Origin of the sequence: Anaerotignum propionicum (assembly GCF_024461735.1) — a bacterium.
Classification (GTDB): Bacteria; Bacillota; Clostridia; order Lachnospirales; family Anaerotignaceae; genus Chakrabartyella.
Genome location: NZ_JANGAD010000001.1, coordinates 230,687 through 287,664, shown reverse-complemented (window position 1 = coordinate 287,664; position 56,978 = coordinate 230,687). Strand labels below are relative to the sequence as shown.

Annotated in this window: 69 protein-coding genes and 1 tRNA gene (1 of these 70 cut by a window edge); 4 read left to right on the top strand and 66 right to left on the bottom strand. The window is 39.2% G+C overall.

From position 1 onward, the window contains the following. Positions 1-292: 292 nt before the first annotated feature. From NE558_RS01580 to NE558_RS01555, 6 genes are all read right to left on the bottom strand, one after another. The gene (locus tag NE558_RS01580) at positions 293-847 is read right to left on the bottom strand and encodes a 2-oxoacid:acceptor oxidoreductase family protein (protein WP_256148159.1); all 555 of its coding nucleotides are present in this window, start codon (positions 845-847) and stop codon (positions 293-295) included. A 1-nt stretch (position 848) separates the two neighbouring features. Further along, on the bottom strand, positions 849-1,601 hold the full coding sequence (locus NE558_RS01575; protein WP_066048100.1) for a thiamine pyrophosphate-dependent enzyme: 753 nt from the start codon (positions 1,599-1,601) through the stop codon (positions 849-851). Further along, on the bottom strand, positions 1,601-2,659 hold the full coding sequence (locus NE558_RS01570; protein WP_066048098.1) for a 3-methyl-2-oxobutanoate dehydrogenase subunit VorB: 1,059 nt from the start codon (positions 2,657-2,659) through the stop codon (positions 1,601-1,603). Before NE558_RS01570 ends, NE558_RS01575 begins: the two co-directional genes overlap by 1 nt. Before the next feature lie 19 nt (positions 2,660-2,678). After that, a complete protein-coding gene (locus NE558_RS01565; protein WP_066048094.1) occupies positions 2,679-2,894 on the bottom strand; it encodes a 4Fe-4S dicluster domain-containing protein in 216 nt (71 codons plus the stop codon). A 28-nt stretch (positions 2,895-2,922) separates the two neighbouring features. Beyond that, positions 2,923-3,657, bottom strand: coding sequence for an ATP-binding protein (locus tag NE558_RS01560; protein WP_256148158.1), 735 nt, complete (start codon positions 3,655-3,657; stop codon positions 2,923-2,925). A 485-nt stretch (positions 3,658-4,142) separates the two neighbouring features. Then, positions 4,143-6,251, bottom strand: a complete 2,109-nt coding sequence (locus tag NE558_RS01555; protein WP_256148157.1) for a glutamine synthetase III — start codon at positions 6,249-6,251, stop codon at positions 4,143-4,145. A 301-nt stretch (positions 6,252-6,552) separates the two neighbouring features. Here NE558_RS01555 and NE558_RS01550 point away from each other — a divergent pair, with 301 nt between their 5' ends. Next, positions 6,553-6,813: a hypothetical protein gene (locus NE558_RS01550; protein ID WP_256148156.1), complete on the top strand. Its 261-nt coding sequence runs from the start codon at positions 6,553-6,555 to the stop codon at positions 6,811-6,813. Positions 6,814-7,023: 210 nt separating this feature from the next. Here the strand turns inward: NE558_RS01550 and nadC are convergent, their stop codons facing one another. The 18 genes from nadC to murA form a co-directional block, all read right to left on the bottom strand. Further along, positions 7,024-7,878 carry a carboxylating nicotinate-nucleotide diphosphorylase gene (gene nadC / locus NE558_RS01545; RefSeq protein ID WP_305144962.1) on the bottom strand — a complete coding sequence of 285 codons (855 nt, stop codon included), beginning with the start codon at positions 7,876-7,878 and terminating at the stop codon, positions 7,024-7,026. Then, positions 7,853-9,163 (bottom strand): L-aspartate oxidase, encoded by a 1,311-nt coding sequence (locus NE558_RS01540; protein WP_334303597.1) that lies wholly within the window; start codon positions 9,161-9,163, stop codon positions 7,853-7,855. The genes nadC and NE558_RS01540 overlap by 26 nt, the downstream gene beginning before the upstream one ends. Before the next feature lie 52 nt (positions 9,164-9,215). Continuing rightward, positions 9,216-10,124 carry a quinolinate synthase NadA gene (gene nadA / locus NE558_RS01535; RefSeq protein WP_256148153.1) on the bottom strand — a complete coding sequence of 303 codons (909 nt, stop codon included), beginning with the start codon at positions 10,122-10,124 and terminating at the stop codon, positions 9,216-9,218. Positions 10,125-10,636: 512 nt separating this feature from the next. Next, positions 10,637-11,152, bottom strand: a complete 516-nt coding sequence (locus NE558_RS01530) for an ECF transporter S component (RefSeq protein WP_256148152.1) — start codon at positions 11,150-11,152, stop codon at positions 10,637-10,639. A gap of 23 nt (positions 11,153-11,175) precedes the next feature. Further along, positions 11,176-12,657, bottom strand: a complete 1,482-nt coding sequence (locus NE558_RS01525; protein ID WP_256148151.1) for a 4Fe-4S dicluster domain-containing protein — start codon at positions 12,655-12,657, stop codon at positions 11,176-11,178. Between the two features lie 532 nt (positions 12,658-13,189). Then, on the bottom strand, positions 13,190-14,845 hold the full coding sequence (locus NE558_RS01520; protein ID WP_256148150.1) for a sensor histidine kinase: 1,656 nt from the start codon (positions 14,843-14,845) through the stop codon (positions 13,190-13,192). Then, positions 14,842-15,516, bottom strand: coding sequence for a response regulator transcription factor (locus NE558_RS01515; RefSeq protein WP_256148149.1), 675 nt, complete (start codon positions 15,514-15,516; stop codon positions 14,842-14,844). The genes NE558_RS01520 and NE558_RS01515 overlap by 4 nt, the downstream gene beginning before the upstream one ends. 13 nt (positions 15,517-15,529) lie before the next feature. Then, positions 15,530-16,189 (bottom strand): HD domain-containing protein, encoded by a 660-nt coding sequence (locus NE558_RS01510; RefSeq protein WP_256148148.1) that lies wholly within the window; start codon positions 16,187-16,189, stop codon positions 15,530-15,532. After that, the gene (gene phoU / locus NE558_RS01505; RefSeq protein WP_256148147.1) at positions 16,186-16,854 is read right to left on the bottom strand and encodes a phosphate signaling complex protein PhoU; all 669 of its coding nucleotides are present in this window, start codon (positions 16,852-16,854) and stop codon (positions 16,186-16,188) included. The genes NE558_RS01510 and phoU overlap by 4 nt, the downstream gene beginning before the upstream one ends. Before the next feature lie 2 nt (positions 16,855-16,856). After that, entirely contained in the window at positions 16,857-17,606 is a 750-nt protein-coding gene (gene pstB / locus NE558_RS01500) for a phosphate ABC transporter ATP-binding protein PstB (protein WP_066048077.1), read from the bottom strand. Beyond that, a complete protein-coding gene (pstA, locus tag NE558_RS01495) occupies positions 17,603-18,472 on the bottom strand; it encodes a phosphate ABC transporter permease PstA (RefSeq protein WP_256148146.1) in 870 nt (289 codons plus the stop codon). The genes pstB and pstA overlap by 4 nt, the downstream gene beginning before the upstream one ends. Next, positions 18,472-19,311, bottom strand: coding sequence for a phosphate ABC transporter permease subunit PstC (gene pstC, locus NE558_RS01490; RefSeq protein WP_256148145.1), 840 nt, complete (start codon positions 19,309-19,311; stop codon positions 18,472-18,474). The genes pstA and pstC overlap by 1 nt, the downstream gene beginning before the upstream one ends. Positions 19,312-19,655: 344 nt before the next feature. Then, positions 19,656-20,552, bottom strand: a complete 897-nt coding sequence (locus NE558_RS01485; RefSeq protein WP_256148144.1) for a substrate-binding domain-containing protein — start codon at positions 20,550-20,552, stop codon at positions 19,656-19,658. 686 nt (positions 20,553-21,238) lie between these two features. Next, the gene (ftsZ, locus tag NE558_RS01480) at positions 21,239-22,357 is read right to left on the bottom strand and encodes a cell division protein FtsZ (protein WP_256148143.1); all 1,119 of its coding nucleotides are present in this window, start codon (positions 22,355-22,357) and stop codon (positions 21,239-21,241) included. A 117-nt stretch (positions 22,358-22,474) separates the two neighbouring features. After that, a complete protein-coding gene (locus tag NE558_RS01475) occupies positions 22,475-22,846 on the bottom strand; it encodes a small basic family protein (protein WP_256148142.1) in 372 nt (123 codons plus the stop codon). Then, positions 22,843-23,559, bottom strand: a complete 717-nt coding sequence (locus NE558_RS01470) for a DUF881 domain-containing protein (protein WP_256148141.1) — start codon at positions 23,557-23,559, stop codon at positions 22,843-22,845. The genes NE558_RS01475 and NE558_RS01470 overlap by 4 nt, the downstream gene beginning before the upstream one ends. A gap of 24 nt (positions 23,560-23,583) precedes the next feature. Beyond that, positions 23,584-24,375 (bottom strand): cell division protein FtsQ/DivIB, encoded by a 792-nt coding sequence (locus NE558_RS01465; RefSeq protein WP_256148140.1) that lies wholly within the window; start codon positions 24,373-24,375, stop codon positions 23,584-23,586. 5 nt (positions 24,376-24,380) lie between these two features. Next, entirely contained in the window at positions 24,381-25,634 is a 1,254-nt protein-coding gene (gene murA, locus NE558_RS01460; protein ID WP_256148139.1) for a UDP-N-acetylglucosamine 1-carboxyvinyltransferase, read from the bottom strand. 136 nt (positions 25,635-25,770) lie between these two features. Between murA and NE558_RS01455 the strand changes: the two genes are divergently transcribed. Next, on the top strand, positions 25,771-26,700 hold the full coding sequence (locus NE558_RS01455; protein WP_256148138.1) for a P1 family peptidase: 930 nt from the start codon (positions 25,771-25,773) through the stop codon (positions 26,698-26,700). Between the two features lie 63 nt (positions 26,701-26,763). Here NE558_RS01455 and NE558_RS01450 read toward each other — a convergent pair whose 3' ends face one another. The 6 genes from NE558_RS01450 to NE558_RS01425 form a co-directional block, all read right to left on the bottom strand. Next, entirely contained in the window at positions 26,764-27,123 is a 360-nt protein-coding gene (locus NE558_RS01450) for a NifB/NifX family molybdenum-iron cluster-binding protein (RefSeq protein WP_256148137.1), read from the bottom strand. Between the two features lie 83 nt (positions 27,124-27,206). After that, positions 27,207-28,064 (bottom strand): 4Fe-4S dicluster-binding protein, encoded by an 858-nt coding sequence (locus tag NE558_RS01445; protein WP_256148136.1) that lies wholly within the window; start codon positions 28,062-28,064, stop codon positions 27,207-27,209. Further along, the gene (locus NE558_RS01440; RefSeq protein ID WP_256148135.1) at positions 28,061-28,903 is read right to left on the bottom strand and encodes a 4Fe-4S binding protein; all 843 of its coding nucleotides are present in this window, start codon (positions 28,901-28,903) and stop codon (positions 28,061-28,063) included. The genes NE558_RS01445 and NE558_RS01440 overlap by 4 nt, the downstream gene beginning before the upstream one ends. Further along, a complete protein-coding gene (locus NE558_RS01435) occupies positions 28,900-29,262 on the bottom strand; it encodes a NifB/NifX family molybdenum-iron cluster-binding protein (protein WP_256148134.1) in 363 nt (120 codons plus the stop codon). Before NE558_RS01435 ends, NE558_RS01440 begins: the two co-directional genes overlap by 4 nt. Before the next feature lie 551 nt (positions 29,263-29,813). Then, on the bottom strand, positions 29,814-31,154 hold the full coding sequence (locus tag NE558_RS01430; protein WP_256148133.1) for an FAD-binding oxidoreductase: 1,341 nt from the start codon (positions 31,152-31,154) through the stop codon (positions 29,814-29,816). Between the two features lie 320 nt (positions 31,155-31,474). Next, a tRNA-Thr gene (locus NE558_RS01425) sits at positions 31,475-31,547 on the bottom strand. A gap of 504 nt (positions 31,548-32,051) precedes the next feature. Here NE558_RS01425 and NE558_RS01420 point away from each other — a divergent pair. Next, positions 32,052-32,918 (top strand): DMT family transporter, encoded by an 867-nt coding sequence (locus NE558_RS01420; RefSeq protein ID WP_256148132.1) that lies wholly within the window; start codon positions 32,052-32,054, stop codon positions 32,916-32,918. A gap of 81 nt (positions 32,919-32,999) precedes the next feature. Here the strand turns inward: NE558_RS01420 and NE558_RS01415 are convergent, their stop codons facing one another. From NE558_RS01415 to NE558_RS01400, 4 genes are all read right to left on the bottom strand, one after another. Beyond that, positions 33,000-34,946 carry a 5'-nucleotidase C-terminal domain-containing protein gene (locus NE558_RS01415; protein ID WP_256148131.1) on the bottom strand — a complete coding sequence of 649 codons (1,947 nt, stop codon included), beginning with the start codon at positions 34,944-34,946 and terminating at the stop codon, positions 33,000-33,002. A 378-nt stretch (positions 34,947-35,324) separates the two neighbouring features. Continuing rightward, positions 35,325-35,771 carry a hypothetical protein gene (locus tag NE558_RS01410; protein ID WP_256148130.1) on the bottom strand — a complete coding sequence of 149 codons (447 nt, stop codon included), beginning with the start codon at positions 35,769-35,771 and terminating at the stop codon, positions 35,325-35,327. 84 nt (positions 35,772-35,855) lie between these two features. Then, positions 35,856-36,311, bottom strand: coding sequence for a copper amine oxidase N-terminal domain-containing protein (locus tag NE558_RS01405; RefSeq protein ID WP_256148129.1), 456 nt, complete (start codon positions 36,309-36,311; stop codon positions 35,856-35,858). A gap of 116 nt (positions 36,312-36,427) precedes the next feature. Beyond that, complete coding sequence (locus NE558_RS01400; RefSeq protein WP_256148128.1) at positions 36,428-36,742, bottom strand: hypothetical protein; 315 nt, start codon at positions 36,740-36,742, stop codon at positions 36,428-36,430. 301 nt (positions 36,743-37,043) lie between these two features. Here NE558_RS01400 and NE558_RS01395 point away from each other — a divergent pair, with 301 nt between their 5' ends. Then, the gene (locus NE558_RS01395) at positions 37,044-38,576 is read left to right on the top strand and encodes a kelch repeat-containing protein (protein ID WP_256148127.1); all 1,533 of its coding nucleotides are present in this window, start codon (positions 37,044-37,046) and stop codon (positions 38,574-38,576) included. Positions 38,577-38,722: 146 nt separating this feature from the next. On the opposite strand, the gene NE558_RS01390 is transcribed toward NE558_RS01395, so the two are convergent. From NE558_RS01390 to NE558_RS01235, 32 genes are all read right to left on the bottom strand, one after another. Continuing rightward, on the bottom strand, positions 38,723-38,881 hold the full coding sequence (locus NE558_RS01390; protein WP_256148126.1) for a hypothetical protein: 159 nt from the start codon (positions 38,879-38,881) through the stop codon (positions 38,723-38,725). 22 nt (positions 38,882-38,903) lie between these two features. Beyond that, complete coding sequence (locus NE558_RS01385) at positions 38,904-40,400, bottom strand: P-loop ATPase, Sll1717 family (protein WP_256148125.1); 1,497 nt, start codon at positions 40,398-40,400, stop codon at positions 38,904-38,906. A 273-nt stretch (positions 40,401-40,673) separates the two neighbouring features. Further along, complete coding sequence (locus NE558_RS01380; protein WP_256148124.1) at positions 40,674-41,297, bottom strand: hypothetical protein; 624 nt, start codon at positions 41,295-41,297, stop codon at positions 40,674-40,676. After that, positions 41,294-41,548, bottom strand: coding sequence for a hypothetical protein (locus NE558_RS01375; RefSeq protein ID WP_256148358.1), 255 nt, complete (start codon positions 41,546-41,548; stop codon positions 41,294-41,296). Before NE558_RS01375 ends, NE558_RS01380 begins: the two co-directional genes overlap by 4 nt. Beyond that, the gene (locus NE558_RS01370) at positions 41,514-41,831 is read right to left on the bottom strand and encodes a hypothetical protein (RefSeq protein WP_256148123.1); all 318 of its coding nucleotides are present in this window, start codon (positions 41,829-41,831) and stop codon (positions 41,514-41,516) included. The genes NE558_RS01375 and NE558_RS01370 overlap by 35 nt, the downstream gene beginning before the upstream one ends. Then, positions 41,824-42,156, bottom strand: coding sequence for a serine/threonine protein kinase (locus NE558_RS01365; RefSeq protein WP_256148122.1), 333 nt, complete (start codon positions 42,154-42,156; stop codon positions 41,824-41,826). The genes NE558_RS01370 and NE558_RS01365 overlap by 8 nt, the downstream gene beginning before the upstream one ends. Positions 42,157-42,223: 67 nt before the next feature. Further along, entirely contained in the window at positions 42,224-42,367 is a 144-nt protein-coding gene (locus NE558_RS01360; RefSeq protein ID WP_256148121.1) for an XkdX family protein, read from the bottom strand. Then, complete coding sequence (locus tag NE558_RS01355; RefSeq protein WP_256148120.1) at positions 42,367-42,678, bottom strand: hypothetical protein; 312 nt, start codon at positions 42,676-42,678, stop codon at positions 42,367-42,369. Before NE558_RS01355 ends, NE558_RS01360 begins: the two co-directional genes overlap by 1 nt. Before the next feature lie 13 nt (positions 42,679-42,691). Next, entirely contained in the window at positions 42,692-43,273 is a 582-nt protein-coding gene (locus NE558_RS01350) for a hypothetical protein (RefSeq protein ID WP_256148119.1), read from the bottom strand. Positions 43,274-43,276: 3 nt separating this feature from the next. Continuing rightward, positions 43,277-43,468 carry a hypothetical protein gene (locus NE558_RS01345; RefSeq protein ID WP_256148118.1) on the bottom strand — a complete coding sequence of 64 codons (192 nt, stop codon included), beginning with the start codon at positions 43,466-43,468 and terminating at the stop codon, positions 43,277-43,279. After that, positions 43,461-44,006 (bottom strand): putative phage tail protein, encoded by a 546-nt coding sequence (locus tag NE558_RS01340; RefSeq protein ID WP_256148117.1) that lies wholly within the window; start codon positions 44,004-44,006, stop codon positions 43,461-43,463. Before NE558_RS01340 ends, NE558_RS01345 begins: the two co-directional genes overlap by 8 nt. Further along, positions 43,999-45,060: a baseplate J/gp47 family protein gene (locus tag NE558_RS01335; RefSeq protein WP_256148116.1), complete on the bottom strand. Its 1,062-nt coding sequence runs from the start codon at positions 45,058-45,060 to the stop codon at positions 43,999-44,001. The genes NE558_RS01340 and NE558_RS01335 overlap by 8 nt, the downstream gene beginning before the upstream one ends. Then, on the bottom strand, positions 45,053-45,457 hold the full coding sequence (locus NE558_RS01330; RefSeq protein ID WP_256148115.1) for a DUF2634 domain-containing protein: 405 nt from the start codon (positions 45,455-45,457) through the stop codon (positions 45,053-45,055). The genes NE558_RS01335 and NE558_RS01330 overlap by 8 nt, the downstream gene beginning before the upstream one ends. Then, the gene (locus NE558_RS01325; RefSeq protein ID WP_256148114.1) at positions 45,454-45,864 is read right to left on the bottom strand and encodes a DUF2577 domain-containing protein; all 411 of its coding nucleotides are present in this window, start codon (positions 45,862-45,864) and stop codon (positions 45,454-45,456) included. The genes NE558_RS01330 and NE558_RS01325 overlap by 4 nt, the downstream gene beginning before the upstream one ends. Further along, entirely contained in the window at positions 45,857-46,813 is a 957-nt protein-coding gene (locus NE558_RS01320; protein WP_256148113.1) for an XkdQ/YqbQ family protein, read from the bottom strand. Before NE558_RS01320 ends, NE558_RS01325 begins: the two co-directional genes overlap by 8 nt. Continuing rightward, positions 46,800-47,477, bottom strand: coding sequence for a LysM peptidoglycan-binding domain-containing protein (locus tag NE558_RS01315; RefSeq protein WP_256148112.1), 678 nt, complete (start codon positions 47,475-47,477; stop codon positions 46,800-46,802). Before NE558_RS01315 ends, NE558_RS01320 begins: the two co-directional genes overlap by 14 nt. Next, positions 47,470-49,437 carry a tape measure protein gene (locus NE558_RS01310; RefSeq protein WP_256148111.1) on the bottom strand — a complete coding sequence of 656 codons (1,968 nt, stop codon included), beginning with the start codon at positions 49,435-49,437 and terminating at the stop codon, positions 47,470-47,472. The genes NE558_RS01315 and NE558_RS01310 overlap by 8 nt, the downstream gene beginning before the upstream one ends. Before the next feature lie 72 nt (positions 49,438-49,509). Then, positions 49,510-50,079, bottom strand: a complete 570-nt coding sequence (locus NE558_RS01305) for a hypothetical protein (protein ID WP_256148110.1) — start codon at positions 50,077-50,079, stop codon at positions 49,510-49,512. Between the two features lie 242 nt (positions 50,080-50,321). Then, positions 50,322-50,741, bottom strand: a complete 420-nt coding sequence (locus NE558_RS01300; protein ID WP_256148109.1) for a phage tail assembly chaperone — start codon at positions 50,739-50,741, stop codon at positions 50,322-50,324. Positions 50,742-50,753: 12 nt separating this feature from the next. Next, on the bottom strand, positions 50,754-51,230 hold the full coding sequence (locus tag NE558_RS01295; protein WP_256148108.1) for a phage tail tube protein: 477 nt from the start codon (positions 51,228-51,230) through the stop codon (positions 50,754-50,756). 15 nt (positions 51,231-51,245) lie between these two features. Then, positions 51,246-52,550 carry a phage tail sheath family protein gene (locus NE558_RS01290; RefSeq protein WP_256148107.1) on the bottom strand — a complete coding sequence of 435 codons (1,305 nt, stop codon included), beginning with the start codon at positions 52,548-52,550 and terminating at the stop codon, positions 51,246-51,248. Then, positions 52,551-52,739 carry a hypothetical protein gene (locus NE558_RS01285; protein ID WP_256148106.1) on the bottom strand — a complete coding sequence of 63 codons (189 nt, stop codon included), beginning with the start codon at positions 52,737-52,739 and terminating at the stop codon, positions 52,551-52,553. Further along, positions 52,711-53,142, bottom strand: a complete 432-nt coding sequence (locus tag NE558_RS01280; RefSeq protein WP_256148105.1) for a phage tail terminator family protein — start codon at positions 53,140-53,142, stop codon at positions 52,711-52,713. The genes NE558_RS01285 and NE558_RS01280 overlap by 29 nt, the downstream gene beginning before the upstream one ends. Beyond that, a complete protein-coding gene (locus NE558_RS01275) occupies positions 53,132-53,542 on the bottom strand; it encodes an HK97 gp10 family phage protein (RefSeq protein ID WP_256148104.1) in 411 nt (136 codons plus the stop codon). Before NE558_RS01275 ends, NE558_RS01280 begins: the two co-directional genes overlap by 11 nt. After that, positions 53,542-53,901 carry a hypothetical protein gene (locus NE558_RS01270; RefSeq protein ID WP_256148103.1) on the bottom strand — a complete coding sequence of 120 codons (360 nt, stop codon included), beginning with the start codon at positions 53,899-53,901 and terminating at the stop codon, positions 53,542-53,544. The genes NE558_RS01275 and NE558_RS01270 overlap by 1 nt, the downstream gene beginning before the upstream one ends. Next, complete coding sequence (locus tag NE558_RS01265; RefSeq protein ID WP_256148102.1) at positions 53,901-54,251, bottom strand: phage head-tail connector protein; 351 nt, start codon at positions 54,249-54,251, stop codon at positions 53,901-53,903. The genes NE558_RS01270 and NE558_RS01265 overlap by 1 nt, the downstream gene beginning before the upstream one ends. Then, the gene (locus NE558_RS01260) at positions 54,196-54,510 is read right to left on the bottom strand and encodes a hypothetical protein (RefSeq protein ID WP_256148101.1); all 315 of its coding nucleotides are present in this window, start codon (positions 54,508-54,510) and stop codon (positions 54,196-54,198) included. The genes NE558_RS01265 and NE558_RS01260 overlap by 56 nt, the downstream gene beginning before the upstream one ends. Before the next feature lie 10 nt (positions 54,511-54,520). Further along, complete coding sequence (locus tag NE558_RS01255) at positions 54,521-55,444, bottom strand: hypothetical protein (RefSeq protein ID WP_256148100.1); 924 nt, start codon at positions 55,442-55,444, stop codon at positions 54,521-54,523. 17 nt (positions 55,445-55,461) lie between these two features. Further along, a complete protein-coding gene (locus NE558_RS01250) occupies positions 55,462-56,001 on the bottom strand; it encodes a phage scaffolding protein (protein WP_256148099.1) in 540 nt (179 codons plus the stop codon). Positions 56,002-56,177: 176 nt separating this feature from the next. After that, a complete protein-coding gene (locus tag NE558_RS01245; protein ID WP_256148098.1) occupies positions 56,178-56,342 on the bottom strand; it encodes a hypothetical protein in 165 nt (54 codons plus the stop codon). Positions 56,343-56,367: 25 nt separating this feature from the next. Further along, positions 56,368-56,562: a hypothetical protein gene (locus NE558_RS01240; protein ID WP_256148097.1), complete on the bottom strand. Its 195-nt coding sequence runs from the start codon at positions 56,560-56,562 to the stop codon at positions 56,368-56,370. After that, positions 56,559-56,978 carry the 3' portion of a minor capsid protein gene (locus tag NE558_RS01235; protein ID WP_256148096.1) on the bottom strand. Its footprint extends 1,083 nt past the window's final position, so 420 of the gene's 1,503 nt are visible here — the last part of the coding sequence; its start codon lies off the right edge, out of view; the stop codon is at positions 56,559-56,561. The genes NE558_RS01240 and NE558_RS01235 overlap by 4 nt, the downstream gene beginning before the upstream one ends.

The following is a 56,978-nucleotide window of genomic DNA, read 5'->3' as shown; positions in this document are numbered from 1 at the left end:
AATGCAATTCTATCTTGCATTTTTATAAAATGCCGTTTATAACTATGCATTCTTTTAAATATCTCAGGTATAGAAATATGATTGTTAATTTCTGTACCATGGGCCTTTTAAGAAGGCTTCCTTCCCACCTCAAATATCTGCTTCTTACTCCTTTTGATTTACTTTTAAGAAACATTTATTTTTATAATTATATCATATCTGCCATCAGTACGGAATGCTTTTTTATAATAAAAAAACCTTTTGGCAGGGTTTCCCCTGCCAAAAGGCCGTCAATATTTAGGATCAAATAGTGTTATTTGTAATTTTTCGCAAATTCGAAACCAATTTCAAATGCTTTCTTGTTATCAGGGATAAATTTTGCTTTCGCGCCCCCGAAAACATGAGCAAATGCATCATCAATGCTTTCCACTTTTACAGAACCGGTTGCTTGAATAACAGCACCCAAAAGAATAATGTTTGCCAATTTTGCACTGCCAAATTCCTGTGTTGCCATGGAGTTTGCAGGAACATTCATCACCTGGATATTGCTTCTTTCTTCCTTCAAAACAGCCAAATCAGCATTTGCAATCAAAACGCCGCCATCACCAAGGATGTCTACAAATTTATCTAAAGAAGGCTGATTCATTGCAATCACGCAATTTGCATCACTGGTGATTACAGGAGAGCCAATTGGTTCATCAGATACAATAACATGGCAGTTCGCTGTACCACCACGCATTTCAGGACCATAGGAAGGGCACCATGAAACCTCATGACCCTCTAACATGCCTGCGTAAGCCAAGATCTTACCCATGGAAAGTGTACCCTGACCGCCGAAACCTGCACAACAAATTCTCTGTGTATTCATATTATTTGCCCTCCTCTGCAGTGATGTCTTTGTAAACGCCAAGAGGATAGTAAGGGATCATTTTTTCTCTTACGAATTCCATAGATTTAACAGGTGTCAGACCCCAGTTTGTAGGACAAGTAGAAACAACCTCTACAAATGTAAAGCCAAGACCTTGCTTCTGAATTTCAAAAGCTTTTCTGATTGCCTTTTTTGCCTGAGTAACCTGAGCAGGTGTGGAGATACTTACTCTTTCGATGTAAGCAGGACCATCCAAAGTTGCAAGCATTTCGGAAACACGGATAGGGTTACCGTTGATTTTAGGATCACGACCAGCCTTAGCAGTTGTTGCCTTCATGCCTGGCAATGTAGTAGGCGCCATCTGACCGCCTGTCATACCATAAATACCATTGTTGATGAAAACAGTGGTGATTTTTTCGCCTCTTGCAGCTGCATGAACGATTTCTGCAGTACCAATAGAAGCCAAGTCACCGTCACCCTGATATGTCATAACCAATTTATCAGGATGTACTCTTTTAATGCCAGTTGCAGTTGCGGGAGCACGACCATGTGCACACTGAATTGCATCGAAATTAAAATATTTGTTTGCAAATACAGCACAACCAACAGGAACTGCTGCAATTGCGTTTTTGTCTTCGCCCATTTCTTCTAAAACTTCTGCTACAAGTCTGTGAACGATACCATGTGCACAACCAGGACAATAATGCAATTTTACATCAGTTAAAGCTTTGGGTTTTTGAAATATAACTGCCATTATTTGTCACCTCCCATAACTTTCTTACCAAACTCAACAATTTCATCTACCGCAGGAACGATACCGCCTGTTCTGCCATAGAACTCAATTTTGTTTTTATCGTTACAAGCATAAGCAACGTCTTGAACCATCTGTCCCATGCTCATTTCCACATCAAGATATTTTTTAATGTTCTTGTCCCATTTATCAAAAGCATTTACAGGGAAAGGCCATAATGTTTTTGGTCTAATCATACCAACTTTGAAGCCTTCTTCTCTTAAATAGCTGATTGCAGTTCTTACGATTCTGGAGGATGTACCATAGGATACAAATGCGTATTCAGCATCATCCATCATGTATTCTTCCCAAGCCTGCTCATTTGCTTCAATCTTTGCATATTTCTCAAAATGTCTCTTGTTCCAAGCTTCACAATCAGCAGCTTCGATAACCAAGTTTTCTACCATATGCTTCTCGCCGTCGCCCTTACCGGTCAATGCCCAGTCTTTAGGAGGCAATTCTTTTTTACAAACATAGTTGAATTCAACGGGCTCCATCATCTGACCAATCAAACCATCAGCCAAAATGATAACTGGTGTACCGTAGTAATCAGCTAAGTCAAAAGCTTCCATAACCATATCTACAGCTTCCTGTACGGATGCAGGTGCCAAAACGATATCATGATAATCGCCGTTGGAGCCACCCTTTACAGTCATGTTATAGTCAGCCTGACCTGGTTGAATTGTACCCAAACCAGGGCCGCCACGCATCATATTAATAATTACCGCAGGCAAACCAGCATTGGAAATATAGCCGATGCCTTCCTGCTTCAAAGCGATACCGGGGGAAGAAGAACTTGTTAAAACACGAGCCCCTGCACCTGCAGCACCATAAACCATGTTGATTGCCGCAACTTCAGACTCAGCCTGAACAAACACACCGCCAACCTTGGGTAATTCGCTGGATAAGTATTCTGGAACTTCACTCTGAGGAGTTATCGGATAGCCAAAAAAGTATCTGCAACCCGCCTCAATCGCTGCCTTACCAACTGCTTCATTGCCTTTCATTAAAACCTTTGCCATTGAAATTTCCTCCTCTCTGTTAGTCAAGTTTTTCTACTGTAATTGCACAGTCTGGACACATTTTTGCACAGCTTGTGCAAGCGATACAATCATCATTTACTGATTCCGCAGGGTTATAGCCTGCAGCATTAATTTTGGTTTCGGAAAGCTTCAGCACATGCTTTGGACAAACAGAAACACAAAGTTCACAGCCCTTACAGAGCGTTTCGTTAATGATTACTCTACCTTTTGCCATTCAAATACACCTCCATAAATATTTAAATTTACATCCAGGTTTTTCTCATATAAAACTTCATAGGGAACAACTCACCGGAAAGCCCCTGAGGTATCTCTTCCGTCATTAATTCCTCAACATAAGAAACATACCTTACAGGAATTCCCGTTTGCTTTGTTACCTCTCTCAAAACCCTATCCCCGTCCAAAAGACACTGTGGTGTAGTCTCTCGAATCAGGTTTGTATTGTTAATAAAACCTGTCACCTTCAAACCCGACGAAAACTCAAGCTTCTCCATTTGCTCGATAATCCCCTCTGGTGTGGACGTATCAGGACGATACGCATTGACAACCATAAAAAAATCTACTTCCGCATGGTCCAAAATGGGTTTTAAACGACCAAGCACCTTTGTCCCCACATCGTTCCCCCCCAAGTCAACGATGTAATCAAAGCTGTGATCCCTCGCCGGCATTGTCATAGCCGCAGAAACTGCAGGTACATCCAGCCCGTCCCCCTCAATTGAAGAGGAAATCACCAAAATACCTGCCTTTTCTAATTCCTTCTTTTTTTCCCTAGAGCGAAAATAAACATTTACGATATCTAAATCGGCAATGGCAACCTTTCGGTTATATCCTGCGAGTTTCATAGCATAGTTCACTGCGAACTCAGTCTTGCCACTACCGTAGTGACCGGTAATAATACGAATTCTTTTATCATCAATAATTTCTTTATTCTCATTGATTCTGTCTATTCTTTCTTTTTCAATGAGCATTGTGTTGATCATTGGATTCACCTCATTTTTTAAACAAACCCTATTAAATGTACTAAAAAATGTGCAATTTGTATATAATAGTCATTTTAGTGTTTATAAGTACCAAAAAAAATAAATTTAACTCCTTACTTTTAATGATAAATAAATAATAACTTATTTCAAGCCACCATCCTGTGTATACATTATAGCGCATTCAATAATGGTTTGCAAGAAAATAAAGTGTATTTTTAACAGGTATCTAAAAAAAAACATTTTTCAATATTTTTTTCTTTTTTAAAAAAAATACATGCCTTCAAAATATTTGGCAATATTTTATATTTATCTTTCAATAGTATGCATATTTTTTATAATTATTTTTATTTGTCATACAACAAAAGTCGTTTTGTTGTGTATGGAGTTATGCTTTAGTTTTCGCAAAAAAACCCCCATTATTCTCAAAATTCATGAGAAAAAAATGGGGGTTTTTCTAAAAACTCCATCGTTGTCTTACAAGATTATCATACGTTATATAATAACTCTCCATAAGTGGGGAAAGGCCATGCTTTTTCATCTACCAAAAACTCTAGTCTATCCGCTGGCTTACGCAGCTCTTCCATTACCTTAAATACTTGATCACGATAGAAAATCGCTTGTAATTTGCTATTATTCTTAAGCTTAGCCGCCTCTTGAGTAACCTCAGTCAGATGTTTCAGCGCCTCTTGAAAAGCTTTCATATTATCATTGATTTCCGTCAACAGTTCTTCCTCTACAGATGCATCAAAACCTGCAGCCTTCATCGCTGCCAAAGAGGTTGCTACTTCACCTGCATATTTTACGATGGCTGGGCGGATTTGCTTAGAAGCAATATCAATCATAGCTCTAGCCTCTATGTTGATTTGTTTAATATAAGTTTCATACAAAATTTCAGAACGTGAGTGCAATTCCACACGATTCAACACTTTATGACGCTCAAACAGCTCAATCGCTTTTTCTTCTACCAAATAAGGAATGGAATCCACCATATTTGTAATATTGCTAAGCCCTCTGCGCTCTGCCTCTTGCAACCACTCTTCCGCATAGCCATTTCCATCAAAAATAATGCGCTTATGATCTGCATAGGTTTTTCTGATTAATTCATGTACCGCGGTATTGAAATCTTCAGCTTTCTCCAATTCATCTGCAAACTCCGCCAAAACATCTGCAACAATAGTGTTCAATACAAAATTGGGGCCTGAAATAGAACCAGAGGATGGAGGCATACGGAACTCAAACTTATTGCCTGTAAACGCAAAAGGAGAAGTTCTATTTCTGTCAGTTGCATCCCTCTTCAAATAAGGGAGGGTATTTACGCCAACACGCATTTTTCCACCTTGAATGCTGCTGGTTGCTCCCCCATGCTCAATCTGATCAAAAATATCTAAAAGCTGATCTCCCAGGAAAATAGAAATAATGGCAGGAGGGGCTTCCTGCTTGCCTAAGCGGTGGTCATTGCCGGGATTCGCTGCCGCCAAACGCAACAACTCAGAATATTTATCTACACCCTTGATAATAGATGTTAAAAACACTAAAAATTGAGCATTTTCATGAGGTGTTTTACCGGGATCTAAAAGATTCTGTCCATCATCCGTTCCCAAAGACCAGTTATTGTGCTTGCCACTGCCATTTACGCCTGCGAAGGGCTTTTCGTGAAGCAAACAAGTCAGGTTATGATGTCCTGCGATACGTTTCATTGCCTCCATAACTAACTGGTTATGGTCAGCGGCGCGGTTGCAATCATCATAAATTGGAGCAAGCTCATGCTGTGCAGGAGCTACTTCGTTATGCTGTGTTTTTGCAGTCACTCCAAGTTTCCAAAGCTCTATGTTTAGCTCTCGCATAAAGCAGGCAACTCTTTCTTTAATACAGCCAAAATAATGGTCATCTAACTCCTGACCCTTTGGTGGCGCTGCACCAAAAAGAGTTCTTCCTGTAAAAATCAAATCTTTTCTCTGCTGATACAATGTACGGTCAATCAGGAAATACTCCTGCTCAGCACCTGAATACACATTAATTCTCTTGGCAGTTGTGTTCCCAAACAAATGTAAAATACGCATCGCCTGTTTGGAAACAGCCTCAACAGAACGGAGCAGGGGCGTCTTTTTGTCCAACGCTTCCCCGGTGTAGGAGCAAAAGGCTGTTGGAATATATAGAGTAATTCCCGCCGTATCCTCTCTTAAAAATGCAGGTGATGTACAGTCCCACGCCGTATAGCCTCTTGCCTCAAAGGTTGCACGCAAACCGCCGGAAGGAAAGGAAGATGCATCCGATTCCCCTTTGATTAGCTCCTTGCCTGAAAACTCCATAATTGCCTTTCCATTTATGGGTGCTGTCAAAAAGGAATCATGCTTTTCAGCGGTAATCCCTGTCATAGGTTGAAACCAATGGGTATAATGGGTTGCCCCTCTTTCCACAGCCCAGTCCTTCATGGCATTTGCAATAATATCTGCAATAGAAGAGTTCAGCATTTCTCCTCTTTCAATGGTGTTCTTTAATTCCTTGTAGACTTGCTTCGGCAAATGTTCACGCATCATTGCGTCATTGAATACATTCATACCAAAGATTTCGGGTATAGAAATTTTTTCGTACATACACTTGTCCTTTCTGGGTTAACTTTTCTTCTTCTCCGTTATACCATACGCTTTATTATACAGACACAAGAAAAGTTTTGCAACGATTTTGCGCCTTGCACTTTGGAGAATTCCCGTCCCCATTTGCCATTTTTTTTGTATATCCTATTACTATTTTTTATGCAAATCCATTCCTATTTATACAATTTTTCGCTGATTCGAATCAAAAAACATTTATTCGTATATTGGTATAAATTTACCGTTGATAAAGAACGTTAGTTCTGTTATTATCATATTAAGTTCTATCAAGGAGGTTCTCTGCATGAAGCTTTTGAATAAAAATATTGATATGATTTCCTGGACGGCGAAAGACGGAACCGTTACGCCTGTACGCTTTCGCATGGAGGATAATGGCGAAACCATAACAGTTAAGGTAGATCGTATCCTACAAACAGAAAGAAATAGATTTGGCGGCAGCCAAACCCTCTGTTTTCTCTGTAGCAGCATCATAAATGATATTGAAAAAATATATGAGCTAACCTGTAATTGTGATAACCAAAAATGGTTATTGCGAAAAATATAAGAGAGCCTTACGTAGAAAGTCATTGGAAATTTTTTCTCAGTCAATGTTTTATTTCTTAAATAAAATAACTATGAGATATAGATGAACAACAATACATTCTGATAAGCAAAAAACCTTATTCAAAAGCATATTTTTGCAATGAAATAAGGTTTTTTACCTATAATTAAATTCCTTGTTAAATAACTCTAATTACAAAAACCTTTGTACTTTTCAGTCTAAGTTTTTCAAGTTTTTTAAAGAAAAATCCAAAATTGGTGCAGAGTGGGTAAGAGCACCGCAAGAAATATAATCTACCCCAATTTCACAAAGCTCTTTTAACCGTTCTTTGGTCACGTTGCCCGAACATTCGGTTTTTGCTTTGCCACCAATGCGCTCAACAGATTTTCTCAATGTATCGTTATCCATATTATCCAGCATAATAATATCTGCGCCTGCTCCCAACGCTTCTTTCACCATTTCAAAGTTCTCTGCTTCAACCTCAATTTTGCGCACAAATGGCGCATATTCCTTGGTGAGCCTGACTGCCTCAGCAATACTGCCTGCTGCTGCAATGTGGTTATCCTTAATCAAAATTCCATCTGATAAGTTGTATCTGTGATTACTTCCGCCCCCAACCTTTACAGCATACTTCTCAAAAATACGCATATTGGGTGTTGTTTTTCTCGTATCCAATAATTTTGTTCGATAAGGCTCCATAACCTGAACACATTCCCTTGTATAGGTTGCAATACCGCTCATTCTCTGCAAAAAATTTAAGGCAGTTCTCTCACAGGTTAATAGTGTTCTGACGCTGCCATAAATGGTTCCCACCAAAGTACCCACCTTTACCAAATCCCCATCTTTAAACTCCGTTTCAAAGTGCGCCGAAGGATCAAGAAGCTCAAAAACCAAACGAAAAACATCAAGTCCAGCAATAACACCCGACTGCTTGCATATTAATTGCGCACTGCCTTGTGTTTTTGGGTCTACAATTGCATTTGTTGTGATATCCTCACTGGTGATATCCTCTTTCAACGCGGCCTTTATATAATACTCTACATTAACCTTCATACTTACACAGTCCAGCATATTCAACACTTCCTTTGCTTATTTCATTCCAAACCAATAGATGATATTCTTTTTCTAAAGCTTCTGTATTTTTATATTGGGTAAAGTCAACTATTTCTGCTCCATTGTCTAAAACACCATTTTTAAGATCTTCACCAATCACGAAAGCCGCCCTTTTTGAAAATACCAATGCCTCCAAAAGAGAATTGCTGGCCAAACGGTTGGCACCGTGAACACCGTTACAGCTTGTCTCTCCAACAGCAAATAAATTCTTCATTGAGGTCTTTCCATCCTCGTTAATTTGAACGCCTCCCATAAAATAATGCTGTGCGGGCGTAACCGGAAGAAGATCACGTTCTAATTGATACCCTTCCTCCAAGCATTTTTCATAAATATTAGGAAATCTTTCTCTGATCTTTTCCCCACTCATATGTAGCATAGATAGATAAACGTAATCCGTTCCATCCTTTTTCATTTGTTCATAAATTGCTGCACTAACAACATCCCTAGGCAACAATTCATCCACAAAACGTTGTCCATCCTTATTCAAAAGTATGGCACCCTCACCTCTAACAGCCTCAGAAATCAAAAAGCTCCTGCCCTTTCCTTTAGAAAAAAGGGTTGTGGGATGAATTTGTACATAATTCATATCTATTAATTTCACATTATGTTTGACTGCAATTGCAATAGCATCTCCCGTAATATGATTCATATTGGTGGAATGCTCAAATAACCCGCCAATGCCTCCTGTTGCCCAAACCACTGCTTTGGCAGATATGGTAGAAATAGCATTTTCTTTGTCCCTTAAAACCACACCTGTACATATATGATTCCTCTCCAAAATATCAATCATCGTAACAAAAGGAACAACCGTAATGTTGCTTTTTTTTCTCACCTGTTCCAGCAATGTCTCCGTAATTTCCTTACCGGTAACATCCTTATGGTGCAAAATTCTGTTAACAGAATGAGCTCCTTCTCTTGTATAAGAAAAGTCACTGCCATCTTGGTCAAAATTTACGCCAAGTCCAACCAAATCTTCTATGACACTGCGAGATGAGCGAATAAGAATTTCAACTGAATCTTTGTTGTTTTTATACCTTCCAGCCTTTAACGTATCTTCAAAATATGCGTCATAATCATCATTATCCCTCAGTACAGAAATGCCTCCTTGGGCTAAAAACGAATCGCTATCCTCTGGTTGCTTTTTTGTAATCACCATAATTTTATAATGATCGGGAATATTTAAAGCGCAATATAATCCCGCTGCACCGCTTCCAACAATAACAACATCAGCTTCCTTTATCACAACGATACCTTCTTTCAAAATACCATGTCAACAGTCACATTGGTGCGTTTCATGATTGAGCCAATTCATGCATTTTTGTTAGAGGAACTTTAGCTTTTTGCCTTAATTCTTCATCTAAAAATATCTCATTTTCCATAGAATTCAAAATCTCAAAAACCTTTGAAAGGGTGTTCAGCTTCATACCGAAGCACTGTTGATTTTCATTCACTAGATAAAAAGTTTTATTTGGATTCTTGTTGCGAAGCTGATGCAAAATCCCATCCTCCGTAGCAATAATAAAACTATCATCACTGCTTTTTGTAGCATAATCAATCATCTCAGATGTGCTTCCAATAAAATCGGCTAAGTTTAGTACTTCGATTCTACATTCCGGGTGAGCCAGTACCTTAACCTGAGGATGCTCTTCTTTCGCTCTTATCACATCTACCATATGTATATCTTGATGAACAGGACAGTAGCCTTGATGAAAAACAAATTGCTTCTCTTTAATCTTCGTGGATAAGTATGTTCCTAGGTGATTATCCGGAATAAATAAAATGTTTTTCTCTGGTAAATTTGATACAATTTTAAATGCATTGGATGAAGTTACACAAACATCCGAGAGTGCTTTAATTGATGCACTGGAATTAATATAACAAACAACCGCAAGATCATCATGCTTTGCTTTTATATTTTGTATTGTTTCTCCATCAATCATATGAGCCATAGGGCAATCTGCTGATTCATCCACCATTAATACACGCTTTTCCGGATTTAAAATTTTTGCGCTCTCGCCCATAAACTTGACACCGCAAAATAATATGGTCTTTTGAGGTATTTCAGTTGCTACCTTACTCAAATAGTAAGAATCACCCACATAATCTGCAATATCCTGCACTTCTCCGCTTACGTAATAATGCGCTAAAATAGCCACATCATTCTTTTCTTTCAGCTTTTTAATTTCTTCATTCAACTTCATTTTTATCACCTCAAATAAGATTAAAAACTCTGATTATTCATGACGTGCATTTTAAATCCCTTCAAAAAAAGCATAAATATAATTCCAAATTTATATGAATGCATTTTTTTGTGTACATATTGACTATCATTATATAACTTTTTTTAGGTTTGTCAATAAATGTCCCACCTAAATTTTATTGTTTTATCAAGCATTTAGCTGTATTTTTATTAAATATATCCTTAATCAGGCAGATGAATTCAAACCAGTCTTAAGCGTATTCACAATGAATATGTGTTGCATCTTAATACATTTGATACATAAACAAATAAATACTTAAATTGCACCCTATTCTTAACCTATTTTGTTGGAATCTTAATGAAAACTATGTATGCATCAAACTTCCTGAAATAAAAAAAGAGAGCACAACTATATGTACCCTGCCTCAGCAATAATTTTTATGAAATGTAAAATCCATTTTTTAGAAAAAGGTGTGTATTTCCCATACACACCTTTTTAAATCATATATCATTCTATTCTGTAACATACAAATGTTTTACTCTGGTATGAATCACAAAAGCAATGGAACAACCAATAGCTGCAGTGATAAACTGAGTCATCGAGAATGTTGCCTTCACGACTCCCACCATCTTTTCAGGTATCGCCCCACCAAAGAAAGGAATCACTGCATACCAAACCAATAGCCACAATACAACTGCCTTTAAGATAGCGCCAAGGGCAAGCCATGCGGCAAGCTTCTCTTTTCTTCCTTTTCCAGCCAGTAAAACCAATGTTAAATTACCAAGCATAACAACAAAAATCATTAGAGGAACCAATTGCATAATCGGTGTAAAACCCATGAAATAAGCAATGATCGGGCTCATTACTGCAATAAAAATACCGCTTGAAGTTCCAACTGCCAATGTTGCCATAACCAATATTGCATTCACCGCAGATCCGGTCAAATAAACAGAAATCCCTTTCATACTTTGGAAAACAATGCACATTGCCAATAATACTGCGGTTAAAACCAAATGTTTTGTTTTCATTTTACCTCCCAGTGAGTGTTCTCTTATTTCTCTTTTAAATGAAATTCTCTTTCCATATTAACAACACTCAAATCATAACCGTTCATGCCCTCGAAAGGACTTTCCGTGGTTGCCTCCTTACCATAGCGATTCAAAAGCTCAATGCCTTTTTGATCGTGAGTTAAAGATGCAGAACCACCGGTGCAACCATTCTTACACGCCATACCTTCTAACAAATTGGCACTCAACTTACCAAAGGAAGCCAACTTCATATTCTTGATACATTCATCAATACCGTTACAGTGAATTGGTTTAATTTCTTTTTCAATTCCTTCCATGGCTGCAACCTTTACAACGCTTTCAGCAACGCCTCCCGTTCTTCCGAAAATACGTCCAAAGTATGAAGGTTCACCGGCATTTCTTTCTTCAAACTCTTTCAAATCAAAACCTTTTGCATCAAAGGTTGCCATTAACTCTTCAAAGGTAATCACATAGTCAACAGCACCTAACAAGTCCTCTTGTTTTATTTCAACTTTCTTCGCAATACAAGGACCAATAAACACAACCTTGGCTTTTTTATCCTTTTCTCGTATTGCCCTTGCAAGGGCTATCATAGGAGATACTGTTGTGGAAACATGATCCATAAATTGTGGATAATTTCTACGAACATAATCCACAAAGGCAGGGCAGCAAGAAGTTGTTTTCCATCCTTTTTCATCAATGGTCTCTTCAAACTCTTTGGCTTCTGCAACAGCAACCATGTCACCGCCGATTGCAGCTTCAATGACGTCATAAAAACCTAATTCCTTTATGGCTGCAAAAACCTGACCCAGCTTCACCGAAGGAAATTGGCTGGCAATGGCAGGTGCCACAATTGCATACACATGATAGTTTGTATTATTCCAAGATTGTTGAATCAAATCCAAAACGTTTAAAACAAAGGGTTTATCCACAATTGCTCCAAAGGGACACTGATAAACACAGGCACCGCAGGAGATACATTTCTCATGATCAATAAATGCTTTTTTCTCTTCATTGATTTGCACTGCCCCCACTGCGCAGGAACGAATGCAAGGTCTTTTTACTTCACTGATGGCATTAAAGGGACACGCCTGCTTACAACGTCCACATTCAATGCAAAGAGCTTGATTAATATAAGAACGATGATTCACAATGGTGATAGCATTCCTTGGACAGACCTCTTGACACTTATGCCCCAAACAACCTCTGCATGCTTCTGTTACTACAAAACGGTCAATGGGACACTCGTCACAGGCTGAGCTTAATACATTGATAACCCGATTATCCTTAGAAGGCTCTAAAACCAATCTCACACGTTCTTCTATAATATGTCTTTCTTTATAAATACAACAGCGAAACATTGCCTTTGGACCTGGAATTATGGCCTCTGCAATTTCTCTGTATGAATTGATTGATTTATCCAGCGTACCATGAAAAAAGCGTTGCGCTACTTCTTTGTTTACTAAGTATTTGATATATTGAACATTGCTTTCAAAACCCTTCATTATTTACTCCCCTTTTCATAATTTCAATTAGCAAAATACTCTTCTTTTTATATTCGCAAAAATCATTTTCAATAAATTTCAAAAATGATTTAAGGGTTTTCATCCCTTAGTTTAACAAAAAAGAACCGTTTCTTACACCCATTTCATGCCGACAAAAAAGCAACGAAGTATTTTGAATACAGTATACGACGTTACTTTTTTTTAAAAAATGGAATTTACGTTTATTTTGTCTTTTTTACTAAACCCCTACTTATGGGGTAATTCTAACACATATTTATTTCGCATGCAAGCTAATTGTCACTCAAATACACAATAATAATGAACAAAATTTTAGTCCATTTTTAATGCTTTCTGCTACTTCAACAAAACGCATCTTCAATAAAACTACTTTTGAACAAAAAAGTCAAGTGTTATTTTACTTTTTTCTTGAGTAACTACTTTTTGCATTTCAATAAAAACAATATAAAAAATAAGAGCACTCTAGAAGTTAATTTTAACTAAAAGGATGCTCATCTTTTTCTTTAAAACTGTTTCATTTTGGTAATATAATTTTAATTGTCGTGCCCTTCTTTAATTCACTTTTCAGATTAATTTTTCCATTATGCAAAATTGTACCATGCTTCACGATAGAAAGTCCCAATCCTGTTCCTTCAGTTTCCTTGGAACGGCTTTCATTCACCCGGTAGAATCGCTCAAATACACGAGATTGATTAGATACAGCAATCCCCATACCCGTATCGGCAACAGTAATTACAACTTCCTTCTCATTATTTTCCAGAGAAATAGAAACCTTTCCATTTTCATAATTATAGCGAATTGCATTATCGCAAAGATTATAAATCATTTCCTGCAATACCTGTCTCACTCCGTTAAAAATGACGGGCACAGTGGATACAGAGATTATTACGCCTTTATTCTCAGCAACTGGCTCCAATCTCTTTACAACCTCTTGTATTAAAACCTCTAAATCCACAGTCTCCTTTTCCATTCCATGTTGTTTCTCATCCAATTTTGAGAGTTTTATAATATCTTGAACCAACTGAATTAACCTTTGGGCTTCATCGTAAATTTTTTCCGCAAATCTGGGCACATCTTCACCTTGTACCATACCGTTTTTCATAATTTCTGCAAATCCAGAAATGGAGGTCAACGGTGTTTTCAACTCATGAGAAACATTTGCTGTAAATTCTCTGCGAATTTTTTCCCCCTCTTCCCGCTCAGTCACATCAAAAAGAAGTATAATTGCCCCTGCAAGAATATCCTCCTGCACCACGGGATTGGCAAATAGCTGACAGCACTTGCCGCTAATCTGTATTTTTTCTTCCCAGTGATTGCCTGATAGTGCAGCTTCAACAGAACGACGAAAACCTTCACCGCGATTTAGCTGAAACACACTAACATGCCCCCTAGGCGCTTCAATCCCCATAAGATGAAGTGCACCCATATTGTAAGAAAGTACATCCCCTTGGGCATCCAAGACCAAAAGCCCTTCCTGCATATTGGAGGTTATTGTATCAAACTCTTGTTTTTGGCACTTTAACTCCCGCATTTGCCGATGAATTTGTTTGTTTTGCACAGCAATCCGCCTCAGTAGTGGCGTCAATTCATCATAAACAACTGCCAGCTCAGGCTGCTCCAAATCCACATCATTAATGGGTTTTGTAATTTTCTTAGCAGTTTGGAAAGCCAATAAAACAGAAAGCACAATTGCAGCAACTAAAATAAGAAGTAATGGCTGAGTCATGGTAAAAAATAAAGCAAGAGGTGTCGTTGTTAACGTAGAGATGCGAATAACAGATCCATCTTGTAAACGAAGAGCGAAATAGACCGTTTTCTCAGAAAGGGTTCTTGAATATCTTTGGCTTAAGCCCTCTCCATTCGTAAGTGCAGAGGATACTTCGTAACGTTCCTTATGATTTTCCATATTATCCGGGTTTGCCTTAGAGTCAAACAGAACAATGCCATCCTCATCAATCCACGTGATTCGGTCAGTAGGATTTTGCATCTGCTCAAGGTATTTCAATCCATCCTTCTGAACCCCTGCACCAATATAGATTGCTTGATTGCGCAAATCTTCCTGCTGCTGAACCGAAAAATAAGAATACATCATGCCCAACACTAGCACAACAACAGACAGCATCATAACCATAGCCACGCCAAATATGGCTCGAAAAATGCGCTTTGTCACAAACTGCCTCCAATCTTATATCCAACGCCTCGCACCGTTTCAATATTTTGACCCCAATCGCCTAATTTCTGACGAAGGGTTCGAATGTGTACATCAATCGTCCGGTTTTCTCCGTCAAAACTATATCCCCAAATACTGTTCAGCAATTGATCTCTAGTCAATACCTTGCCTTTGTTTTCCATCAGCAAGCTCAGAAGCTCAAATTCCTTGAGTGTTAAGATTACTTCTTTCCCATCTACTGTTACTTCGTGGCGGGCTTGGCTTACGGATAAGCCTCCAAGGATATACTCCGTGGATTCTTCTTCCCCTTCTGTACGACGCAAATGAGCTTTCACCCGGGCAAGAAGTTCCATCATACCAAAAGGTTTTGCAACATAATCGTCGGCGCCGCTGTCAAGTCCAATCACCTTATCAAATTCGCTTCCTTTCGCCGTCAACAATATAATTGGTACTTTTTTTGTCTTTGAAGAAGCACGTAGCTTTTTCAAAATACTGATCCCGTCTTCCTCTGGCAACATCAAATCCAGCAATATGAGAGAGGGTATTTCTTTTTCTATTGCAGCCCAAAAAGCGGAGGGTCTCTCAAAGCCTTCCGCAACAAATCCCGAACTGTTTAAAGTATAAGCTACAAGCTCTCGTATACTGTTGTCATCCTCAACCAAATAAATCAAGCGCAACACCCTTTCAGACCAAAGACTGCTCATTTATCATCAACTTAAAGTTTAAGCCAAGCTTCTCTGCTGCCTTTCGACACATAATCATTCGCCCTAAGAATATTTCAAAATAATCCATAACGGAGCCATAGCGTGTATCAACCGTTAGTTTTAATTTTATAAGAGTGTGATCCTCATTAATTTTTAAAACAGATTTTTTCACAGAATAGTTTACTCTATCATGAATATCAAAGGTTGTTTTATCTTGATTTCTTACTCTGGATCTGCGAACATCAGACTTGTCTGCAAGAATCAGCGCCGCAGCAATGGCATTTACAGAAATACCTGTACCTTCATCATGGTTACCAATAGCAGTGACCACAGTAGCAATATCCTCCGGCTCCATATCTAAATTGTCCAGAATTCGAAAAGCCATAACAGCTCCACTTTGGGAGTGATCCACCCTGTTTACCAAATTTCCAATATCGTGCAAATATCCGGCAATTTGCCCCAATTCAACTTCATGGGGCGTAAAGCCCAACGTTTCCAAAATGTACTTTACCGACTCGGCGACCTTGGTTACATGAGCAAAAGAATGCTCCGTATAACCCAATGCCGCCAAAGACTCATCAGCCTTTCTTATATATGTGCGAATTCCTTCATTTTGTCTAATCTCTTCGTATGTTATCATTTATTCCCTTCTTCCATTCCCATTTTTACATGACATCCGGTTATGGAGTATTCAACCCATTCAGCAATATTTGTAGCATGATCGCCGATACGCTCCAGATATTTTGCAATCATAATTAAATCAATGCATAATTCCCCATTGTTCTTGTCTTTGCCTATTAAATCAATCAATTCCTGTTTTACTTCAACAAATAAGTTATCTAAAACATCATCATATTCCATAACACTTTTCGCTAGCTTTAAATCCTTATTTACAAAAGAGTCCACGCTCTCGGTTACCATTTTTATTGCCGCCGCTGCCATATCCCGAATGTGCAATTTGCTCTTTGTATCATTATCTTTTAAGAAAGCAGTAATTTCTGCAATATCAGCCGCTTGATCACCAATACGTTCCATATCAGAAATCATTTTTAAAGCGGAAGAAATCAATCGTAAATCCCTTGCAACAGGCTGCTGCTGAAGCAGAAGACGCATGCATAAGGCCTCAATGTCTCTTTCTTTACGGTCAATATCGCTTTCCTTCTCCGTTGCCACCTTGGCAGCAACTTCGTCGTTTTCCAAAAAAGCCTTCATAGATGCGTTAATTGCTTCCTCGCATAAAGCACCCATTTTTATCATCTCTACATCAAGTTGTTCTAATTGTGAATCAAAACGACTTCTAACCATAATCAGCCAAACCTCCCTGTAATATAATCCTCTGTGCGTTTATCCTTCGGCATAGAGAACAATTCCTCTGTCTTGCCAAATTCCACTACTTCGCCCAAAAGGAAAAACGCCGTATTGTCAGAAATTCGTGCCGCCTGCTGCATGTTATGCGTTACCATAACAATAGTGTACTCCTTTTTCAACTCTAAGGCAAGGTCTTCAATACGAGATGTAGAGATAGGATCCAGGGCACTTGTAGGTTCATCCATAAGCAATACCTCAGGCTGTACCGCCAAAGCACGGGCAATACAAAGTCTTTGCTGCTGACCGCCGCTCATCCCCAATGCATTCTTTTTTAATCTGTCCTTTACTTCATCCCAGATTGCCGCATCCCGCAGAGCCTTCTCGACAATTTCGTCCAGCTTCACCTTGGATCGCACACCATGGGTTCTGGGGCCAAAGGCAACATTATCATAAATACTCATAGGAAATGGATTGGGCTTTTGAAATACCATACCTACCCGCTTTCGCAGAAGGTTAATATCCATTCCTTTATAAATATCTTCTCCATCCAACAAAACCTGTCCCGTTATCCTGCATCCTTCAATTAAATCGTTCATTCGATTTAAAGATTTTAATAACGTAGACTTTCCACAGCCCGAAGGTCCGATAAAAGCTGTGATTTCATTTTCAGGCACTTCTAAATATATATCTTTTAATGCTTTAAAATTGCCGTAATATAATTCCAAATCGGAAATGGATATTTTGCTCATTCCTTCACTCCTACTCTCTTAGCAATAAACGCAGAAAGCGCATTAATACCAATTACGAAAACCAATAAAATGACTGCCGTTGCATAGGCCTGATCCATGTAAAGCCCTTCATTTAACAGCGCATACATATGTACCGCCAGGGTTCTGCCCGATTCCATAACACTTCCGGGTACAACGGGAGCTGTGCCCGCAGGGTACAATAACGCCGCCGTTTCACCAACAATACGGCCAATTGCTAGAATTACACCGGATAAAATACCGGGAACTGCCGAAGGCAGTACAATGCGAAAAACCGTACGCAGCTTTCCCGCCCCTAATCCGAAACTCCCCTCTCGAAAAGCGTCGGAAACAGAAAGCAGTGCTTCCTCTGTGGTACGCATAATCAAAGGTAAAATCATAATTGCTAAGGTCAGTGCACCACCTAAGAGACTGTAACCCCAGCCCAGTTGAATATTAAACAAAAGATAACCAAATAAACCGTATACGATAGAGGGAATCCCCGCCAACGTTTCTGTTGTCAGCCTAACTACGGGAATAAACCGATTTCCCCTTTTTGCATACTCAGCTAAATAGATTGCTGAAAAAATACCAATAGGTACCGCAAAAAGCAGAGAAAGAAATGTAATCGTAATGGTGTTAATTATGGCAGGCATCATAGAAACATTCTCGGTATTGTATTTCCAAGCAAACAATTGCGGAGTGATGTTTGGAACACCCTTTATCACGATATAAACAACCAGAGAAACCAATACCCCTACGGTAATGGCAGCCGCCAAAACAACCAATAGCAAAAGTACTGCTGAAAAAGGGTCTTTCTTATACCCTTTTAATTTTTCTCGCCACGTAATTCTATTGATTGCATCCATTAGAAATCCCTCCTTTTTAAGAGGGAGAAGCTCAGATTAATTAACAGAATAAACACAAACAGAACAACAGCTGTTCCTAAAAGCGCCTCTCTGTGCAAATCTGCCGCGTAGCCCATCTCCATAACAATATTTGCCGTCAAGGTTCTCACACCGCTAAACAATCCTTTGGGCACAATCGCTTGATTGCCTGCAACCATAATAACCGCCATGGTTTCACCAATGGCACGGCCAATTCCTAAAACAACTCCTGCAAAAATCCCCTGCTTTGCGGCAGGTAAAACGGTAAAAAATACACTTCTTTCATGGGTAATTCCCAGTGCCAGCGCACCCTCATAATAAGACTTAGGCACCGCCCGAATTGCCGCCTCAGAAACACCAATTACAGTAGGTAAAATCATGATTCCCAAGAGAATAGAAGCAGTTAAAACACCTTTGCCGCTTCCTCCAAACAATTGTTGCATCATTGGCACAATAACCACCAAACCGAAAAAGCCATATACAATAGAGGGGATTCCCGCCAAAAGCTCAATGGCTGGCTTAATCATCTTATAAAGACCTTTGGGACAAAAATGTGCCAAAAAAGCGGCACAAAGAATTCCCATGGGCACACCAATGATAATTGCTCCCGCCGTTACATAGATACTTCCTACGATCATTGGGAAAATGCCAAAAATATTATTGGTAGGTTTCCATTTCATCCCCGTGAGAAATTGAACTATGCCAATTTCATGAATTGCGGGTACGCCATTTGCAAACAAGAAAATACAGATTAATGCTACTGCAAGTATGGAGATACTGGCAGCAGCCAAGAAAACCCATTGCATTGCCTTTTCTTTCATATAAGTCCTCCTCGACCTTAAAAGGAATAGAACCTTTTTTAAATCACAGTGAATCCTTGATTAACAGAGTAACTGCTTTTAACAATTTTTTAACATGATTCTCTACTTAAGCAAAATGACGGTTCCCTTTTTGAGGTCCGTCTTATAAAAAACAATATCTAAAAGCTTTAGAGATATAGAGCAATTTGGAAATATTGCTTTATATAATTTATGCTTTAAGGGAAAAGAGTAAGGTTAATTTCTATTCCTTTTACTTCCATTCTCTAAAAGCTTTTAGATTTTGTAATCCATTTGCTTCATTTTAAATTAAAGCTTGGGGCAAATCTTTTATAAAGCCCTCCAGCTTATTTAGCAATACTCCAATCTGTAGCATTCCCTGTGTAAATATCCTTCACATTTGCTGAGGTCAAGCCATTTAAAGCATTGTCTTTATTTACAATCACGGCAATACCATCCATTGCAATAACTGTTGGTGTAAGTCCTGCTGATAATTCGCTTTCTTTTAATTCTCTGGATGCCATACCGATGTCACAAATGCCTTCAATTGCAGAGGTCATACCCGTTGTGGAATCACTCTGTTGAACTTCAACGGCGATTTTAGGGTTTGCTGACGTATAGGCCTCTTTCAGCTTTTCCATTACTGGAGTTACGGAAGAAGAACCTGCAACTGTTACTTTCCCCTCTACATCTGTTGCAGCATATGCGCCAGTGTTACCCTGACTGATGTAACCACTCTTCTCCACAACTGCCTGACCTTCTTCACTCATGATAAAAGCCATAAAATCCTGAGCGGCTGGAGAAATTTCATCTTTTGTAGCAATATTAAATGGTCTGGATATTTTATATGTCCCATTTTTGATGTCTTCTACAGTTGCTTTCGCACCATCAATTTCCAAAGCTTTTACAGTGTCACTTAAAGAGCCTAAGGAAATGTAACCAATGGCATTTTTATTTCCTGCAATCGTCTGCATCATAACTGCTGTGCTGTTTGTAATTTCTGCTGTTTCAACAGTATTGTCTACTTTTTTGCCATCTGCATCTTTCTCTTCAATGCCGAATAATTCAATAAACGCACCTCTTGTACCGGAACCGTCCTCTCTGGATACAACAGTAATCGGAGCTGTATTTGTTGCATCAGCATTTGCGTCTCCGCTACCTTCTGCAGCCTTGGAACCACCACATCCTGCCAAAGCGCCAGTTAACATCAACATGATCAAACCTAAGCCTATCTTCTTTTTCATTATTTACCTCTCCTTTTTGTATTCATTAATTAGATACAAGCAAAGTATACATAGAAAATGTTAAATGAAAAATCATTCGTATGTTAAATCTATGTAAAATCGCAATTTTAGCGTATTTTTCAGGGTTTTGGGTATGAAACTTATCTTGAACAATTATCTCATTAGCTCTTAATTTGTATATTTTCTATCATTCATCTGCGTCTTGCTAAAACCTCATTTCTAGTTTTAACAGTTTTTGATTTTTTAGTATAACTAAAAAATTATATTACAAAAATATGATAAAAGGCTAATAGCAACTAAAAGCAATTGAATAAGACTATATTACATTTATGGATAGTGGTTGTCTTAATTTATGATCAATATTTTAACCTTGAAAAAAATCACCCATTTCTCCATAATCTCGTAATTATTCTTAGTTAAAAATTGCAGTACTATTTGAATAAAAGGGAATTTTAAGAAGATTATCTGATTTAACGAAGATGTAAAGATAGTTGAGAAAAGCTTTGTCTACCTGAAATTTATCCATGGCAACCCAAAGAAAAAAATAACGTGAACAAAGTTTAGAAGATGAATGAGAACGGAATTTAATCAATGTCAGTACATCAGTTATTTAAATGGAAGAAAATCTAAAAATAAAGGCAACAAAAAGGCAGGTGGATTCTTCCATCTGCCTAAATTTGTATGTATCAAAATTTCTTTCTTGTAAGGAAATCAGGAATCTTAATTTCAGATTCAAAATCATCCAAATCAGAAAATCTTCTGGGGCGTACTTCTTCATCTGCCTTTTCATCTTTTGCCTGCTCTTCTGCTGCAACAATCTCAGGCTTTTTCACTTCAACAATAGTCGGCATTTCACCATCAAGTCCAGTTGCAATTACAGTAACAACAACCTCATTGCTGAGATCTTCGTTAATGGTTGTACCAAAGATGATTTCTGCATCAGGATCAATCGCCTCTCTGATAAGATCAGCGGCTTCCTCTGTTTCCATCAAACCAAGATTCATATCACCACTAAAATTAATCAACACACTCTTAGCTCCCTCAATGGTTGTTTCCAAAAGAGGACTCTGAATTGCCATTTTTGCTGCAATTTCAGCTTTATTTTCGCCACTGGCACGTCCGATACCCATATGGGCAATGCCTTTATTTGCCATTACTGTACGTACATCGGCAAAGTCCAGGTTAATAACGCCGGGCTTAGAAATCAAATCAGCAATACCCTGAACACCCTGGCGTAAAATCTCATCCGCCTTTTTGAAAGCTTCGGTAAGGGTTGTCTTTTTATCAATAATGCTCAATAATCTTTGATTTGGAATAATAACCAACGTATCAACATTTTTCTTTAATTCCATAATACCTTTTTCGGCATTGCTCATTCTCTTTTTTCCCTCAAAGTTAAAGGGCTTTGTTACAACGCCTACTGTTAAGATACCTAACTCCTTGGAAATTGCGGCAATTCTGGGCGCCGCACCTGTACCGGTGCCACCACCCATTCCGGCAGTGATAAATACCATATCAGAACCATGTAAAGCTTGAGCAATTTCGTCTTGTGTTTCATCAACGGATTTCTCTCCGATTTCAGGATTACCCCCTGCGCCAAGACCCTTTGTCAACTTTTCACCAATCTGAATTTTTGTGCTGGATCTAGCCTTGGAAAGAGCTTGTCCATCTGTATTTATTGAAATAAATTCAACGCCGTCCAGGCCGTCTTCAATCATTCTGTCAACAGCGTTGTTGCCGCCGCCACCAACGCCGATTACTTTTATCTGTGCCATACTGCTCAATGGGATATCAAATTCGAGCAAAAAAATCCCCTCCTAATAATCAAGAAATACATAATATTATATAATTATACACGAAAAAAATCATACTTTCCATAGTAAAAGAAAACAATTCAGAAAAATTTTGGTTTTTTTATTGCATTATTCTCCTTTTTCCGTTACTACTATAATCTGTTTTTCAGGTTTATTCAATAAAAATCTACGAATCTGACTAAAATTGTTAAAAATGCGAGAACCGTAAACAACCACCGCAGCAATAGAAAGGTTGATATTCAGTTGATTCCCAAGCCAAACCAGTCCCACAGCCAAAATTCCATTACAGAAAAATCCACTGGCAAAAATTTTCAAATCGAACTGCTTTTGTGAAATGGCATAAATGCCGCCTAAAACCGAATCAAGGCATGCTAAAATCGCAATTGCCACATAGCTGGCATACCCATAAGGAATTACTACACCACTGGCTATTCCAATGATTACGCCCAAAACCAAACCTATCACAGGCACACCCATCATCCCGCTACCTCCTGTTCTGGAGCAGTTGCTTTCCAAAGAATTGTTTGCGTATATGGCGGAACAATGATATTTGCTTCCTTGTGAATGTTAATTTCAATTCCCCATGGTGCTAAATTGTCTACTACGCCCCCTGGAAATTTCAAAGCAGATTGCAAAATATCTCCGTCTCCCACAGCCTTAATCTCAAAAGGCGCCGCAACCCTTTCTCCATTTACCATTACAATTGATCCGGCACAACTTATACTGCTTTTTCCCACAATGCGCTGTCCGTTAATGGAGATTGCTTCTGCTCCGCCTACGTTTAATTCATTGATAACTGAAAGGAGGTCCTCTGCGTGTACCAAATAGGCATTGCTGTCACCGCCTTTTTTTGTACTGCTATCATTCATAGTCACCAAAATTCCCGCACCATGAACCTCAGTAAGCCCCGCAAATAAACGGAGCTTTTCTAATTCGCTCTGTAAATTATCAATGGTGGCACCATAATCCAATCCACTTTCATAATCAGCTATGATTTGTTCCTTTTCCTTTAAATGCCCTTGGAGTGCTTCATTCTCCTCCTGTACCTTTTTTAAGGTAGCAGTCAATTCCGTCAAACGCTGATTTTCAGTTATGCCATTTTGTTTTTTCACAGTATTGTATTGAATGCCAATAATTGTTCCCAACAACACACAAATTAACGTAAGTCCATATAAATAATGGTTTTTTCCCATAGCTTGTCCCCTTTTTCATAACAATCAAGTGAGGTATTGAAAAATAATGGGTTTATTTAAATCTCTTAAATCCAAGGTACCTCTATCCTCCTTGGGAATTGTTTTCATAATTTCACCCATGATTCGAACCTTTTGATCTGCATCCTTCATGTCCCCCAAATGAATCAGAACTTTATTCACATTCGCATATACATCCTTAGGATCGGTTACATCAATTTCCACTACAATATCCAAAAGGTTATATTTTTTCATTAATTGAGACATTTGTAAAACTACCTGCAATGAGTCTTTATTCTCAACAGGCAACACTTCCCCCAAAAGAAAGCTGTCAAATTTAAGTCCTGTTACAATTGGCAAAGCCTCATGATACGTAGTCTGTGTTTCTAAAACGCGACCTTCTTCATCTATGTAAAGGTATGCACCCATAAAAGATACATAACCTCTTGCCTTTCGCTCCTTCACTTGAATCACCATAGTGTTGGGCAATTGGGCTTTTAATTTTGCTTCTGCAATGTAAGGATCCTGTTCTAAAATTTTTTCAGCTTTTCCCTTTCCAAATAAAATCAGATTGTCTCCATGGGCAAGGGAAATCATCTCTGCCAATTCAGTTGTTGTAAAATGCTCTGCACCCTCCGCGCGAATCTCTTTCACTGCAAAAAGAGGAGAAAATAAAACCCCTGCAATTACAATGATAAGCATTAAAAAACCGATGACAAATTTTGAGTTAATTTTTCGCCCTCTTGGGGTTCTTTCATAATAATCAAGTTCCTCTAATATTTCCGCGTTGTCAATTCGTTTCTTTTTTTTCAATGCCATTTTTTTCACTCCATCAGCCGTACATCGCCGCCCAACAAAGATAAGGCGTCCTCAATTTTCTCGTATCCTCGCTCAACATATTCGGCTCCGTATACTGTGCTTCTTCCTTCTGCCGCCAAAGCCGCAATTAAAAGTGCCGCACCACCTCGTAAATCCCTGCCAAAAACTTCAGCACCATGAAGGCCACCGCAGCCCTTAATTTGGGCAACTCTGTCCTGAATTACAATATCGGCACCCATTCGACACAGTTCGTCAGCATGGCGGAAACGAGCCTCAAATACTGTTTCACTAATCATACAAGTTCCCTTTGCTAATGTCAATAGACTCATCATAAGGGGCTGCATGTCGGTAGGGAAACCGGGAAATGGTCCAGTAACCAGCGAAAACCCGGACTTTAGCTCCTTCGGCGGTTTCATCCAAATCCGTTCTGCCTCAATATTAAATTGACATCCTGTTTTTACCAATGCCTCAAGGGTGGTTTCAATATCATTTTTCTCAATACCACTCAGGCAAAGCTCTCCACCCGTCATGGCAGAGGCACATAAGAATGTTCCAGCCTCAATTCGATCAAAAGGTATGGAGAAATATGCTCCATGGAGCTTTTTCACGCCCTCTATCATAATAGAAGGTGTGCCTTCACCATAAATTTCCGCACCACAAGCACGCAAAAAACGCACTAGTGCCACAATTTCAGGTTCCCTCGCCGCGTTATGAATAACTGTAACACCTTCGGCCTTCACTGCTAAAAGCAGAATATTTTCCGTTGCACCCACACTGGGATAGTTCAAATAAATATGATACCCTAAAATATGAGGTGCTTCACAATAAAAAAGACCGTCCTCCTCTTTAATCTCAACGCCCATTTTTTCGAAAGCCTTTAAATGAATGTCGATGGGGCGTTCTCCAATGGCGCAACCACCAGGATGCCCTAAAATTGCCTTTCGCTCTCTTCCCAAAAGAGCACCTAAAAAAAGGATGGAGGAACGCATCTTTTGCACCGTCTCCTCCCGAATCTTTACATCTTGGATTTGCCTTGTGTCGATGACCGCCGTTCTGCCATTGAGCTCCACCCTACAGCCCAGTGTTTTCAGAATATCCAGCGTTAAATAGAAGTCTCGAATCAGCGGGCAATTTTCCAGCACCACTTCATCCTCTGCAAGAAGTGTCGCCGCCAAAATGGGTAATGCCGCATTTTTACTCCCTCTTACCGCAAACTCTCCGCTTATGGGTTTTCCGCCCTCAATCAAGTAGTACCCCATGCTGTTCCCTCCAAAAAGCATCTTACCCACATTGTATAGAAGGACATTTTTATTGGTGCATATCCAATTTGCATTCGTGTTTACAAAAAACTAAAAACCTTGTAATATGTAAGAAAAAACCACGGAGGAAAAAACCATGAAGCATAATCTTTTAGATGTTAAGGGTATCAAAGTGGGGCATGCCGAAAATACCCAAGGCAAAACAGGGGTAACTGTTATTATTGCGGAAAACGGAGCCGTTTGCGGTGTTGACGTAAGAGGTGCAGCCCCCGGCACCCGTGAAACAGACCTTTTAAATCCTATTAATTCCATGGAAAAAGTTAATGCCGTTGTTCTTTCCGGGGGCTCAGCCTTTGGATTGGAAGCCTCCTGCGGTGTAATGCAGTATTTGGAAGAAAAAGGAATTGGCTTTGATGTTGGGGTAACAAAAGTTCCCATAATTCCTGCCGCCGTACTGTATGACTTGGAAAATGGCGATGTCTTTTGCCGCCCGAATCAAGAAATGGGTAGAAAAGCCTGTGAGAACGCTTCAAACGAAATTCTACTTGAGGGAGATGTGGGAGCAGGCTGTGGTGCCACAGTAGGAAAGCTCAGGGGCACCCTAGGCTGGTGTAACAGCGGCATTGGCTCTTGGGCAGAAACCACAGAAAATGGCATTACCGTTGCAGCCATCATTGCTGTAAATGCCTTTGGAGATATATTGGAAAAAGGAACAATTATTGCGGGAACAAAAGATGAAAATGGGAACTTTCTGGATACTGCAAAGGGAATTATCCACAATGCCTCCACCCTTTCCTTCAGCGGAAAGAACACCACCATCGGCTGCATTGCAACCAACGTCAAACTTACAAAAGCCCAAGCGACCAAGGTAGCAGGAATGGCCCACGATGGATTGGCAAGGTGTATTTCTCCTGTCCACACCACCATGGATGGTGATACCCTGTTCTGCCTTTCCACAGAAGAAGTCGAACTGCCAACAGCCCCAGTGGATTTGGTAGGAATTATGGCGGCGAAGGTTACAGAAGAAGCTGTATTGCGTGCTATAAAGGCGGCAAAGCCTTTCTAAGAGATTCTCATAAAAATGCAGGGTGACCTTTATAAGGTTACCCTGCATCTTTTCAATGCCTACTTAATGATTTCCACATTCATGGGCATGCTTGTGTTCATGACAAACGGACCCCGTTGATTTTAATTCACCCTTCAAATAGGATTCAACCGCATTTCTTGAGTTACCCTCTGCTCCTATAATCACTTCTATCTTTCTTTCATTGAAAATTTCTATGGCACCGCCACCCATTCCTCCGGAAATCATAACTTCAATCCCCATATCTCCTAAAAAATTAGGTAAGAATCCGGGCTTGTGTCCAGGATTGGTAACTGTTTTTTCACCAATTATTTGACCATTTTCTGTTTCGAATATACAAAAACCCTCGCAATGTCCAAAATGCTGTGCAACCAATTCTCCCATACAAGCTACTGCAATTTTCATATTCATTCTCCTTTTCTTATATAAAATCATGCAACATTGTTTGTGTACTTTCTATACTAATGCAAAATTCTCTCCCTTCAAACCTATATAAAATATACCTTTATATTTTCGTAAACTTCATATAGTGCATCCCTTGCAGGGCAGTTAATATTAGCTATACTTTGCCCTTCATTGATTGCGGCAGATACCTTATCATCATAGGGAATACATCCTACAAAAGGGATTTCCTCCCTCTGGCACAATTTCTTAATCTTCTCTGCATTTTCAATGCATGTATCATATTTATTGATACAAACGGCAGTCTTTACTTGAAAAAATTCAGCTGTTCTTAATATTCGCTTCATATCACTAATACCAGATAGCGAAGGCTCCGCAACAATTAAAACCATATCCACACCGCTGATTGATGCTATCACAGGACAGCCGATTCCTGGGGAACCATCAATGATAGCAAATCTCCCAGAACTACCTGTTTCAAGTTGTTTTTTTACCTCTGTTACTAGCTTTCCCGAATTACCTCGGCCCATTTTAAGCTTGGCAGTGGAAAACAGCCGCTCCTCATGGTAAAGAGCCAGCACACCAGCAACATCTTCTTCCATAGTTACCGCACTCTGTGGACAGGTATACATGCATACTCCACAGCCCTCACAAGCAAAAGGATTCACAGAATATCTTTCACCTTCCCTAATGATTCCCTGAAATCTACAATTTTGATAACAAATACCGCAGCTTACGCACTTTTTATCATCTATGTTTGCTTTTTCCGAACCATAAAAATGAGTCTTTTTTGCCCTCCCCTTCATACCTACAAGCAAGTGTAAATTTGGTGCATCCACATCGCAATCAGCAAAAGCTTCGGCATTAGAAAAATCAATGAAAGCAGCGGCTGTTGTGGTTTTTCCTGTACCACCCTTGCCGCTTAAAATCAGGAGCTTCTTCATCTCCCCACCTCCATTCGAATCCTATCTAAAAGTGTGGAAAATAGCACCTGGGCTTCATCATCTTTCTCACAAGCCAACTCCCCATTTGCTCCAATCCTAGCCAATTTTTCCTGATAAGGAATGCAGCAAAGGATCGCAATGTTATTTTCTTTACAATAGTTCATCAATGGAGTATAAGAGTAATTTCCTTTATTTATCACTACGCCACAAGGCTTTTGTAAAAGTGAAACCAGCTCGTACACCATTTTAAAATTGTGAAAACCAAAGGTAGTGGCCTCAACCACCAAAAGGCAGTAATCTGCCGCTTGAACACTTTCCATAACTGTACAAGCGCTACCCGGCGGACAGTCTATAATAGTGATATTTTCTTCAATCACTTTTGTAACTAAGGCTTTTTGAATAATGGGTATTCCACTTGCTTCGCCAATATTTAAAATACCTGTAATTACCTGCACTCCTTTTTTGTTTTTACCACTTTCCACAACACCAATGGGACGTTTCACCTCAAAAATCGCCCCAGTGGGACAGAGAAGCGAGCAAGCCCCACAAGAATGACACACCTCAGGAAAAACAAGAGGCTTATTTTTGATAAATCCCATAGCATTAAACCTGCAAGAATCCACACATTTGCGACAACCAATACATTTTCCCTCTAGAACCTGTGGCAATTGTGTATAAACTTCCTCTAAAACACTTTTCTCAGGTTTTAAAAACAATCTCCCATTTGGTTCTTCCACATCACAATCTATATAGACTGAATTTTTTGCTGTAATGGCAAGATTTACCGAAACGAAGGTTTTTCCGGTTCCACCTTTACCGCTTAACACCGCAATCTTCATATTTTCCCGTGAAAGCCTCCATGAAAATGGTTCAAAGGTGCAAGTTGTCCCTTCTGAAAAGCCTGAATGTTCTCCTTTGCGGTCACCTCCGTTGTTTTATATACCTTAATTCCTGCCGCTTGAAAAACCTCCACCGAATTTTCACCACAGCGAACTGTAAGTAAAGCCTCTGCCATTGCATCAACAATAGACTGAGCTGCTTTTATGCCTGCCCCACCTTGTGACACCGCCCCTGGGTTCTCAAAAAATGTAGAAGCCTCGCTCTGCGTATCATAGACTAAAAAATATGGTGCTCTGCCAAATGAAACACATACCTCAGCCTCCATAAGCATTTCATTCATAGGTATCGCAATTTTCATTGCTAATAACTCCCTCCTCGCAATTCAAGTGAATATAATTAAAGAAACACTACATAAACGGCAAAACGAAATATGATTTTGTATTCCCAAAACGTTTCCGTCATATGCCATTAATTCATTGTAAGGCAGTTTGTGTCATATGTCAATAATTTACTCCATTATATAACCAGTTCTTTTCTCACATTGAAAGAAGGGCTATTTATTAATTGAAATTTCCACGGTTTTCAAATTCCGAAATTACATGCCTTTGATTTTTTTAAACCTCTTTTCATCAAAAACATACATTATTTCTACCTATATATGAAAATTATCCTGATACAAGGAATTTTTTCTTGCATCAGGATAGATTGATTTTTTCATATTTGATCCTTATACTAAAATTAATTTAGTTTATATCATTAACACCCACTTTATTGAGCCCAATCCGTCTACCTCATTTAACCCCAGAAGTGACTGTCACACCATACAGGCTGTTTTGGACTGAAAAAATGCTCTCCTCATTTGATATGATGGAGAGCATTTTTGTGGAGTGAGATAAGCTGTCTAACGACCTATCGAATTGCCTGGGGAAAAGAAAAAATATTCAACGGATCGTACTGCCTTGCAATCTGCCGAAGTCTGCACATATTTTCTCCATAATATTCTTCTTCATAGTTTGCTAAACAGTTGTAGGGAAAATTAATGTAAGATCCCCAAGTTACCTCCTTTAAATATTGAAATTTTTTATAGAGCCAGAACCTGTTGATAGAGGCATATCTGTCCTCCTCCCATACGGACTGGATTCCCATAATATAAGCGGCATCTCTGTAATAAAAGGCGGTGCATTGTCTCCCAACTTCATTGACCTTCCCTCCCAGCGCATAAACGCTCACCGCAGCATAAACCGAACCTTTCGCTCTTTCGTCAATTAGCTCGGCAATTATATTTAGTTCCTTCATACTGTACTTTCGATTCACAAATCTGCCTGTAGATTGAAATTTTTCTGAATCAGGATATGCATCCTGGATCTGCTGCATGGCTTCAAGAAATGACATTTCCTTAAGACTCAGCGCCACTCCGTTCAGTTCAAAAGGTTGCAAAATTTCAGCGGCTTCGGCAGCAGAACCGTAAAACAGACCCTTCCCGTAAATCCCCTTACCATCATCCGCAGAGTTATACAAACTCGCATTCATCGTCATTCTTTGATCCAGATCGGTTAGCCATTCCTGCCAGATATTTAAAAATCTTGCCATCACAGACGAGGGAGCATCCAAATATTCCAGTTCTATCAGCGTTACCTGGGCTATTTTGGCCGGCAGTTTAAAAGTCATGGAGGTCACTATGCCAAAATTCCCACCGCCAGCGCCTCTACAGGCCCAAAATAAGTCAGGATTATGGTTATTTTCCGCTTTCAGAAGATTTCCCTGATAATCAATCATTTCTAATGCTATCAGACTATCGCATCCCAGCCCCAGATACCGGCTGGAATATCCCCAACCCCCTCCTAATGTATATCCGGAAACGCCAACAGTCGGGCAAGTTCCTCCGGGAAATGGATATTCTCTTGCGCCTAAATAGTCGTATATCTCACGATTTTCAACTCCACTCTGCAAAAACACAGAATTATCGGCTTCATCAAGCTTGAGTTGCTTCATTTGACTGACATCTATGACCAAGACGTCATTGCCTGTTGAGTATCCCTGATAATGATGTCCTCCAGATCGAATTCGAATTTTGATCCCGTTGCAGACGGCCCAGCAAACTGCATTTCGGACATCTTCAACTGAATAGCAATAAACAATCACTATAGGGAATTTTTGTATTGCCCGGTTCCATTCCTGCCGCGCTTGCTCATATTCATTACTGCAAGGAGTAATAACCTTGCCGCTTAGTCCCTCAAAGCTCTGACTCATACCTATCACCAGCTAATCTAATATCCTATTAAATGTTATATAAACTAATGTTATATAATATGACAGTAGTATTTTTTGTTTTCACATCAAATAAATAAGCATGTTTTTTAGAGATTACTATTGAAAACCGCCATATTCCTGTTGTATAGTACCATTCGTTTGGTCAATAGCATTTTGTGCGTTGAACTCCCTCCATGGTGAAGCTGAGGGGAGTTCAACGCACAGAAATAAGGACTTCTACTTTTTTGAGTAGAAGTCCCCACAAGGTACATAGATACTGGTTTTTCCAGCTATAAACCTATTTTGTCTGCCTTTTCTGAAGCTACTGAGGGGACTCGAACCCCTGACCTGCTGATTACGAATCAGCTGCTCTACCAGCTGAGCCACAGTAGCGTATTTAATTTTGTCTATACAGCCATTATTTATATTACGAAAACATCAAAGTCTCGAAAACGCATCTTTGCCATTATATCATATAGGAATGAAAAATGCAACAATTCATCCTGCTTCTTTGTACATTCAACTAAGCCTCTGGCTTGACCTATTAGGCTTTATTTGCAAATACTCTTTACTGCTGTAATCATATTCTCATCTTTGAAATAACCATAAAATAAACTTTTATACTACAATTTACTAGAAAATCTGGTTTTTAAAAACACCTAAAACTATATCATCTTTTTCCAAATGGTGTTATAATTCTATTTACGAAATATGGAAGGAATATACTCCAAATCAATGGTCAACTATTCTTTTAGTTTTCCATTGATATTATGGTGTAACATGATTTTTTACTGCAGATAAATGATTTATTTTTAAGGGAAACACCAAAATTTTGACTGATATCATGTCTTTAGAATTATGGTAATACCTTAAAAAGATTATTCAGGAGGACTCATTATGACAAACAAAAAAAAGGTTTGGGGGCTTGGATTTTTAACTGTGTTTTTATGGGCATCAGCCTTTCCCCTCACAAAGATTGTGCAACAGCAATTCACCTCATACCCCTTAGGTTTCCTACGATGCAGTATTGCAGCGATTTTGCTATTGATTATCGGTAAATTCTCTCACATACATAAACCCAAAAAAGAGGATATTCCTTGGTTTTTCCTTTCAGGCGGAATGGGCTTTACCCTTTACATGATTGCCTTTAATACAGGTATTCAAACGCTAACATCTGCCACATCCAGTATTGTAATTGCCATAACCCCCATCTTAACAGCAATATTAGCGGCAAAGCTTTATCAAGAAAAGATACGCCCCATAGGTTGGTTAGCCATCATGATGGCATTTATCGGCGTTTTGATTCTACTTCTTTGGGAAGGTGTTTTCTCAATTAATATCGGTTTAGTTTGGACAATTTGTGCAGCTATTGTTTTTTGTGGGTATAACATACTAAGCAGAAGACTTTCACAAAAAGGATATTCTTCTTTGGAAATCGTAACCTACAGCATGCTTTGCGGGGCAATTTTACTGGGCTTTTGGTCCATTGAAAGCTTCCGGCAAATGACAAATGCCAGTACCAATCATATTCTTGCGCTAATTTATTTGGGTGCTTTACCCAGTGCAGGTGCATACTTTTTTTGGGGTAAAGCTATGTCCTTAGCAGAACGCACCAGTGAAGTAACCAATTTTATGTTTGTTACACCTCTTCTTTCCACAATTATGGGTTTTATTTTTTTGAAAGAAGTACCTAATATGGGCACCTTCATAGGTGGTGCAGTAATTATTATTAGTATTATAGTTTTTAATCTGAAAGGAAAGTAAAACTATTATTGCTTCTATTTTCTTAACTATAAAAGGCGGTCAATCCCAAATAGATTACCGCCTTTTTAATTATCAATACTATTACTTTCTAATAATCAATTCCTGACCAATATAAATTTTAGCTGGGTCTTTTATTTGTTCTCTGTTGTTCTCATAAATAGTTCTCCACTGATTTCCATCACCCATAAGGTTCTTGGCAATTAGCCACAGACTATCCCCCTTAGCAACCTTATACACATCAGAAACAAGTTGCAAAGGTGCCTTTTCCGTTGTTGTTTCAGGAGCCTTTACAACTGGAGCCTTTACAACTGGAGCCTTTGCTTCTGGCTGTGCCGCTGGTTTCTCAACAACTTCTTTCTCAGGCTTTACTTCGGGTATAGAAGCGGGTTTGGAAACCACCGTAATTCTACCCTGAGGCTTAGCATATTCTTTACCAATGACACCCTTCAGAGAATTCACATACTGAATCAAAGCATCCGCATCAATAATACCGGTATTCTGCTTGAATGACCCTTGAGTCAAAGCATAATAGGTGTCACCGCCTTCTGCCTGAAAGCTATTTACTACTACGGTATAGTTAGCCTTTGGATCGAATGCCTTGCCTCCTACACTGGTTATTGTAACACGACTGCCCGGAGCAGCGGGTGCATAATATGTTGAATTAGGGTATTGCGCACCGTTTTTATATTCCACTGCAGTATTAATGGTGTATTCTGCTCCTGCAATCTGAGGGAAGCCTCCTAAGGCTGTAGGCGTACAGAACGTAGAAGCCTCCAAAATTTCAAGAAGCTGTGCACCTGTAATCGTTACGAGCTCCACTGTATTGCCATAAGGGAATACGGTATACAAAGTGTTCAAGGAAATATCTCCTGCTGGAATGCTGGCACGAATACCACCACCATTGGAGATTGCCACATCCACATCTATACCTAATTTTTGTTCTTCTGCATATTTTCTTCCTATATACAAGAAAGCATCCGATGAAAAATCCCCTAAGTTGGTTTCCTCTGTACGAACGCCTGGCTCACGCTCCCCATTCAAACTAACCTCTGATTTTGCAAAAAGACCTGCATAATATGTATCAACCTCAGCTTTATCTGCTGCAACCATATTGACCAAAGAATCATCATATTTTCCAATGCTTGTCTTGTAATCGGCGGCACTCATAAGCTTTGCAACCGCTTCCTTTGATGACTCATTGATCACAATTGTTCCTACGTTTTCCAAATAGGAACCTGTGCTCACAATCAATGTATCTTTCACTTTTTGGCCGCCATCCATTACGGTATGGCTATGTCCGTCAATAATTAAATCAATACCTTTTACGGCGTTTGCAACATCAATAGAGCGTCTTCCTACACTTTCATCATCAACGCCTAAATGTGTCAACGCAACAATATAATTGCAGCCTTTTTTCTTCAATGCATCTACCTGTGCTTGTGCAACAGCATTCATCTCTTTTCCATCTAAAAAGGTTACATCTTTCACACTACTAGGGCTTGATTTTGTTTGTGTCTCAGCAGTATCTAAGCCGAATACACCAATCTTCATACCTCCCTTTTCCAACACAATATTATCACCAAAATAAGGCTCACTAGTACCTTTTTTCAAGATGTTTGCATCTAGAACTGGAACCTTACCTGCCTTTAATACAGCAACTATATCCAAAAGAGAATCAAATCCAAAATCAAATTCATGGTTGCCAAGTGAAACGCCGTCATATCCTGCCGAAACAAGGTATTCCGCCGCCTTTAGTCCCTTGGCATGATTTACCAAGGTAGTTCCCTGTGAAAAATCACCTGCATCCAAGAGAATTACATCTGCACCTTGGGCAGTATAATAATCTTTAAGACCCTTCACACCAGCAATACCAATGCTTTTTTCTCCTGTTTGATAATATCCATGCATGTCATTTGTATGGATAATTACCAATTTTCCATCCATTGTACCTGCAAGCGCTGGAACAGTTAACCCAGCCATCATAGATAAGGATAGCAGAAGAGATAGAACCTTTTTTCCATGTTTCATAATACTCCTCCTTTTTATTTGGTAATATATTACTTTCTAATGATATCACTTTTTCTAAGAAAAAGGAACCTAATTGACATTTTTTTCATACAAAAATTACACAAAATTGACATTATCTTTTTTTCTATTGTTAATTTTGCATTATTTTTCTCTGATTAAAAATTCCATAAAATTTCTTAACTTTACATTAGGAAGAATTTTTACTTGAACTTTACTTTTTTCTGACTTGTAAAAATTTCAATTTTTTTGTGCTCTTGTTATATAATTATCACCTATATATGGCACCAAAAGAAAGATTCACTCAAAAGTCTGTCTCTTGGTAATTTGGTTTATGTAAACCTTCTTGTCTGTAAGAGGAATAGTTCTGTATATGATATTTCAATTTTTCCCATTTTCATTAGCATATTCTTTTACAAAATCGCCAAAGCTACCAGACCATGATTTACTTGGGATTTCGCTGATTTTTGTAAAATTCCAAGTGAAATCATCCAATATTAATTTAAAGGATAAATTTTCACAAATAATAGTTTGCTCTTCCATAACCGTATCAGACAGATGCACCTCTTTACAGTGAAGCAAATTTTCATTGTCACCCTTATTCTCGAAAGTACCCTCCAAAAAAATATCGTTTTGATAATCTTGCAGATAGAATACTTTTCCTGGACCTGCTGTTAATGAGCAGAGAGTGTTTTCATCACAGGTGTAAGTACCTATGAATTGATTAGAGAGTTTTAGCTGGGAAATTGTACTGATAAAATAGCCTCTACACCGTTCAAACGAGCAAACCAATGCAGAAATCAGTATAATACAGCATATCTGGAACAAAAACAACCCCCTTTCAGGGGCTATCTTATTTCTTATTTGATAATTGAGCAGCAAAAATCCCCTCCGGTGGAAGGGGATACTTTATTATTTATCCGTTGCTACTTTTGTATCATCTGTTGTTGCTTTTGTGTCTGTTGTTGCTTTTGTGTCAGTTGTCTCTGTTGTTGCTTTTGTGTCTGTTGTTGCTTTTGTATCTGTTGTTGCTTTTGTGTCTGTTGTTGCTTTTGTATCTGTTGTTGCTTTTGTATCTGTTGTTGCTTCTTTACTAGTTAATGTCACAGTTTTAGTTGCACTATCCCAACCTACTTCTTTACCAACAGCCTCTGCTACCGCTCTTACAGGCAAATAGGTTGTCCCTTCGTAAATAAAAGGCTCTTTATCGGTCTTTAATTCTTTTCCATCAACTGTAACCTTAATATCGTTATAGTTTACAGGAACCATAGCATCTGCAACTTTAGCAAACGCCATAGGAGCTGCACCAATTAACAACGCGCCAACCACTGCGCCTAACACTACATCTTTTGCTCTTTGCATTTTCATTTTTATTCCTCCTAATATATAATAAATAAACACTACTATAAAATACCATAATTTGTAACTATTTGCAATAAAAAAGAGCATGAATTTACACCACCCTTGAAATTGCTTTGTATCAATTACAACACCTTACCCTTGCTTCCCACTTTAACCCAACAACGCCCTAGCTTCCCTAGTTTTAATAAACGTTGTTCATTCTTATGAATCATATCCACTTCACACTCTTTTCCATCCACAATAATCTTTTCTCTTGTTACCACTTCATCATCCCTTTCCACATAATTAAATATACCGGATATTCTTGTGGATTTTTTGCATGAAATAAAAAAAGCGCCAAACCCCTGTAAAATCAAGGTTTTCAGCACCTTTTTAAACCCATCGATGCGACAGGATTTGAACCTGCGACCTCGGCGTCCCGAACGCCAAATCAGCACCCCGCAAACCCTTGATTTTACTGGGTTTGTGAGAATGCTGACTTGCATCTGACTTGCATAATTTTTTTTGTTTCAATTTTTGGTCTTGTGATATGTTTAGCAACGGATAACCCCCTTACTTCCAAGGGGGTTTTTCTTTCCATTTAACCATCTCACCAACTCTTCCCCAATAGTGACTAATTTCATAACTTCTGAAGAAATAAAATTCTACAATATTTGTTATAATTTGACACAAATACACTGTTATGGTATGATTTTACAGAAAATTTATGGATTTTAATTTATAGAAGGGATGTTAGAAATGAAAAACAAACTAGTAAAATTAGGGACATCAATGCTATTATTAGTAACATTAATGCTCCCAAACACAATTGCAATGGCAACTGAAAGTGAGGAACCAAACTGGACAACGTTGGCACCGATGTCACAAAGTCGTGATACATTTCAAACACAGGTATTAAACGAGAAAATTTATGCGTTGGGGGGAAAGCTCCAAGAGGTCTATGATCCAACCAATGACACATGGACAACGTTGGCTCCTATGACAATATCTCGTAAATCATTTCAGTCAGAAGTTATTAACGGGAAAATATATGCCATTGGGGGATTAATTTATGGTACATCAACAGGGGTCACACCTTCTGTAGAAGTATACGATCCAGCTTACGACATATGGACAACTTTGACCCCAATGTCAACTCCTCGTAGAGATTTTCAGACAAAAGTAATTGATGGAAAAATCTATGCCATTGGGGGGTTCAGTTCAGACACTAACCTTCCCTCCCTTGAAGTTTATGACCCCGCCAATGACACATGGACAACGTTGGAGCCTATGTCATCATCCCGTAGGGACTTCCAAGCAGAAGTGATCGATGGTAAAATTTATGTCATTGGAGGGGGTAATTCTTCGAATAACCCACCAACTTCAGTTGAAGTATACAATCCAACCACAAACACATGGACAACTTTAGCCTCTATGTTAACACCTCGTTACCAATTTCGAACAGAAGTGATCGACGGTAAGATTTATGCTTTTGGTGGTAGAAATCCATCTAAAAAGCTATCGTCAGTTGAATTGTTTGATCCTGACAACAACACATGGATTTCTTTAGCGCCTATGTCTATACCTCGTTACCAATTCCAGTCCGAAGTAATTAACGGTAAAATTTATGTCATGGGCGGGAATAGTGAATTTTCATACGTATCCTCTACCGAGGTATACGATTCGGTGAATAACACATGGAAACCTTTAGCCCCTATGGCAGCAAAACGTTATGAATTTCAAACTGAGGTGATCGATGGTAAAATTTATGCCCTTGGGGGCGTTGATTCCTTGGCTAAAAATTCAATGGAAGCTTACACTGTTACCTCTACCAATAGAAACAAACTAAAAGTAGTCCTTGAAGTAAATGAACACCTTCAGCTGACCGTTGATGATAATATAAATAACAACACAAATGTAACATGGACATCCTCAAATGATGCAGTAGCTTCCGTTGATGAAAACGGTGTTGTTACCGCTTTAGCAACCGGTAATGCTACAATTACCGTTTCTGATGGTAACGGATATACAGACTCAATTAATATTTTAGTTGTTGAAAACGCTGATGCTCATAGACTGGCAATAGATTTGCATATTGGAAATACAAGTCGTTTGACCGTAGACGATTATACGAACACTGCAAACGCAACGTGGGTATCCTCTGACCCTGCCGTAGCCACCATTACAAATGCGGGAAGGGTAACAGCTGTTAATGTTGGACTCACACTTATTACGGCTACGGATGTAGACAAAAACCAAATTGGTCAGGCTTATGTCAGAGTAAGAGCCTAAACAAATTTTCTTTATTTGGGATCTAATAGATACAGTCAATTTTGATTAATTCGCAAAGAGTCAGGCTTCGGTCTGGCTCTTTTTTTCAAGTAAACATCCACGCGTCAAACGCGTGGTTTTCTTTTCTACAACAAAAACAGTCCCCTTTAGGGGGCTGTTTCATTATTTACCTTGCCACGCATGACGACCAAGCATTTCTTAAGGAGGTGCTTTGCATCCTCTTCGGATAGCCTGTCTACTAGCTCATTGCGCTTGGTTTCGTCTTTTTCAGTTATGATGGTTGTGGCGCCTTTGATTGAGATCATGAGGGCCTCCTTGGGGGTACTTCTACACTTTCTTCTTTATTCCATTATGGACAACCATCTTTTTACGTAGATCCAAATTTTTTGCACCATCTTTTCTATATGCAAATGTCGTATAGTACGTGTCAGTTTTTTTCCAAGTATTTCCGATTGCACTCATCGAATATAAAAAATTCAAACACGACTCAATGTTCGGAATATTAGGGTATCTTTCTTTATTTCTATCGAAACACTCTTTAACTTCACTAAGCTTGAAAGATATTTTTTTATTGTCCACCAATAACGAAAAACACTCTTTCACAAAGTTTGAATTTGCATGATAATAAGATTGATTAAGGAGTTCTGCGTAGAAATCGTCTGCGTATTCTGCCTTAACAGATTTCATCACCGTAGCTGAAAAAGCAGATTTTTCTGGATGATTCTTTATCGCATGATTAAGAAAAGAAACTATATCCCTAGGTCTTCCCATGCTATAACTAATTAAAAAGTCGAGAGGCTCTCTTTCTTCAATTTGCTCAGGAAATAACTGTTCATATACTTCTATATCAGGTTTTTCAAAAAATAAATCATTTGACATTTTCACTTTATGTATAATCATTTTCATTAGCGGATGCGTCTCTGGTGTTACTTTCGCGTTCTGCAACCAATATAGTTCTACGCCATAAGATGTTTTTATTTTTGCCAAGTTTGAATCATAGAATTGTAGCCTATCAATAATGTCAGCTCTAATAATATGCGCGACTCTAAGCATCTTCCCTTTATTTCTTACCTTCTTGTTAAAATCTTTTGTATATTTTATTAAATTTAATATTACACTTTCGCTTCCGTTATCTAGCATCTCGCGATTTTCTAGATCATCAAGGTCGTCAAAGAATATCATTATATCATCATTTTGACTTATAGATTTTATTACTAAATCCTCCAAGGCGTTTAGCACTTCATAAAAAGCGGTTCTTTCGAACTCTAATTCTCTTAATTTTTCGATGCTAATATTGCCCTCACCTATTTCTTGTATTTTCTTTTTAAACTTTGCTCCGAACAAGCATTTCCATCCAGAGGAGGTTTTGCTTTTGCTTGCCTTAAACATGCACAAGTTATCATGTTGGCACACAAACGTATGCAAACGGTATATGCTAGACTTTACAAGAAAACCCGCCTTATATGGATGTAGCTCTAAAATATACTTGGCAACTTGAACTAGCACTAGCCACCTAGATAATTCATAAATATATCCACGATTTGTAGTGAAGCTTTCGCTACTTCTATTAATCCCCGAAAAGAAATTTTTAGCACTAACAATTTTATAATTTTGCGATGAAGTTTTCTTTTTGCATATATAATGTGCAAAATATGTTTTTCCTGCTCCCTTACTTCCTATTATCAAAAATTTTAGAGTATTATCCATAAAATCATGATACATATTGTTTGCGTCAAAATATAAATTTTCCATATTTCTACGCTCCGCCTCGTATTCTCCGTCTGTATCGCCTATATATAAACTACCCAAAGTAAAATTATCCATTTTTTACCCCTCCTCGAAACAGTATATCACAACTATAATCATAAATCGACATAAAAAGAAAGCCACCACTAAATTAAATAGCGATGGCTTTCAACGAGACTCAAATCTCCTTGCACGAGGCTAAACCTCAATAAATATTATGCCCTAAGCATATAAATTTATACTAAATTATTAAAGAAATTATCTTAATGTAAGCTGATTATACCCTTGCAATATGGACTTGTCAATACAAAAAGAAATTATTTAACATTTATTTAACTAAAATATCTTTCATTACTTCATCTCAATCACCGGAACTTTCCCCTTTGCAGTCACCGCAACTCCCGGGGCCTGCGCTAAATCCCTAGCTTTTACAAACACATAACCATCCTTACGAATCATATCTACTTCACATTCCTTACCATTTACAATAATCTTTTCTCTTGTTACCATTTCATCATCCCTTTCTACATAATTAATATAATCCATCAATAACCAATGAGTAAATTTATTCTTGCTTAGTGGTACCTCTCTTACCCCATAAGCCGAACCATCCGCAGCTATGTAATATGGCACACCATTTTTTACACCGGTATAAATACCCACATGCCCTTTCATCCACACCAAAGCGCCGACAGGAGCCTGTTTAATTGTACTGATAAGCTCCTTTTTAACCGCCATATCAAATAATTGCCCCGAACCTAACACAACCCCTGTAGCCCAAGAAATCAGTCCAGAGCAGTCCACACAAACCTTGCCTACCTTTTTTTCATCAGAATCCCATACACACTTTTTCCCGTATTGCCCCTGCAGATAATTGAAGTTGGCCTGTGTCATTACAGTACCCTTCATACCGTATACATATGGCGTCCCTAACTTGGAACGTGCAAAAGCCACTAATTCCTGTCCTGTCATCATTCCTCACCTCCGCTGTTTTTCTGATACTGGGTACCAAAGTAAAAGGCAATCACCACACTGAAAATGGTCAAAAACTGCTCTCCACTAATCCGGCCAACAATGGCTAAAAAGGAGAATACCACCGTTATCAAAATTGTAACAATAGATTTCACTGTCAGAAGATTCTGAATGGTTACCTTTGTGCTTTCCCTTAAGATTGCTACCCCTTGTACTAACTCATCCTGCGCTTCGTTCGTTTCGTTTTCTTTCATTCTCCGATTCCTCCCGTCTCAATCTACTTTCCTGCCGCTTCTCTGCCTGCTTATCCTGTCTATCCGCCCAGCGATTAAATATGGTCATAACGCCACAAATGCCTAGCTCTGTACCAAATACCGTCAATGCATTCCCTACAATGGCAGAAACGTCCACACCGAAGAAAGCTAAAACCATGCCCGCCACAACCACCGCTACGCAGAAAAGCAAAGACGACACCACAATGGTTGTCATGGTATCGTCATTAATCCGCAAACGTCTGCGTTTTTTTCCTTCAGACAATTTTCTCCACCGCCTTCCGGTTAAGGAAGTTCTTTAGATCATGCTTTACTGTTGTGGTATAATTTAAGGCTGCTGTCATATCCCCGTTACAATGAGCATCAGGAATCCGCTGCACCGCCTTTGCCGTTGCTTCCCCCAATGCAATGGAAGCATTTACCGCCGTTAGAAGGTTGTACTCCATATCCTCCCGCTCTTTTTCCCGCCTTTCGGCGGCATCGTCCCGCTTAGCTAGTTTGCGTTGAAGGTACCAAATCCCCATTGACATAACTACCGCTTGAATCATTCCAAAAACCACTGCATCCACGCACTTCACCCCTTTACGCAATAAAATCACTCCTTTTTTGCAATAAAAAACCCCGGATATGCTCCGAGCCACCCAATGTCATATGCAATTATTGCTCCGTTAGATCCTCACCGGTGATTTCTTTGTATTCTTCCGTGGTAATCTTTCCAAACCCAACAAACTTTTGAAGCTGGTCTTTTCTAATAAAATTCTTTTCAAACCTTAGCTTTAAATTCTCAAACATAGGACTCATTATCTGCCACCTCCCAATAGTGCCACCTCAATGTCAGTTATTTGCTGTGCTAACAATTCTTGATTTTGTTGAGTTACCATGTCTCGCAATTCTGCATCAGTCATTGCTTGCATGATTCGTTCTGTTTCTGTGGGTTCTAATAACTGCTCAGGATGTTCAATATCCTCCCATTGATCATTGTTGTACTTTTTCCCCAATAAAGAAATATCATAAGAATCCAATAGAATCATGTTCGGCACATTGACCTCTCCCGAAAGCTGAGATATACCGATGCATATATTTTCTTCATTTAGCTGTGCGTAGTTAAACATAATTATCCCCCCTTTAATAGAATTCGATAACTTGCCAATTAGCCCCTGAGGTATATCCGACACCAGAAGTGAAAGAGATTTTAATGGTAGTCGAATTCACTATTTCCGCTCGTACACCTACCGCTATTGTTAGATAGCTTGTCGTGCTGGTATTTGTAAAGCTCACCAAAACAATTGACTTACTAGGGTTGATACTTGAAATGGAAATGTTAATAACAGATGGGTCAGATGTAATCAGTCCTTTCTGCACGCTTTTAACGCAACCCCTTGCAAGAATTTCGTTCAATTTCCCTGCTACCGTCCCTGATGTTACTGTCGCTCCTGAATCATCCGTTTTCCCAAACAAATTCAAAAACCAATTCAATTTTGCGTGAGTGGAAGAAGATGTGGAGCTGTTTGCAGTATCGCTTTGACTACCAATCCTATTGTAAATATTGGATAAATAACTGCTCACCTGCGAAACCAAATAATTCAACTTCCCAAAAACACTCCCAGTGGTATTACTCCCCCCTGTGTCAGTGGTATTTCCTATTTTCCCTTTCACCTCATCCAGAGTGGCCTTATCCGCTAAATAAAACTTATCTCCACTGGCCATGGCCTACACCTCCTCCAAAAATAATCCAATTGCATCCATACCCCATTTGTACTTTCCCCCTGTGGGTGCATTGATGAATTTCGCTTGTGCGATGGCGGCATCAATTTTATCCATATTCTGATTCTGTACCTCCACATTGTAAAATTCATTCTGCGCAGGTTTTTCAAGGTTATAATTCGTTGTAAACTCAGCCATTTACTAATGCCTCCTCTCTTAAAGCAAAGTGACTATACGCTTTCATTGCCTCGTGGGTAAATTGATGTAAAAGTTGATGCTGATTGTATAGCAACTCAACTTTTAGCAACATATTTATTGGTACAATCCTTTCTAGCATTTCACCTACAGCTTCCACATTCTTCTTGTTGGTCAGCTCCAACTTGGCTTTCAAGGAAAATGTCCCGTAATTGATCTCCAACCGATACCCGTCTTTGCCACAAAGGATGGTCAGTTGGCTATGTAGGGATCTCAGGGTATAGGGTATGTTTTCGTTGTACCTTGCAAGTAAGCGGAATTTTCTTTCATCTAGCGTATCTGTTGCCTTGGGGGATATCTTAAGCATCTTCTCTCGTCTTGCAACGCCTGTTTGCTTTGCGGTATCTAAGAATTGGTTATCTAATATCATTCCTAATTCATCCCATAAAAAAAGAAGCTCTGGGTTTTCTGCTTCCGCAAGTTTCTGAAACTCCCGCACTTCTTTAAGTAAACCAGGAAAGTAACATTCTATATTAGCCAATCACACCACCCCTTATAGGAATGTCGTTTGTTCCTAATACATAATTCTGAGCGACACCGTTTAACGTTGTGTTTCCAATATCAACAATCCCATCTAAATCCAGTAACCGTGATTCTATTTGAGATATTCTTGCAATTAGAGTATTACTATCTGGCCACTGCTTACTTAGTTCTATAAAGTAATGATCAATGGTTTCTTGCATATATGGTTCACAGTCTGTGAAACTCCATCCATCAGCATAGGTAATCACAGTCGCAATATCAATTCTTGTTTCAGTCACGCCCGCAATTGTTACTACGTGATCAATGGGCGCAATGCCTAAGCCTTCCCCTGCATTTTGAGTAGGATCTACGGCGGTCTGTACATCATCAATCAGACTCTGTGTAGGCTTTTGAAATTCCGAATTTATGATTACGCATTTAACAGTACCGCCACCATTCCACGCACGATACACCTTGCATCCACCCACACCAGGTATCGCCGTCACCTTTTCGATATAGTCCGAACGATTTCCGCCAAAAGATTGTTTGTCAAAATTTGTAAGATATCTTTTGCGGATACTCTCAGTACGCTCTGCATCTTCCCCCGGCGTTAATATCTCAGTTATCTGGGCAGACGATAGACCTTGTATGTATTCAATTGGAATTAAAGTACCTAAGGTGTGATTTGGTTCACTACCTACCGTTTCACAGACTGCTTTATAAACAAATCCTTGTTCCGGTAAAACCTCTGCTACAGTATAATTGAATTTATCAATACTGAAGCGGCTTCCAATTGGTACCGACATATTAAATACTGCTTTTGCAATGGCTGGTGTAGCTTTATAGGGTATAACACCTCTTTCCTTTGCTCTCAATATCAAATATTCCCTACTGGCTGTATCTGCAAAGGTTTCATTCATCACAACGTCAAGGTCAATATACATTTGACATAATTCAGCCGCAGCGGGAGCGAGGGCATCATAAATAATACTACCTTCTCTTTTATCCACATCATTGGAAACTCTGTCCATCATGCGGCCTAATATGGTCTCAAAGGTCATATGTTCATACATTTATACTCAACTCACTTTCAAAATTCCCCTCTGTGGATTCTACGTTAAACGTAATATGCAAAGTATCTCTTCCTGTTTTCTCGTATGCAAAATCTGAAACTTTACTGATTCTATCATCTTGTAAAAGTGCCCCCTCGATGCGTCTTTTCACCTCCGCATAAACATACGTCAATTGCTTTCCAAATAAGTCTCTCAGCTCTGCCCCATAATTCCAGCTGTAAATGAGGTAATCGTACCTCTCTGTATGCAGAGCCTTATAAACAGCCTGTTTCACGGCTTCTATACCATCGCAACTCCCATACACATTGTCTGTTCCTATGTTAAGTTTGTACGTCCTAGAGGGCATTTTTTGTCTTACAATGGTACTTGCCAATTCTTCATTTACTTTAGGAATCACAATATACCACCTCCTACTACATCCAGTACAATATATTCCTGTCCACCCTGCACCCTTAATAAAATCACATGATCGTCTACCTTTAGTTTATTATGTATGGTGAATGATTTTGTTCCAACATAAGCGTGGTTATGGGTGTGTGGTTGGGTTGTTCTGGAAGTGCTGTCATCCTGATAGCTATGGCTATGGGTATGACTCTCCGTAGTGTGATCCACAGTCATATTGATGGAATAGTCCACCACCGCCTTGGTAAGCACAAGGAATTCTTCGGTCAGTCTCAATTTTTGGTCGAGCTGTATTTCAAGGGGTGCAGCGGATACCACTTTTCCTATCATAACAGCAACAGGCTTTGATGATTCAACTTGCTCCATAGCTGCTTGTTTTATGAGCTGTAACAACTCAGACAAAACCATCACTCCCTCTCAATGTTAGATCCATTACATGCATATCTGATTGAAAAGTATGGGTTACCTTTTCACAGATGAAGAAATTGTTTACATTCACATCACCCAAAGCCAAGGTTAAACCAATGCTATACCCTGCACGAACTTTTGGAGATCCAATTGCATTCTTGATGCTCAACTGCCTTGTTTTGCGGTTATACAATTCCAACAGCGCATTAACTTTTTGTTGTAAGCCGACATTGCTTTTGGCCTTCTCACAGTATTGCAAAACGCCCCATTTCTCAATATTCCCACTATCCTTAGAAATGTAAATGTCTCTTATTCCTGTCTTCTCATCGTCGTAGGCAATCTTAATTTGATTATAGGTTTCGCCATCAATGCTACTGGTGTAATCAAAATCCTCTGCAGAACCATTGTCTAAAACAATATTGAGTTTCATATCTTCTATGTTTTTTAGTGTCAACTTTCCAAAATCATCATAGAGCACATACAGCTTTTTAGTATTGGTAAGGGTGGTATCCAGCAATTCCTGAAACATATCGAACAGCGTTTTATTGTCTAGCACCCCTTTATCAATAACATATTGGGTATCCGCAATTTGTCCTGTTTTAAGACGGAAATCCTCGGCAACCATAGATATAAATTGACTTGCGGTTTTGCCTTTAAATAAGTAGCTATCTTTGTTTTTAAGATATCGCAGCTGATCGTAGGCAGTTACACTAATCGTTTCACCTTTGTTCCTTTTTTTCTGAAAAACAAATCCATAAAAAATAGGAACCTGATCCACATATAAGTGAACTGCGTTCCCCTCTTGAAAATTCAAAATACCATCCTTAACAACTTCAAATGTCAATATACCAGGGGTACCGGCTCTCTCTGTAGTCCATTTCACCTCCCCCACTACCACCGGGATATATTCTTTATCCCCATTTATAATTTTAAGATGTACCAAGCTTTATCACCTGCCCCGGATAAATTAAATTAGGATTACTGATACCATTTAACTTTGCGATTTCCCCGAACCTTGAACCATCCCCCAGTTGCGCCTTGCATATCTTCCAAAGAGAATCCCCCTTCTTTACAGTGTATGTTTTTGGTGCTACTTTATCTGAAGGTCGTGTCTTTTCTTCTTTTACAACGATTGCATTTCCAGCTTGCTGTACTACTGTATTTACTTGTGCTTTAATCTCCTGTTGCTGTTCCATTTCCTGATATTGCTTTAGCCTTATACTAACAGTGAGATCGTAACCCTCTCCTGCATCTTCTGTAATCGTATATTCCTCCAATGACACCAACATATTTGTATCAAACATAGTTTTGCCATTCGGCATTGTCCGTAGAATGCTAAAAGCAAACGGCCTTTTACCAACTTTCAAAGCCTTTAAAGAAACCATATATTTCTCAGGAGGTTTGAACCCATCGGGATACACAGCAAATGGATATTTTGCATGGGGGAGTATAAATTCAAAACTGAATTCCGTCAGCCCAGGCAAGCGCAAGAAATTGTACTCACTGCCATTAATCAAATCCATAGTTTTGTTGTTATTATTAATTTTCATTTGGATTTTTTGTGGTGCTATGGGGAGTTGAATATCCCCCAATAAAACTTTATACAATTACATGCACCTCCTCTGCACTGATGTCTACCGCTTCCCTAAGCTTTTCAGTAAACTTATCCACGACCCCATCTATATCTAAATTAGAATTAATGGTAGATTCATTTTTAAAATCCACTTTTATTTCTGCGGTAGTGAATCGGTTAATTGCTTCACGTTCGGCCATATCACGTAAATATTTTAATTCCTCTTGGGAAATCTCCATAGAGTTAGCCATTTTTTCAGTGTTACCTGCAATATCATCTGTATTGCCTACAACCTGATCCATGGTGTTGTTACCAAACACACCGGATACCTTATTAGCTAAGTTTATGCCGAAATCTTGCCCTGCTGAAAAAGCGCCCTTTAAACCTATTCTTCTCATTTGTGGTGGGTTATGCTCCAATGTGATCGCATTATTATTTTTACCCCATGCCAACACATTGTCTTGTAATGCTGTAAGTCCAGCTGTCCAGTCGGTACCAAATATAGCATCTATGATCTTCGTAACCACTTTTCCAAGTGATAAAAACCAAGAAATAATTTGGCCAATTAAGTTTGCCACTGCCCCCCCGAAGCTATCAAATCCACCATTAGCCACATTTAATATCCATTCAATGATACCTATAAAAGGCTCTACAAACCTGGTCCAAAGAAACTGAATCGCAGCATTAGCAACACCAATGAACACATTTAGGATAGCAGCTCCCAGCCAAGCAAATGTACCAAATATTAATCCTGTAGCGCTTATTGATGTCCCTTTGACTTTATTAATTACAGCTATCACTGCATAAAAAACGGCAATCACAGCAATAACGGCCAAAATAATCCATGTAATAGGGCAGGCTAACAATGCTGCATTAAATCCAACCTGAGCACCCGTTGCAGTAGTAGTTGCAGCAGCCTGCGCCAAAGTTTTTCCTGCCATTATCGCAGCATTTGCTGCACCAATGGCTTGCAAAGTATTAGTCACACTTAGTGCTATATTATGTGCAGCAATGGCTGCCGTATAAATTCCAATCCCCGTTGCTAAACCAATGATAATCGGCTCGATGATGCTCCAGTTGTTGGCCAGAACACCAATTACTTGTAACAAAGGTTGCGAAATTTTGATTACCTTATTAACCGCCATAACCCAAACATCTGACCATGTATGCGGGATTTTGTTAAACTTCTCATTTATTTCATCTGCCGCTGCAAACATTGCATTCTTGACAATACTAGCGCTAATTTCGCCATCTGAAGCTAAATCTCGCATTTTCCCTATTGGCACATCCATATAGTCGGCCACCGCCTGCATTACGTTTGGCGCTGCTTCAAATACGGCATTAAATTCTTCACCTCGAAGAACACCCGAACCTAACGCCTGTGTAAGCTGAAGCGTTGCGGAAGCAATTTCCTGTTGGGATGCACCTGCTATCTTAAATTGCTTGTTTAATAATTCTGTAAATTCTATGGTTTCATTAGAGTTTTTAAAGATTGATCCTGCTCTAAGACCCAACTTTGCTACCGCATCCATATTACCTAAATAAGCTGTACGTGTGCGTTGTGCAGATTGGTATATCTGATCTTGCAATCCAGCTATATTTTCCATGCTACCCGTCATTAATCCTAGACGAGCTGTACTTCTTGAAAATTCATCGGAAATACTAACAACTTTTTTTATTCCCAATACACTACCTATTCCTGCAAATGCACCTTTCAAACCACTCGCAAAACCTGCGCCTCTGCTTATGTCGTTATTTAAATTTCTCTGTTGTCGGTCAGCATCTCGAATGGACTCTTCTACTTGGTTAAAAGCTACCTCCGCTCTATTCAACTCTACCCTTGCAGTTTGCAAAGAACTTACATCAATAGAATTCGTTGATACCCTTTGCATATTCTCAAAGCTACTAATAGCTATATTTAATGCATTAGTTATACTTCTAAGTCCAGGCGTCATGCCGTTAAACATTTGTATTGAAGTTTTAATGGTTGCCATTCGTCACATCCTTTCAAAACAACATAAAAAGCACTTACCATCTAGTAAGCGCTTTTATAATTCTTGCATAAATTATCTAATGACAAATTTATAATCCTTTTGATCTAAAGTAAAAATAAGAAACAACGGATTTGTAGTTTGTTCCACTTCTTCTGGGCAATCAATCAAATATCTCATGCCTTTTGTTTCAAGAGGATCTACTTGAGAAATATTTGCATAAGTAAATCCAGCAGTACTATCATCAACTATAGCGTACCCAGTGTAAGTATAACCGTCATTGTAATCTGCAGTTACCTTCATGATTTCATCACAAGATAAATTTTGCTTTGCTGTATTCTTCACATCAACATCCACATCAACTAAAACCTTACCTGGGCTGGCTGGATAATGCGTATAAAAACCACTTGTATCGTCCGGTAATACATCATAAGATAAATTCACACTTTTGATCGTTATTTCACAATTTGTTCCTGTAATAACGTCTCCTGCCGAAATCACCTGAATACTCGGCTCTTCTGCCTTCTTATCACCTTCAGCTACCGTTGATTCCTCAAATACATCCTTAGTTGCGCTTTGATTCGCAGTACAACCTACAGTAAAAAACATAACCGATAACACAAAAAAACATAGTACTTTTTTCATCTCTATACCCCCTAAATCTACTTTTAAGGGTATTATACAACATTTTCCAACTAATTTCTACCTCCTTTTGCCATTTCTGGTCAATTTTGTAGATTCTTGTTTCTCTTTTTCTGCTTTTAACTGAATAGAGGCCATAATAAACGCCTTTTCATTCCTTGGCAACGTTATAAACTGCGAGGGCAATAGGTGGAGCTGGTGCAAGCAATAATGTGCATAGTTACTTTCCCCATCACCCCCGTCAATTAGTTTTTTGCTTCTTCTACCAATTCATCCATAGAGGAATCAAAACCATTCATTTCCTGTATCTTCGCAAGGAAAGCAGTATATTCTCCGGCATGCAACATTTTTTTAAGCAAACTATCTGCACCCATAACACCGTAGCCATTTTGCAGTTCTGCATCATTAAGATTAGGGCATACAGTGCAAGAAACTGCTAACAGCCCTAAATACTTATTCGTATCAATTTCTTGTATGAACTGTCCTTTTTTACCAGGCACCTGTACCTTTTTCGTACAGGATTTACGCAGGTACTCATCCTCTTCCGCTGTAATGGTTCTAATCTCCCATTCGATAGGCTTTCCGGTACCATCAATGAAACGCTTGCTTGCTACCACTTTCTTATTTTCCTCTTCGATGGGGTTTAAAAATGCATGCAAATTCATATGTATTCCTCCTTAATTCATTCCATCTAAAACATTAAAAGTCTCAGGCATTTCAAAGCTTTCAAACGTGAAGTCCATATCCTCTGTCAAAGAATCATCGCTATCAGCATCGAACTTTGCAACAATGACACTATCGAAATTACAATCTCTTAGAATAACCGTCTGCCTGCCTGCGGCAGAGGTAGGATCCTCGTTTGTAATTTGGATATCGAAATAAACGTCCTCCCCCGTATCTTGGAAGCGTTTCATAAGTTTACGAAACATGGAAGTGTTGTAATGGAAGGTTGCACTTCCGGTACCCTTTACGCCTGCCGCCTTATTTCCCTTTGACAGCCTACCAAGGACTGCAATCTCCGTCTTGGATTTTTCCATAGTTGCTTCCAAAGAAATGGCATTCATAAAGTTATAGCGATTTCCTTCAATTGTAACAAAGCATTCTGCCATTTTCGCAGAAACCGCATCCTTGCTCAGCATGGTAATGTTACTCATAGTCTACCTCCTCCCTTATTGTACAATTACAGTCATATATAGTTTTGCCATGGCAGCAACAGGGGTCACGGGATTTGTCACTGTCACCGACTTTTTATCATTGCCTTTTTCTACTTTCAAATCATCAGAGACAAAGTTTTCAATGGCCTGAATCTGCTCCATCTGCTTGTTATATGATACCAAGTCATTCCAAAAGGCAATCCGGCCAGCATCGTTGTTTTGCACCTTACCTAAATATCGTGTATTAAACAACACCGCTATATCATTACCAATCTGATCAAGCACACGCACTACCTGATTACTCTGGAAATCATCGTTTTTATCTACAGTTACTGACGTAAAGCTGTTGATATCATCTAAAACTCGGATTTCCTCGCCAACTTTATGAAATACAAACTCACCCGCTTTAATCGCAGCGGCCAGCTGGCTTTGCTTATAATCTGTATATATCTCAAACTCACCATCGTAAAGCTTGTTCTGATTGCTTTTATTTACTGCACACCCCGCTGATGCTCCGGTGAGCCAATATACGAGGTCAGCTCCGTTTGCTCCCGCATCTAGTGCAGCATTTTTCAGGTTAATAATGCCTTCATGATCAGCTGTTTTGTTATAAAGGACCGTCTGAAACTTAACGCCCATTTCATCTCTTAAGCGTTTCGTAAAAGCAACAAATAAACTTTTTACAGTTTCCTCTGTGGACAAGCACCCAAGCGTATTAAAGCTATACGCCTCCACTTTGTCCAGAAATGTTTGATACGCTGTACCAACCACAGTGCCATTTGTGCCGCCTGTTAAGGACATCCCAGTAGTTACTTCAAGCGTTGCGGTTTTCTTGAACACAGCAAAATCATTGTCAGCTAATCCTGATGATGTAGATACAGTCTGATTATCCACAATAACCATATCAAGCATTGTGGTAACATCAAATTTTGTTGGTTCATCCACATTTGCCGAAACAATTATTCTAAGATCGTTTCCACGAATACCGCTATACTTTGCCGTTGCATAAGTATTTTTAGCCTTAACACCGCTGTTTAAACGATAGGCATACAGAGTCTTTGCATTGAGAAATAAATCCCTTAGCCCCTTTAATTTAGGGCTTGTATAGTCATATCCAAATATCTTTAAGGAATCCGTCTGAAAGTCAGCATTCTCTACTGTAAAAACATCACCATCAACACCCCAATCCAGCTCTAATGCCAGCGCTACATAACCCCGATCAGATAGATTTGCGGATGCTCTGGCCGCTGAAACAAAGTTGATATAAGCACCCGGAAGGACTTTATTTTGTACCAAAAAAGTACCGCCACCTAATCCCAATTACCTCACCGTTCCTTTCTGAAATTTTTCAATAAACCCATCAACTTCCCCATGGGTGTAAGCCTTTCCATCTTCCAACAGAGCTGTCAATACATCCCTGTAGTCTGCATACTTTTGACTTCGCAAAAGGGAATCTTTAGAAAACCTGATCTCCTGCTCTTCATCTTCCTGTTTTGCTAACTTTGCCATATACCTTCACCTCTTCCATATATTCATAAGTCCCTGCCTTTTGTGTCATATTCAAGTTGTAGTCAATAAAGAAATGGAGTATCCCATCTTCTATTTTGTAGTTAATGCTACTGCCTCGAATTAGATTGCCATCTATGGTTATCCATTCTAAAAGAGACCGCAGTGTTTCGGCAGTGTCCCAGTTTTCTGCATTACCCAATTTCGGGAAATAGTGGATATCAAAGGACGCATCCAGACGAAACCTATCTCTTAACTTGGCATCATACCACTGGGAAACACAGAGAATAAAAAAGCAAGGCTTCTGTATGCCCTGCTCTGTTTTCTCTGTGTAAATTTTATGGGTTGCTGTTGGAAATCCCTTTCGTATCGCTTCGGCTATCCCTGCTATCAACTTATTTACCATGGAACGCCTCCCCCAAAATCTTTATTAGCCTTTTTTCGATAATTCTATCTGCGTCTTTTTCCAATTCCTTCTCAGAAATCATAAGCATAAACCGCCCTGGTACCCATCCTTTGCGATCTCTGGTTCTATGACCTGATTCCACATAAGAGGCATATTCTGTATTGTTGTACACCTCCACTTCATACACTCCGTTATTGTAACGGGTACCGCCAATAAACCAACCGTTACGCAACCACCCTGAATCCACAGGCGTTCTTTTCACAGCTTTTCGCAGTAACCTAGCCGCGAGCTCATAAACCATTTGTTCATTGAACTTTTGCAATTCAGATTCTTGCAACTTTTCTAGCCGGTCCCTAAGCTTAACCAATTGCCTATAATCTACTTTGCCCCACTTAGCCACTACACCCACCCGTCTTTCAACGTTAATTCAACCTCTTGATGAGATACATAAATAGCAGGTACTCCCGAAGCTTTATACGCAGTGGTTACGTTGTTTTGTGTAACCACGATTTCACTGCCCGATTTCACCTCAATTTCAGGTGAAAGAAACAATTTAATGTTCTGGGTTGCTACCGTAGCAGTGTCTGTTTGCTTCCCACCAGGGAAGCTATGATAGGATAGCCGACAAGGAATTTTTTCTCCAATTACCATAGGGACAGTGTTATTGATTAATCCTTCTTGACTTCGAAACTCAGTAATCATACACTTTCCGTCATACAGGCTTTCTACATGCCTACGAATTAATTCCAAGGGTGACATTACCATCCCACCTTTCGGTATTGGTCAAGCTGCTTTGTGTAGTTTTTTAAAAACGCCATTCCGGGATTCTCTGAGATCGAGGACGCAGAGGAAAAGGAGACAGATACATCCCCCTCTGTAACGCTTTTCACTGCCCCCTGCAATTGCTCTTGTCCTAATCCCTCAGCCCTGTACAAATCTACAGCCATGTTTAACGTGACATTTTCTAAGCCTTGTGGGATCTCTTGGATATTACAGTAATTGCATACCATGTCAGATACCTTATCAATGATAAATTGGATGATAAAATCCTTATCACTCGTTGTTATCCCCAGCAGTGCCTTTAACTTCTCCACCTTTATCATCGCCATTTTTATCACCACCATTTGAACTGAGCAATGCTTCTGTGATTTTCTTCAAAATTCCTTCTGCACTGGCAGACCTACCAATGTCAATACCATTTTCACCCGCATATGCTTTTAACTCTTCCACTGTCATTGCAGACAGTTCATTTTCTTTGTGCTGAAGTTCATCAGTCTGCACAGGCGTATATCCCTGGGTAAGGTATTCATCATACTTTGCCTTGCTCTCTGCAATTCTTTCAATGTTCTCCTTTTTTACAATATACATAAAGGCCTCCTTAAGCTTTGGTGTCTTTGATATTAACAAACAAGGAATTCTTCTTGTTATCTAACACCCAAATATCATGATAGCGTCTGTAATCCATGCTCCATGAATTTGCATTCTGATACGTCTCGGGTGTGAAAATCCTCATCTTATCCTGCTTTGTCACAGCAATTGGAGACGTCCTGGCCACTATAATGAAATTAATATCTTTTGCTGAGGTTCCTTTAATATATCCGCCTGCTTCCTGCCCTGCTGTTTTGCCATCATACAAAGTAATTGCAGTATACATACGGTTACTGGGCACAGCAATTAAAGGGCAGCCATCAATCTGTGGCACCTGGGTGTTGATACCCCCCTGGGCAAAAGTCATTGCTGTCAATTTCCCTAAAACAGCTTCCTCCACAGCACCAATCACATCATATGTAGCAAGAATATCAAGCTCTCCATCATAGCCAGCAGAACGAATCGCCTTAATACCCTTTTTAATCTTGTTAATAATATCATTTCCCACTGTGTAGCCATATTCAACTTGCGTATCTCCCGCCACACCCATGGCAGTTGTGGCAAGTTTGGAAATTCTGTATGCGTCAATTTCAGGAACAAGTCTTGTTCTCTGGAATTCTCCCATGACATCACTAGCATTAGCAATAAAATTGGTTTCATCTACATCCATAGCATCAATAAGAAATTTTCTACCTCTATCTTGCGTCATAGTTAGTGTTTGGTAAACAAGAGAAACGCTACCGCTTGTGTAACCATTCTCTCTTGAATAATCACCAAGGCCCTGCACACTCATTTTAGGGACTTTTACTTCATTACCCCCACTATATTTCACCTTGCCGCTATTGCCGTCCATAAACCCTGTTTTCAGCGTTTGAATAGCTAATAAATCCAAATTTGTTTCAAAAAGTTTTGCATATTCTAATACATTTGGCATCCTTTATATCTCCCTTCTTATTTCGTAATAACTCCCATCGCCTGTGCAATTTGCGCATTAATCTCTGCTACACTACCGCCACCTGAGCCACCACCCGATTCAAATCCCGTGCCCAGTGTTTGAGTCTCTTCCACATCAAACAAATAGCCGTCTGACTTTTTCAGCCCCTCAAGGTCAAGGCCTTCCAAAGTGCCATCTTCTTTAAGCTTGATTTTATTGCTGTCTAGGAGAGCCTTAATTGCTTTTGGATTTCTGCCTTTTGCCTGCATAATGGCCATATCAATGGCGCTGTCACGTTTAATGTTGGCAACATCGGTGTTGTATTTCGTTTCCCAATCACTTGCATCTTTCTTCAGCTGCTCAACGTCAACCCCATCAAACTTTTTAATGGCGCCCTGCAAAGTTGTGATGGTGGTATTGGCTGTTTGCAGCTCTGTCAACTTTGTGGTATGGGTTTCTTTGTCCACATACCCCTTTAGCTCCTCCTCACTGGCAGCAGCTACTTTTTTTGCAGTTTCTTCGTCTAAACCCAACTTGATTAAATCTTCCTTCTTCATATGAACTCTCCTTTCTGTATCACGCCCACGAAAAAAGAGCCTGTTTAACGTCTGTACTCTAAGACGAGATAAAAGGGATCACCTCCACACTAGAAACCCATTGGTAACTTTCTCATTTTGGTATCACCCCCTAATTTATTATATGAAAAAACCACTCAAACGTTTGTCCAAGTGGTTTACTTCACAACATTATTTATTTGGTCTAACTTTACGTCAATTGTATCCCAATCAGCAGGAGAACTGCCAACATCAACCAAAAAATCAGTATCACTGAATTTCTCAACAACACATCCAACTCTGCCATCCTTAAGTTTGACTATATCATACTGATGTATCTGCATTATATTTCACCTTTTGAGCAAGCATTTAAGAAACAACTTCCCATTTGCCGCCTTTACTGCTTCCATCCAAAGGCGCAGGATTTTTCCGGGCGTATAAATAATCTTCCCCGCTGTCATCGATAACCCGATAATAGTCATCATCTTCAATGGTGGCCTCGTAAATATTTCCGTCTGTTAATGAATCCACACCAAAACTTTCACCTATGTATCTAAGTTTCATTTCCTTGCCTCCTTTCGTGTTTTTAGCTTCATTTCATACTGCTTACCGTTCAACTCATACCAGTGAACATCAAAAATATACTTTTCACTCTGCACTTTGCCGGCTTTCTTCATCCATTCCCCTACGGTCCCACCGTGTCTTTCTATTAAGGCGAGTTCAACACGAATAGGTATTTCTGTTCCAAAGCCTGCAATCACTTTGCTTGCTTTAATTACAGCGTGGTTAGGAATGAAGTTTTCTTCTTCGTTTAAAATATATGAAAGCTGACTTTGCAAGAACTCAGAGCCTTGATACGTGGTTTTTAACAGGTTCCATTCATCAGGATTATTATACTTCATATTCCGAAACATATCAAAGGATTTAATCACATCACTGCCAAGAACTCTTTTGTAATTTTCATACAGCTTTTGGTCAAA

What these genes read in the sequence shown, in the direction of transcription:
- NE558_RS01360 (WP_256148121.1), bottom strand. Translation starts at nt 42,367, where the DNA reads ATGAGTCCTATGTTTGAGAATTTAAAGCTAAGGTTTGAAAAGAATTTT.
- NE558_RS01265 (WP_256148102.1), bottom strand. Translation starts at nt 54,251, where the DNA reads ATGGCGATGATAAAGGTGGAGAAGTTAAAGGCACTGCTGGGGATAACA.
- NE558_RS01280 (WP_256148105.1), bottom strand. Translation starts at nt 53,142, where the DNA reads ATGGTAAATAAGTTGATAGCAGGGATAGCCGAAGCGATACGAAAGGGA.
- pstB (WP_066048077.1), bottom strand. Translation starts at nt 17,606, where the DNA reads ATGAGCAAAATATCCATTTCCGATTTGGAATTATATTACGGCAATTTT.
- NE558_RS01245 (WP_256148098.1), bottom strand. Translation starts at nt 56,342, where the DNA reads ATGCAGATACATCAGTATGATATAGTCAAACTTAAGGATGGCAGAGTT.
- NE558_RS01570 (WP_066048098.1), bottom strand. Translation starts at nt 2,659, where the DNA reads ATGGCAAAGGTTTTAATGAAAGGCAATGAAGCAGTTGGTAAGGCAGCG.
- NE558_RS01420 (WP_256148132.1), top strand. Translation starts at nt 32,052, where the DNA reads ATGACAAACAAAAAAAAGGTTTGGGGGCTTGGATTTTTAACTGTGTTT.
- NE558_RS01375 (WP_256148358.1), bottom strand. Translation starts at nt 41,548, where the DNA reads ATGAAAGAAAACGAAACGAACGAAGCGCAGGATGAGTTAGTACAAGGG.
- nadA (WP_256148153.1), bottom strand. Translation starts at nt 10,124, where the DNA reads ATGAAGTTGAATGAAGAAATTAAAAAGCTGAAAGAAAAGAATGATGTG.
- phoU (WP_256148147.1), bottom strand. Translation starts at nt 16,854, where the DNA reads ATGGTTAGAAGTCGTTTTGATTCACAATTAGAACAACTTGATGTAGAG.
- NE558_RS01465 (WP_256148140.1), bottom strand. Translation starts at nt 24,375, where the DNA reads ATGGCATTGAAAAAAAAGAAACGAATTGACAACGCGGAAATATTAGAG.
- NE558_RS01415 (WP_256148131.1), bottom strand. Translation starts at nt 34,946, where the DNA reads ATGAAACATGGAAAAAAGGTTCTATCTCTTCTGCTATCCTTATCTATG.
- NE558_RS01405 (WP_256148129.1), bottom strand. Translation starts at nt 36,311, where the DNA reads ATGAAAATGCAAAGAGCAAAAGATGTAGTGTTAGGCGCAGTGGTTGGC.
- NE558_RS01240 (WP_256148097.1), bottom strand. Translation starts at nt 56,562, where the DNA reads ATGAAACTTAGATACATAGGTGAAAGTTTTGGTGTGGATTCATTAACA.
- NE558_RS01450 (WP_256148137.1), bottom strand. Translation starts at nt 27,123, where the DNA reads ATGAAAATTGCAGTAGCTTGTATGGGAGAATTGGTTGCACAGCATTTT.
- NE558_RS01305 (WP_256148110.1), bottom strand. Translation starts at nt 50,079, where the DNA reads ATGAAAAAAGTACTATGTTTTTTTGTGTTATCGGTTATGTTTTTTACT.
- NE558_RS01350 (WP_256148119.1), bottom strand. Translation starts at nt 43,273, where the DNA reads ATGGCCAGTGGAGATAAGTTTTATTTAGCGGATAAGGCCACTCTGGAT.
- NE558_RS01310 (WP_256148111.1), bottom strand. Translation starts at nt 49,437, where the DNA reads ATGGCAACCATTAAAACTTCAATACAAATGTTTAACGGCATGACGCCT.
- NE558_RS01295 (WP_256148108.1), bottom strand. Translation starts at nt 51,230, where the DNA reads ATGAGTAACATTACCATGCTGAGCAAGGATGCGGTTTCTGCGAAAATG.
- NE558_RS01380 (WP_256148124.1), bottom strand. Translation starts at nt 41,297, where the DNA reads ATGATGACAGGACAGGAATTAGTGGCTTTTGCACGTTCCAAGTTAGGG.
- NE558_RS01335 (WP_256148116.1), bottom strand. Translation starts at nt 45,060, where the DNA reads ATGTATGAACATATGACCTTTGAGACCATATTAGGCCGCATGATGGAC.
- NE558_RS01270 (WP_256148103.1), bottom strand. Translation starts at nt 53,901, where the DNA reads ATGTCACCCTTGGAATTAATTCGTAGGCATGTAGAAAGCCTGTATGAC.
- murA (WP_256148139.1), bottom strand. Translation starts at nt 25,634, where the DNA reads ATGGGGTACTACTTGATTGAGGGCGGAAAACCCATAAGCGGAGAGTTT.
- NE558_RS01345 (WP_256148118.1), bottom strand. Translation starts at nt 43,468, where the DNA reads ATGGCTGAGTTTACAACGAATTATAACCTTGAAAAACCTGCGCAGAAT.
- NE558_RS01430 (WP_256148133.1), bottom strand. Translation starts at nt 31,154, where the DNA reads ATGAGTCAGAGCTTTGAGGGACTAAGCGGCAAGGTTATTACTCCTTGC.
- NE558_RS01255 (WP_256148100.1), bottom strand. Translation starts at nt 55,444, where the DNA reads ATGCCAAATGTATTAGAATATGCAAAACTTTTTGAAACAAATTTGGAT.
- NE558_RS01395 (WP_256148127.1), top strand. Translation starts at nt 37,044, where the DNA reads ATGAAAAACAAACTAGTAAAATTAGGGACATCAATGCTATTATTAGTA.
- NE558_RS01555 (WP_256148157.1), bottom strand. Translation starts at nt 6,251, where the DNA reads ATGTACGAAAAAATTTCTATACCCGAAATCTTTGGTATGAATGTATTC.
- NE558_RS01355 (WP_256148120.1), bottom strand. Translation starts at nt 42,678, where the DNA reads ATGTTTAACTACGCACAGCTAAATGAAGAAAATATATGCATCGGTATA.
- NE558_RS01250 (WP_256148099.1), bottom strand. Translation starts at nt 56,001, where the DNA reads ATGAAGAAGGAAGATTTAATCAAGTTGGGTTTAGACGAAGAAACTGCA.
- pstC (WP_256148145.1), bottom strand. Translation starts at nt 19,311, where the DNA reads ATGAAAGAAAAGGCAATGCAATGGGTTTTCTTGGCTGCTGCCAGTATC.
- NE558_RS01565 (WP_066048094.1), bottom strand. Translation starts at nt 2,894, where the DNA reads ATGGCAAAAGGTAGAGTAATCATTAACGAAACGCTCTGTAAGGGCTGT.
- NE558_RS01475 (WP_256148142.1), bottom strand. Translation starts at nt 22,846, where the DNA reads ATGATGGGTGTGCCTGTGATAGGTTTGGTTTTGGGCGTAATCATTGGA.
- NE558_RS01260 (WP_256148101.1), bottom strand. Translation starts at nt 54,510, where the DNA reads ATGTATATTGTAAAAAAGGAGAACATTGAAAGAATTGCAGAGAGCAAG.
- NE558_RS01580 (WP_256148159.1), bottom strand. Translation starts at nt 847, where the DNA reads ATGAATACACAGAGAATTTGTTGTGCAGGTTTCGGCGGTCAGGGTACA.
- NE558_RS01575 (WP_066048100.1), bottom strand. Translation starts at nt 1,601, where the DNA reads ATGGCAGTTATATTTCAAAAACCCAAAGCTTTAACTGATGTAAAATTG.
- NE558_RS01525 (WP_256148151.1), bottom strand. Translation starts at nt 12,657, where the DNA reads ATGAAGGGTTTTGAAAGCAATGTTCAATATATCAAATACTTAGTAAAC.
- NE558_RS01550 (WP_256148156.1), top strand. Translation starts at nt 6,553, where the DNA reads ATGAAGCTTTTGAATAAAAATATTGATATGATTTCCTGGACGGCGAAA.
- NE558_RS01385 (WP_256148125.1), bottom strand. Translation starts at nt 40,400, where the DNA reads ATGGATAATTTTACTTTGGGTAGTTTATATATAGGCGATACAGACGGA.
- NE558_RS01440 (WP_256148135.1), bottom strand. Translation starts at nt 28,903, where the DNA reads ATGAAGATTGCGGTGTTAAGCGGTAAAGGTGGAACCGGAAAAACCTTC.
- NE558_RS01560 (WP_256148158.1), bottom strand. Translation starts at nt 3,657, where the DNA reads ATGATCAACACAATGCTCATTGAAAAAGAAAGAATAGACAGAATCAAT.
- NE558_RS01300 (WP_256148109.1), bottom strand. Translation starts at nt 50,741, where the DNA reads ATGAATTTGCATGCATTTTTAAACCCCATCGAAGAGGAAAATAAGAAA.
- NE558_RS01485 (WP_256148144.1), bottom strand. Translation starts at nt 20,552, where the DNA reads ATGAAAAAGAAGATAGGCTTAGGTTTGATCATGTTGATGTTAACTGGC.
- NE558_RS01470 (WP_256148141.1), bottom strand. Translation starts at nt 23,559, where the DNA reads ATGGGAAAAAACCATTATTTATATGGACTTACGTTAATTTGTGTGTTG.
- NE558_RS01285 (WP_256148106.1), bottom strand. Translation starts at nt 52,739, where the DNA reads ATGGCAAAGTTAGCAAAACAGGAAGATGAAGAGCAGGAGATCAGGTTT.
- NE558_RS01435 (WP_256148134.1), bottom strand. Translation starts at nt 29,262, where the DNA reads ATGAAAATTGCGATACCTATGAATGAAATGCTTATGGAGGCTGAGGTA.
- NE558_RS01455 (WP_256148138.1), top strand. Translation starts at nt 25,771, where the DNA reads ATGAAGCATAATCTTTTAGATGTTAAGGGTATCAAAGTGGGGCATGCC.
- pstA (WP_256148146.1), bottom strand. Translation starts at nt 18,472, where the DNA reads ATGGATGCAATCAATAGAATTACGTGGCGAGAAAAATTAAAAGGGTAT.
- NE558_RS01445 (WP_256148136.1), bottom strand. Translation starts at nt 28,064, where the DNA reads ATGAAGAAGCTCCTGATTTTAAGCGGCAAGGGTGGTACAGGAAAAACC.
- NE558_RS01530 (WP_256148152.1), bottom strand. Translation starts at nt 11,152, where the DNA reads ATGAAAACAAAACATTTGGTTTTAACCGCAGTATTATTGGCAATGTGC.
- NE558_RS01390 (WP_256148126.1), bottom strand. Translation starts at nt 38,881, where the DNA reads ATGATCTCAATCAAAGGCGCCACAACCATCATAACTGAAAAAGACGAA.
- NE558_RS01510 (WP_256148148.1), bottom strand. Translation starts at nt 16,189, where the DNA reads ATGATAACATACGAAGAGATTAGACAAAATGAAGGAATTCGCACATAT.